The following is a 56,425-nucleotide window of genomic DNA, read 5'->3' on the forward strand; positions in this document are numbered from 1 at the left end:
GACTACGGCTGGGACGCCCTGGACGACACCGTGCGGAGACTGCGCTCGGCGGGAGTGACGGCGATCGGCGCGGGAGAGGATCTCGCGGCCGCCGAGGAGGCCGTCGTCCTGGAGATCGCCGGCCGTCGCGTGGGGATCCTCGCCTGGTCCTGCCTGCTGCCGCTGGGGGCCGCGGCCGGTCCGTCCAAGCCGGGCATCTCTCCCGTGCACGTGGAGACCGAGTGGGTGGTGAACGGGGAGTTCCAGTTGGAGGAACCGGGCGTGCCCCCGGTCATCCGCACTCGGGTACGCGCGGCCGACCACGAGCGGGTCATCGGCCGCGTGCGGGAAGTTCGGGAGCGCGTCGACGTCGTGGTGGTGACCGTGCACTGGGGATTCGGGTTCGGCAGTGCGCGCGCCGAGTACCAGCGGGTGTTCGGACACGCGCTCGTGGACGCGGGGGCCGACCTCGTCCTCGGCCACCACGTGCACGCCCCGCAGGGGGTGGAGGTGTACCGGGACCGGGTCATCGTGTACAGCCCGGGCAACTTCGTCGCCCAGCAGCCGAGGGAGAACATCACCCCGGAGATCGAGGAGATCTACGACGCGTTCAGCCGGGACGCCTTCATCACGGTCGTCGACCTGGCCGGCGGAGACGTCCCGCAGGTGTCACTGGTGCCGATCATGACGGCCGACCACGGGCTCCCCGTCCTGGCGGATCCGGAGAACGCCCGCCGTATCGCGGACCGGCTGGCCGTCGAATCGGCGGATCTCGACACCGTCGTCGCGTTCGACGGCGCTCGCGTGACCGTCACCGGTTGAATCCCGCCGGCCGTGCCCGCCGGTGCAACGCCCCGCGGGCACGGCCTCTCCGTCTGCCACAGCCAGGTGTTCCGGAGCAAGCGTACTGAGTGTTATGCATACATCCTCTAGACACCAAGATGACAGCCGTGTACCTTCGCAGAACCGCCGGGCGCAGGACCCGGCGGACGGAGGACCGTGTCGGTGAACGGGCCGACAGAACGGAGCCTGTTATGCGTCTCGGAACAGGGCCGCTGAACCGCCGTCGTTTCCTCGTCGCCGCGAGCCTGGCATCGGCTCTCGCGCTCACCGGATGCGGGACCGGAGACCAGCGGAAAGGCGGAGACGAGAAGTCGGTGGCGCTCGTCACCCCGCAGAAGGCCGGGGACGGAGGGCCGACCGACAACCTGATCGCCGGGCTGAACACGCTGAAGGCGGCCGGCTACACCACCCGCCACGTGGCCGCACCCGACCCCTCATCGCACGAGTCGACGCTGCGCAGCCTCGCCCAGTCGGGGACGCCGGTGATCGTCGTGTCGTTCTCGGACTTCACGCAGGTACTCAAGACCGTGGCGCCCGACTTCCCCAAGACCAGGTTCGTGCACATCTACTCCGACCCGTACAAGCCCGAGCTGCCGAACGTCCAGACGGTCTCGTTCGACACGCAGGGCCCCTCGTACCTGGCCGGCGTGCTGGCCGCCACCGTGTCGAAGACGGGAGTCGTGGGCTTCATCGGCGGAACCGCGATCCCCTCGCTGAACGCCGACTATCACGCCTTCGAGGCGGGGGCGAAGGCCACCCGCGCCGGCATCGCCGTCAAGAGCGCGTTCGTCGGGTCGTTCGGCGACCCGGTGAAGGGCCAGCAGATCGCCCAGACCATGTTCAACAACAAGGTCGACGTGGTCCTCGCCTACGCGGGCGGCTCCTCGGTCGGCGTCGTGAAGGCCGCCGACCAGGCCAAGGCCTTCGTCATCTACGACAACGCGGAAAGCGCCCAGACCGCCACCAGCGTGATCGCGGTCGCGTCGCAGCACTACGGCGCCACCATGGCCAAGCGGGTGCTCACCATCGCCGACGGGACCTGGAAGCCCGGTGGCAGCGAGGCGGGTCTCGCCGACGACGGCACCTTCCTGGAACGCGCCAAGATGTTCCGGCCCGGCGCCGGGGCGCCGGACCTGGACTCGGCGTTCCAGAAGGTCGGCGAGACCAAGCAGAAGATCATCGACGGTTCCGTCGATGTGCCCGTCAACACCGGCAACGTGTGAGCGAGCCATGCCAGCCCGACCACACGAGAGAACCGGACCCGCCGCGGCGGGCGGTCCGCAACGCGCCGGAGCACCCGTCACCTGCCAGGACGTCTCGGTACTTTTCGGTGACTTCCGTGCCCTCGACGGAGTCAGCGGGACCTTCACACCGGGCAAGGTGCACGCCATCGTCGGCCAGAACGGCGCCGGCAAGACCACCTTCGCGCGGGTGCTGGCCGGGCTGGTCGAACCCTCCGGTGGCACCGTCCAGGTGGGAGAGCACCTGCTCGCCGGAGGGAACGTCGCCGAGTCACGCAGACAGGGCGTGGAGCTGGTCCATCAGCACTTCGCGCTGCCCTCGGACTTCACCGTCGCCCAGGCACTGGAACTGTTCAACGACGAGCACCGCCCCCTCGGCGGCTTCTCCAGGGCAGGGTTGCACCGCAGGGCGCGGACACTCCTGGAGGACGGGGGAGCCGCCGTCGCCCCGGACGCACTGATCGGCAGGCTGCCGATCGAGACGATGCAGGCGGTCGAGATCGCCCGCGCCCTCGCCTCCGCCCCCCGCGTGCTCGTCCTGGACGAACCCACGGCGGTTCTGCCGCCGCCCGCGATGCGCGGGCTGTTCGACCGGCTGCGCGACCTGGCCGTCGCGGGCCTGTGCGTGATCGTGGTGCTGCACAAGCTGGACGAGGTGTTCGCGGTCGCCGACACCGTCACCGCGCTGCGGGCCGGCAGGCTCGTCCTGGAGCCGACGCCCATCGGTGACCTGGAGCCGGCTGACGTCTCGCGGGCCATCATCGGCGACGCATCGGTCAAGGAGGTGCCGGCGGTCGCGAAGCCCGCGCCGGATGCTCCGGTGGTGCTGAGCACGACCCGGCTGACCTCGCGGTCCGGGTCGCACGACGCGGCCGCGACCGACGTGTCGCTGGAGGTACGCGCGGGCGAGATCGTGGGGATCGCCGGCGTCGAGGGCAACGGGCAGCGCAGCCTCGTCGAGGCGCTCGTCGGGATGGCGCCGCTGCGCGGCGGGACGGTGTCCCTGGCCGGCTCCGACATCTCGGGGGCCTCGGTACGGCGGCGCCGCGACCGCGGCCTGCGCATCATCCCTTTCGAACGCAACGTGGAAGGGGTCAGCCTCAGCAGCGCCCTGTGGGAGAACCACGCCGCCCCGCGGCACGCCGGGGACGGGTTGATGCTCGATCCGAGAGCCCTGCGGGAACGGTGCCGGGAGGCGCTGGACCGCTGGCGGGTCGCCTACCGGACCGAGACCCAGCGGGCCGGAGACCTGTCCGGCGGCAACGTCCAGAAGACCGTCCTGGCGCGCGAGATCACCGGTGACGTGCGGGTTCTCATCGCCGCGCACCCGACACGCGGGCTGGACATCGCCGCGGCCGGTGACGTGCGGGCGGCGCTGGTGGACGCCGCGGCGTCCGGCGCCGCCGTCCTCATCGTCAGCGCGGACCTGGAGGAGATGTTCGAGGTGTGTCACCGCGTACTGGTGATGTTCGCCGGGCGCGTGGTGGCCGAGTTCGACCGGCCGTTCGATCTGGATCGAGTGGGCGGCGCCATGGTGAGGGGTGAGGCCGCGTGAGGTTTCGGCCAAGGCCGGCCGCGGCCCGGCCCGTCGCGGTCATCGGTGTGTCCCTGCTGCTGGTCCTCGGCATCTTCGCCGTGTCCGGCTATGACGTGGAGGCGATCATCGCGGGAACGGTCGACGGCAGCGTCGGCTCGCCGGCCGCATGGACGCAGACGATCCGCTGGGCCATTCCCCTGCTCATCATCGCGCTCGGAGTCGGGCTCGCCTTCCAGGCCGGCTACTTCAACATCGGCGCCCAGGGACAGATGTACGTCGGGGCGATCGGCTCGCTGGCCCTCGGCCTGGTGTGGCGGGACGGTCCCGCGCTCGTGGTGCTCCCGTGCGCCTTCGCGGTCGGGATCGCGCTCGGGGCGCTGTGGTCGCTGTTGCCCGGGCTGCTGCGGACGCGGCTCGGCGCCGACGAGGTCGTCACCAGCCTGATGATGAACTTCATCGCCGTGCTGGTCCTGGAGTGGGTCTGCACCGGCCCGCTGAAGAGCCGCGACGGCACGGGCCAGGCGGCCACGACCGATCGGCTGCCGGAGGCCTTCCGGCTCAGCGACGGCAGCGGAGTCTCGCCCGCCCTGCTGATCCTGTGCGCCCTCCTCGTGGCGGGCGCCGTGGTCCTGACCGGCCGCACGCGGCTGGGCCTGGAGATCCGCCTCGTGGGACGCAACCCGGTGATGGCGCAGTGGATGGGAATCCGTGCCTCCCGGGTCGGCCTGGTGGTCTTCGCACTGAGCGGTGCGGCGGCCGGGCTCGCGGGCGCCGTCGAGGCCTACGGCCCGTCGGGCAGCCTGCGGGTCGGGTTCTCGCCGATGGTCGGCTTCATGGCGGTCATCGTGGCGCTGGTCGGCACGTTCGGTCCGCTCCGCACGCTGCTGGCCGCGGTGTTCTTCGGTGCGCTGCGCGCCGCCACGATCTACCTGCCGGTCGTGAGCGACCTGCCGCAGGCGGGTCTCGACATGCTCAACGGGATGGTCGCCTTGTGGATCACGGTCTCCACGGTGCCCGCCCTGCTGAGACGCCGGCGAACGCGGGCCGCGGCCCGGGCCGGCGATCCGCCGGGTGGGCCCGCCCACCGCGATCAGGAGGTGGTGAACTCCCGTGGTTGACTTCCTGGTGACCTGCCTGCAGGCCGCCACGCCCATCTGGCTGGCGGCGCTCGCCGGACTGTTCGCCCAGCGCAGCGGCATCCTGCACCTCGGGTTGGAGGGGCTGATGCTCAGCGGCGCGTTCGTCGCGACCGCCACTGCCATCCGCACCGGGTCGGTTCTCGTGGCCGTGGGCGCCGCCATCGCCGTGAACCTGCTGCTGTCGCTGCTGTTCTGGGTGCTGGTCACGCATTTCAAGGCGAACGTGCTCATCGTCGGGCTCGGCCTGTCGATGACCGCCGCCGGTGCGACCGGTTACGCCCTGGTGGCCTTCTTCGACACCGAGGCTGCCATCGAGTCGCCTGTCGGGCTGCCGCGGCCGCTCGGCGCGGTCGGCGGGCCGCTCGGCGGCCTGTCGGTGCTGACCTTCGCGGCGTTCGGGCTGACCTGGCTGTCGTGGTGGACGATCCGGCGGACCCGGGCCGGGCTGAAGCTCAGCGCCTGCGGCAGCGACCCGTTCGCGGCGCGCAGCGCCGGCGTCCCGGTGGACCTCTACCGGATGGCGGCGCTGCAGGTCGCCGGGTTGCTGTGCGCGCTGGCCGGTACTGAGTTGTCGCTGGCCCAGGTGCGGTCCTTCTCCGACAACATCGCGCAGGGCCGCGGTTACCTCGCCTTCGCGGCGGTCCTGCTCGGCGGGGTGGCCCCGGTCGGGGTGTCGGTGGCGTCAGTGTTCTTCGGGTCCGCGCTGGCCTTCGGCATCCAGTCGCAGCTGGATTTCAACGGGGTCCTGCCGCCGCAGTTCGTGCTCATGCTGCCCTACGCGGCGACCATCGCCGCCATCTCGGCCACGGTCGTGATCAAGCGGCGCCGGGGAGAGCAGCCGGAAGTGATCATGGAGCGAACGCTGTGAGCCGGGTCGTCCTTGCCGGGGCGCTCGACACCAAGGGCGTCGAGTACGCCTACGTCCGGGACCTGCTGGCTGGCGCGGGCCTGCGGCCGTTGCTGGTCGACGCGGGTGTCCGCGGGGAGCCGCAGATCCGGCCCGACGTCAGCCGTTCTGAGGTGGTGCGGGCCGCGGGCCGTGAACCCCGCGGGATCGCCGCGCTCGCCACCCGGGCGGAGGCCCTGGCCGCCATGGCCGAGGGGGTGGCCGCCCTGCTGGGGTCCCTGCGAGACGCCGGCGAGGTGGACGCCGCCTTCGGCATGGGCGGTTCGGGAGCGCTGAGCGTGCTGGCGCCGGGCTTCCGGTCCCTGCCGCTGGGCGTGCCCAAGATGATCGTCACCACGATGGCCTCCGGTGACACCCGTCCCCACGTGGGGGCCAGCGATCTGCTGCTGGTCCCTTCCATCGTGGACATCGCCGGGCTCAACACGGTGAGCCGCTTCGTCCTCGAACGGTCGGTGGCGATGCTGGCGGCCCAGTTGGGACGGCCGGTGCCGTCAGCGACGGGCGGCGACGGAAAGCCGATGGTGGCCGCCAGCATGTTCGGGGTGACGACCGCCGGCGTGTCGCGCGCCTGCCGGGTGCTGGAGTCACGAGGCCTGGACGTTCTGGTCTTCCACGCCAACGGGCTCGGCGGAAGGACGCTGGAGTCGTTGGCCGAGGACGGATGGCTGTCGGGGGTGCTCGATCTGACGACGACGGAGCTGGCCGACGACCTCGCCGGCGGCGTGGCGAGTGCGGGGCCCGGCCGTCTGGTCGCCGCCGGCCGGCGGGGGACCCCGCAGGTCGTGTCGACCGGAGCGCTGGACGTCGTCAACTTCGGGGCGCCCGAGACCGTGCCGGAAGCGTATCGGGGGCGGCGGCTCTACTCGCACAACGCGACGGCGACGCTGATGCGCACCGATCCGCGGGAGGCCGCCGTCCTCGGCGAGCGCCTCGGCGCGAAGCTGTCGGCTGCGCGCGGACCGGTCGCGCTGCTGCTGCCCACCGGCGGGACGTCCGCCCTGTCGGAGCCGGGAGGCCCGTTCCACTGGCCTGAGGCGGACGCCGCCCTCGAACGTGCGCTGCTGGAGTCGTTGGCGTCCCACGTCACCGTGGAGCGTTCCCTGGTGGCACTGAACACCCCGGCGTTCGGCGAGCAGGCGGCGCAACTGCTGCTGTCCCGGCTCGCCGGGAAGCCGGCGGCAGGTAGCCGCGAACCGTGATGGACATCTCGCCCGGACGACGCGGTGCGGGCGGCCCGTGGAGAAGATCGAAGGAAAGGACGGGGATGTGCGCGAAGACTGCGACGTCCTGATCGTCGGCGCCGGCCCCTCGGGCGCGGTCGCCGCCCAGGAGTTCGCCCGCGCGGGGATGCGGGTCACGTGCCTGGAACAGGGGGACTGGCCCGACTACGAGAAGGCGCGCGCGGGCTATGCCGACTTCGAACTCGTGTCCCGCAAGCACTGGAACTGGGATCCGAACCAGCGCCGCGCCGGCGGCGACTATCCCATCGACGACGCCGAGTCGGACGTCACCGCCCTCATGTACAACGGTGTCGGCGGCAGCACCGTCCTGTACGCGGCGCACTGGGAGCGCTTTCTGCCCTCGGACTTCCGCACCCGCACCATGGACGGTGTCGGCGACGACTGGCCGATCGGGTACTGGGATCTGGAGCCCTACTACGACGAGGTCGAGCGGCAGTTCGCCGTCAGCGGCCTCGAGGGTGATCCGGCGCTTCCCCCGAGCACGCCGCCGCCGCTGCCGCCCGTGCCGCTCAACAAGCTCGGCCGGCGGGGCGCGGAGGCGCTGAACAAGCTCGGCTGGCACTGGTGGCCCGGCAGCAACGCCATCGCCACCGCCGAGTACGGCCCCCTGCACGCGTGCGCGCAGCGGACCGCCTGTCCCTTCGGCTGCCCCACCGGAGCCAAGGCGTCCGCGGACCGCACCCACTGGCAGTCCCTTGCCAAGGACCAGGTGCGCCTGACGGTCCGGGCGACTGTCGAGCAAGTGCTCCTGGACGACCGGGGCCGCGCCACCGGCGTCACCTACCTCGACGCCGACGGAGTCCGCCACGAGGTTCGCGCCGGGGTCGTGGTGCTGTGCGCCAACGCGATCGGCACGCCCCGCATCATGCTCGCGTCGGCCGACGGGTCCGGGGTCGCCAACTCCAGCGGCCTGGTCGGCAGGCGCCTCATGATGCACCCGTTCGGCAACGCGATCGGAATCTTCGACGAGGACCTGGAGTCCTGGCGCGGGCCGCTCGGCCAGTACCTGCACTCCCTGGAGTTCTACGAGACCGACCGGTCCCGCGGCTTCGTGCGCGGCGCGAAGTGGAACCTGATCCCCTCCGGCGCGCCGCTGTCGTTCATGCTCCCGGGTACCTGGGGGGACGAACCGGTGTGGGGCCCGAACTTCACCCGGCTGCTGCGTGAGCGCCTCGGCCACTCGGCGATCTGGGGCGTCATCTGCGAGGACCTGCCCGACCCGGCGAACCGGGTGCTGCTGGACGACGGCGCCGCCGCGGGCGGCGTGCCCGGCGTGCGGATCCAGTACCGCACGTCCGACAACACGCGGGCCATGATGGCCTGGCACCTGGAGCGCCTCTCCGAGGTGCTCGACGCCATGGGTGCCACCAAGAAGATCCTCAACTCGGGTCTGCGCGGCACCGGATGGCACCTGATGGGGACGACCGTGATGGGCGATGACCCGGGCTCTTCCGTGGTCGACCCGCACGGCCGGTGCCATGACGTGCCCAACCTCTACGTCTTCGACGGCTCGGTCTTCCCGACGTCCTCCGGCGTCAACCCCACCGCGACCATCGCGGCCAACGCGCTGCGCTGCGCCCGGTCCCTGGTAGCTCGCCGCCGCGATGTGGAGGTGACCTCGTGACCGCCGCGGAGACCGGGGAGATGCGGGACACGACCGTGCCGCCGGAGGCCCGCCGGCGGCTCGGGCAGGTCGCGGACGCGCTGATCGAGGCTGGCGCCGGGCTCCCGTCCGGGACGCAGGCCGGTGTGCACACCGACCTGCTCGACCAGGTGGTCAAGGCGCGTCCCGACCTCGTCCCGCCGCTGCTGCGGGCGCTGGACGAGCTGGGACCCGCCCTCGACCTCGCGGCGGTCGAGCGACTGGCCGAACGGCGACCGGAACTGCACGAGGTGCTCACGCTGGTCGTCGCCGGCGGCTACCTGATGTCGCCGCGCGTCGCCGCGCTGCTGAAGTACCCCTTCCAGGAAGCCAAGATCGTCGATCCGCGGGAGATCACGGTCGTCGTCGGGGAGGGCCTTCTCGACCTGGTCGCCGAACGCGCGCCCCTCTACCGGCTGCCCCCGGACTCACCGTCGGAGCGCCGCCCGTGACCGGGCGGGGAGGCAGCCCGTCCCACACCCACTTGGAGGTAACGGCAATGAGCCGCCAGCAGCACGTTCCCCTGTTCCACGAGCGGGTCAGGTCGGGCCGCGCCCTGATCGGCGCGGGCGCCGGCACCGGCCTGTCCGCGAAATGCGCGGAGGAGGCCGGCGTCGACTTCATCGTGATCTACAACGCGGGCAGGTTCCGTATGGCCGGGCGCGGCTCGATGGCCGGGATGATGCCCTACGGCAACGCCAACGACATCGTCGTGGAGATGTCCGCAGAGGTCCTCCCGGTGGTGCGCAGGACACCGGTGCTCGCCGGCGTCTGCGCCACGGACCCGTTCAAGAACATCCCGTTGTTCCTGGGACAGCTCAAGGAACTCGGATTCGCCGGGGTGCAGAACTTCCCGTCGGTCTGCCTCCTGGACGGCAGCGTGCGGGCGGACCTGGAGGCCACGGGCTACGGCTTCGACAAGGAGGTCGAGATGGTCCGCACCGCCCGCGAGATGGACCTGATCACGGCCGCCTACGTGCGCACCGAGCAGGAGGCGTATGACATGGCCGCCGCGGGCGCCGACATTGTCGTGGCGCACGTCGGGCTGACGACCGCCGGGATGATCGGCGCCAGGTCCCCCATGTCGCTCGCCGACGCGGCGGCGCGCACGCGGGAGATCCGCGACGAGGCCAAGTCCGCGCGCGAGGACGTGCTGGTCGTGTGCCACGGAGGACCGATCGCCACGCCCGACGACGCCCAGGAAGTGCTGCGCCTGGTCCCGGGCGCGGCCGGTTTCCTGGGGGCGTCCAGCATGGAGCGGCTGCCCGCGGAGACCGCCCTCGTCGACACCATGCGGCGCTTCACCGAGGTCTCCGTCGAACCCCTCGCCGACGGCCCGCACGAGAAGGAGGTCATGGCGTGAAGCTCTTCCGTACCGCGGACCTGCTGAAGGACCCCACACCGGTCCCCGAACCGGAACGCTTCACCGGCGCCGCGTTCAGCTCCCCGGTCCAGGGGTGTCCCACCAGCAAGGCGACCACCGCACTGATCCGACTGGACCCGGGCGTGCGCGGCCACTGGCACAGCCACGCCGACGGCCAGGTGATCCACATCGTGGCGGGTTCCGGCTTCGTCGGGCGCCGCGGCCGTGACCCGCTGGAAGTGACCGGGGGCGACATCGTGTGGATCGAGCCGGGAGAGGAGCACTGGCACGGCGCCTCCGATGCCGGGCTGGCCCAGCTGGCCTTCTCCTTCGGCGCCATCACCTGGCTGGAGCCGAGCACATGACCACCGGTGACGCACCCTCCTACGAGGAACTCGCCGAGGTGGTGCTCGATGCGGCCTCCCAGCGGCTCCCCGCGGAGGTGGAGAAGGCCGCGTGCCGGACGCTCTTCAACGTCCTCGCGGTGGCCGTGGGCGCGTCCGGTTCCCCCGAGGTCACCAGGCTCTCCGCCGCCCTCGCCGCACCCATTGGCGTGCCCGCGGCCCCCGGGGTGGACGGGAACGCGAGCCCGGTCGGCGCGGCGCTGCTCACCGGCTTCGCCGCCCACCTGGACGATTTCGACGACACCCACCTGGAGACGGTCATCCACCCCGGAGCGAGCGTCCTCGGTGCGGCGTGGGCGGCAGGATGGCCCGCCGGCGCATCCGGACGGGACCTGCTGGCGGCCTTCGCCCTCGGCTGCGAGGTGCAGCTGCGGCTCGGCCTGGCGGTCAGTCCGGAGCATTACGACCGGGGCTGGCACATCACCGGTACCTGCGGGGTCGTCGGAGCCGCGGTCACCGCCGGACTGCTCGGCGCGCCCGGTCGTGACCGGCTTGCGGCGGCGCTTCGGCTGGCGTCGCTTCAGACGCTCGGGCACCGGGAGGCGTTCGGTACCGAGGTCAAGCCCTTCCACGCTGGGAAGGCGGCCGCGGGCGGGGTACTGGCCGCCGCGGAGGCCGCCCGCGGCCGGTTCACCGCGGGCGCCGCGGACGTCCTCCCGGACACCGGCGGGCTGCTGCGCGCCCTCGCGCCCGGGGGGCGGTCCCCTGGCCGACTTCTCGACGGGTTCGGGACGCGTTGGGAACTCGCCGACAACACCTTCAAGCCCTATCCCTGCGGCATCGTCGCGCACCCCGGCATCGACGCGGCTGTCGGAGCCCACGACCGCGGTGTAGCCCCGGCGGACGTCGTCCGTATCCGCTACCGCTGCCATCCACTGGTTCCGGAGCTGATGGGGCGGCTCGACCCGCAGACCGGTCTGCAGGCACGCTTCTCGGCGGTGCACGGGGTGGCCGCCGGCCTGGCCCGCGGCACCGGCGGGCTCGCCGAGTTCGGCGACGCGGCGGCGGCAGACCCGGTGCTGGCCCGCCTGCGGGCGCGCGTCGACCTGTGCCCGGAACCCCGCATGCCGCGGGACTCGGCCGTACTGGAGATCCACACCGGCGACGGGGGAACCGTCGTGTCGGCCGTCGAGCACGCGCGGGGAAGCCTGCTGCGCCCGCTGACCGACGACGAGCTCATCGGCAAGGCCGAGACACTGGCGCCCGGCCGGGCACAGGCGATCTGGGACGCGGTCGCGCGCCTGGGGGAGGGTTCCGGACCGGGGACCGTCCAGGCGTTGCTGGAGGAGACCCGGAGGGAAGTGGTGGCCCGATGACCGTTACCGAGGGGACCACCGCGAGCGTCGCCGGCTTCGTCGCCGAGACGCCCGTCCCGCCGGACGCGGCCGCCGCCGCGACGGCACTGTGCGAGAACCTGTCCGGGCTGGAGACAGCGTCCGTCCGCGACCAGCGGGCGGCGGTCGCCTACTGGGTCGCCTGCGCCCTCCTGCATCACGCCGGCAGCGCCGACGACCTCGCGACGGAAAGTCTGGCCGCCGGGCTGGAACCCGCTCTGCGGGTGCGCGACTCGCTGGACGGCCACGTCGTGGGCGGGTGGGATCCGGTGTGCGCGGCCGTGCTCGTGGGCTCCGCCTGCGCCGCCGCCCGCCACGGCGGCCTGGACGGGGAGGCGACGGCCCGCGCGGTCGGCATCGCCGTCACCCAGGCGTCCGGACTGGAGATCCTTTCGGACACCCCGCTCGGAACGTTCCAGCGACGCATGGCCGCCCGCAACGGACTGGAGGCCGCCCGGCTGGCCGGTGCGGGCATGACCGCTCCCGTCACCGGCCTGGAAGGAAGGCGCGGCCTGTACGCGCTGATGGCACCCACCGCGGACCCGGCCGCCGCCGCAGACCGGCTCGGCCGGCGGTGGCTCGTCACCGCGCTCCCGACCGCGGAAGGCCGAACCCCGTCGCCCGGCCGGGAGGAGCGGCGGCCGAACCCGATCGAGCGGGCCGCGGAGGCACTGTCATGACGGCGACCGCCACGTTGGCCGACCGGCTGCGGCCGGACCGGACGGCGCTGATCCTCATCGACCTGTCCAACGACTTCGTCCATCCACGCGGCAAGACCGCCACCGTGGGCGCCCGGGATGTCAGCCATGCCCAGCGGATCCTGCTCGTGGCCGCCGAGCTCGCGGAGGCAGCCCGCGACGCCGGGGTGGCCGTGATTCACAGCCAGCACACCACGCTGCCGGGCGGCGCCTCCGACTCACCGGTGTGGCGGGACGCGCGCTCACGCGCAGCGTACTCCGCCCCCGACATCTGCCTCGACGGATCCTGGGGACAGGAGATCGCCGAGGAGGTCGCGCCCCGGCCCGGAGACCAAGTCGTCAAGAAATACCGCTACGGCGGCTTCACCGGGACCAACCTGGAACTGATCCTGCGGAGCCTGGGACGCGACAGCGTCGTCTGCTGCGGCGTCTCCACCAACGTCTGCGTGGACACCACCGCCCGTGAGGCGTTCGCCCGCGACTTCTACGTCACGATCGCCGCCGACGCCTGCGCGTCGTGGGACATGGGTCTGCACGCCGCGGCGCTCCGCACCGCCGAGAGCCGGTTCGCCGTGGTGGCGGCGACCGGGGACGTCCTTGGCGCCTGGACCTGACCGAATCCGACGAGGAGGCCACATGATCGCAGAACTGCGCTACTACACCATCACGCCCGGCCACACCGAGGCGCTGCTCGACCAGTTCGTCGGCACCAGCCTGCCCCTGTTCGCCAAGCACGGAATCACCGCGCACGGCCCCTGGCTGCGGCGGCTGACCAAGGGGGAGCAGCTCGTCTACGTCCTGGAGTTCGCCGACGAGCACGACCGGGAGACCCGATGGACGGCGTTCCGCGAGGATCCCGAATGGCAGGCGGTCGTCGGGGCCGGCCGGGGCCAGGTCCCGCACATCGCGGGCAGCGAGATCGTGGAGCTGAGCCGATGAGCTCCCGTGACACCGCCGTCCGCGTCCACGGCCACCACATCGCCGGAGAGCGGGTCGACGGCCCGCTCCTGGAGCGACGCGCCCCGGCCTCGAACAGGGTGGTGGCCCACTACGCTGCCGGCACGGCGGACGACGTGGACGCCGCCGCCTGCGCCGCCGCCCGGGCGTTCGCGTCCGAGCAGTGGCGACGCACCCCCGCTATGGCCCGGGCCGGGCTCCTGGAGAACCTGGCCGCCCTCCTGGCACACGACGCCGACCGGCTCGCCGCTCTCGACTCCGAGGAGGTCGGAAAGCCGCTGGCGTTCGCGCGCGGCGACATCGATCTCGGCATCGCGCACGTCCGGCAGGCCGCGGCGCTCGCCCGCACGTCCAAGGGCGAGGCCTACACCGGCCTGGCACCCGCGTACACCGCGCTCGCGACCCGGGAACCGGTGGGGGTCGCCGCGTTGATCATCCCGTGGAACTTCCCGGCACTCGTGCTCCTGCAGAAGCTTCCCTACGCCCTCGCCGCCGGATGCACCCTGGTGGTCAAGCCGTCGGAGTTCACCTCCGGCAGCGCGCTGGAGATCGCCGCCCGCTGCGAGGACGCGGGCTTCCCGCCCGGCGTGGTGAACGTGGTCACCGGCACCGGGCCCGGCGCCGGGCTCCCCATGGTGACCCACCCCCTGGTCTCCTACGTCTCGTTCACCGGGTCAACGCGGGTCGGCCGGGAGGTGATGCGCGCGGCCGCCGACTCCCTCACGCGGGTCGGGCTGGAGCTGGGCGGCAAGACCGGCAACGTGGTCTTCGCCGACGCCGACCTGGAAGCGGCGGCCGACGGCATCGTCTTCGCCGCCTTCGCCAACCAGGGGGAGTCGTGCGTCGCCAGCTCGCGGCTGCTCGTGGACGAGACCGTGGCCGACGACTTCACCGCCGCCGTCGCCGCCCGCGCGTCCGCGCTGCGGGTGGGGATGCCGGACGACCCTCGGGCCGACATCGGGGCACTCATCCACCACGAGCACCGGGACCGGGTCCACGCGGCCGTGCTCGCCGGGGTCGAGGCCGGCGGGAAGGTCCTGACCGGCGGGAGTGCACCCGACGATCCCGAACTGGCGGAGGGCGCCTTCTACCAGCCGACCGTGCTCGCCTCCGTGGACCGCGAGTCCCCGGTGTTCCAGAAGGAGATCTTCGGGCCGGTCCTGTCGGTGACGACGTTCGGCACCGACCGGGAGGCCGTCGAGCTGGCGAACGCCAGTGAGTACGGCCTCGCCCAGTCCCTGTGGACCAGGGACCTCGACCGTGCTTTCGCGGTCAGCGGCGAGTTGCAGGCCGGCACCGTCTGGGTGAACACCGCCAGCGACGGGTCACCGGCGCTGGCGTTCGGCGGCGTGAAGGCGTCCGGCTTCGGACGCGAGGGCGGCGAGGAGGGGATGCGGGAGTTCACCGAGTACAAGACGGTGCAGTTCCGCGGAGAACCCCGCGTGAGCCCGTTCACCAGAGCGGAGCCGGCCCGATGAGCCTCGTGCACATTGTGCTCGTCAGGCCCCGGGACGGACAGGAGTCACGGGCAGACGCCCTCACCTCCCGGCTCGCCGCGCTCGCCGCCGAACTGGGCGCCGGCGACGTCTACGCCGGCCCCGACGTGAGCATCGAGCCGTTCGGCGGCGGCTACACGACCGGGCTCGCCGTCGCCTTCCCCGGCGAGCGCGCCCGCGACGCCTACCTTCGAAACCCCCGGCACGCCGAGTTGGCCCGCGAACTGCCCGCGGCGGCCGATTCGGTGCTGGTCGTCGACCTGCCGGCGGCCGCCACCGGCCTCGCACCCCAGGGAGCGCAGCGGACATGACGGAAAGCATCGGCTTCATCGGCCTCGGCGCGATGGGGCTCGGAATGGCCGGCAACCTCGTCAAGGGCGGCCACGAAGTACACGGATACGATCCCTCACCGGAACGCCGCGAGAAGGCCGTCGAGGCGGGCGTCCGGCTGGTCGACTCCCCCCGGGAGGCGGCCAGGGCGTCCTCTGGCGTGATCCTGTCCGTGGTCCGGGACGCCGCGCAGACCCGCGAGGTCCTGCTCGGCGAGCATGGTGTCGTCCGGGAGGGCCGCCCGCTCACCGTCGTCGTGGCAAGCACCCTCGACCCGTCCACGATGCGTGCGCTGGCGGCCGAACTCGGCGGACACGGCGTGACCGCCGTCGACGCGACCATGTCCGGGGGACCCTGGGGCGCCGAGGCGGGCGCACTGACGCTGATGGTGTCGGCCGCACCCGAGGTGTTCGGGCGGCTTCGCCCCCTCCTGGACCTCATGGGCCGCAACATCTTCCATGTCGGCGAGGAGGTGGGCACCGCTCAGGCGGCCAAGCTCGCCGTGCAGCTCACCTTTGGCGTCAACATGATGGGCGTGTACGAGGCGATCCGGCTGGCCGACGAGTTCGGCGTCGGTGAAGACCAGTTGATGGAGATGCTCTCGGTCAGCGTGGGCGGCAGCTGGGTCGTGGACAACTGGCGGCGCGTCAAGCCCTGGTGGGAGCATTACGTGCCCGGCGAGGACCTCGACATCCTCCTGAAGGACATGCGGTCGGTGCAGCGCGAAGCGGACGGCGGCGACTTCCCCATGCCCGTCACCGCGCTGGCGTTCCAGCTCATGCGGCATGTGTGGCCGGCATGGGCCGCGCTCAAGGGCACCCGGGCCGGGGAGGCGCCGGAATGACCACCGTGACGACCCCTGACGGCACTCGCCTGGCGGTCGAGGTGGAAGGGGCCGGCCCGCCCCTGCTCTTCCTGCACGAGGTGGCCGGTGACCTGCACGACTGGCGCGCGCAGGTGGCGCATTTCGCCGACCGGTACACCTGCGTCCGTTACAACGCGCGCGGCTACCCGCCGTCTGACGTCCCAGCCGCCCCGGACAGCTACGGGCAGCACATCGCCGTCCAGGACGCGATCGCCGTCCTGGACGGGCTCGGCTTCGACGCCGCCCACGTCGTAGGTCTCTCGATGGGTGGCTTCTGTGCCGTCCACCTGATGCTGCAGCGCCCGGAACGCTGCCTCAGCGCGACGGTGGCCGGGGCAGGCTACGGCTCGGCGCCGCACCAGCGGACCGGGTTCACCGAAGAGGCGCGCACGGCCGCCCGAATGTTCCGAGAGGACGTGCGGGCCGCCGCGGACGCCTACCAGAACGGCCCCACGCGTGTGCAGTACCGGCTCAAGGACCCCGACGGATGGCGTTCGTTCGGCGAACGGCTCGCCGGACGCGACCCGGTCGGTATGTCGCTGACGTTCTCCCAGGTTCTTGCCGAACGTCCCTCGCTGTACGACCTGCGCGATCGCCTGGCGGCGGTGCGGACCCCCGTCCTGCTGGTCGTCGGCGACGAGGACGACGGTTGCCTCGACGTCAAGGTCATGCTCAAGCGGACCATCCCCAGGGCCGCCCTCGCGGTGCTGCCGCGTACCGGCCACACCCTCAACCTGGAAGAGCCCGCGGCGTTCAACGCGGTGCTCGACGACTTCCTGGACAAGGTCACCCACGGCCGGTGGGCGCCCAGGGACCCCGCCACCCTGGGCCGAGGCCTTGTCGGCATGACGTCCGCACACCCCGAAGCAGAGGAGTTGCCATGACCGCCGATGGAGACGACGCCCTCACCGTCCGCCAACTGCGTCTCGTGATCGAGGCGGAGGACTACGAGGCCGCCGTCGCCTTCTTCCGCGACGCGCTCGGCCTCCCCGAGCAGGCCGCCTTCTCCGGCGAGGGCGACGCCCAGGTCGTGATCCTGGACGCCGGCCGGGCCACGCTCGAGATCGCCAACCCGGCGCAGAAGCGGCTCATCGACGAAGTGGAGGTCGGCCGGCAGGTGGCGCCGAAGTTCAGGGTCGCGTTCGAGGTCGGCGACACCCGCTCGGTCAACGACCGGCTGCTGGACGCGGGCGCCGAACCCGTCGCTCCACCCACCGTCACGCCCTGGCAGTCGCTCAACGCCCGCCTGGACGCGCCCGGCGGCGTGCAGATCACACTGTTCGAGGAGCTGACGACCCTGGAGGAGCGCAGCGCTCTGGACGGGTTCGGCACCGGGCAGGAACAGTCCGATGCGACCGGAACCTGAACCGCTGCTGATCCGCGGCGCCCGCCTGCTCGACTCGACCGCCCCGGTCGACGTCCACCTGGCCGGCGGGCGGATCGCCGCGGTCGGCGACCTCCCGGCCCCGCCGACCGTGGAGATCATCGACGCGGAGGGCGGGCTTCTGACGCCCGCCTTCGTCGAACCCCATTTCCACATGGACAAGGCGCTCACACACCCGAACCTGCCCCCGAGCGATCATGACCATCCACTGGACGCCGCGCTTGAGCGCACCCGTCACGTCAAAGCCCGCTACACCCCCGAGAGGCTGAGGGACCGCGCGACCACCGCGATCCGGCTCGCCGTCGGCCACGGGGTGGGAACGTTGCGCGCCCATGTCGACGTCGACCCGGTGGGGGGACTGTCGGCCCTCGGCGTCATGGCCGACCTTCGGGACCGCCACCGCGACCTGATCGACATCCAGCTCGTGGCGTTCCCCCAGGAGAGCATCGTCCGCGACCCCGGAGCACTACGGCTCCTCCGCGAAGCCCTGACCTCAGGCGCCGACGTGCTCGGCGGGGCGCCCGACGTTGAAGAGCCCCAAGACCGGCTCCGGCACCTCGACCTGCTCGTCGAACTGGCCGCGGAGACCGGCGCGGACCTCGACGTCCACTGCGACTACAGCTACGACCCCGCCCAGCGCGACCTGGAGGAACTCGCGCGCAGAACCATCGACGCCAGCCTCGCCGGCCGCGTCCGAGCCGGCCACTGCTGCGCCCTGGACGCCTACGACGAAACGACCGCCACCGAGGTCGTCGAAGCAGTGCTCGCCGCCGGGATCGCCGTCTGCGTCTGCCCGATGGGCAACCTGCTGCTGGTGGGGGACTCCCCCCGCCCGCCAGGCAGGGGAGTGGCCCGTCTCAGGTCGCTGCTCGCCCATGGCGTCACCGTCGCCGCCGGAGGCGACAACATGAACGACATGTGGTTCCCGTTCGGCCGCCTTGATCCGGCGGAGGTCGCCATGGTGACCGCCATCGCCGCCCGCATGTGGTCGGACCGGCAACTCAGGCAGGTCTTCGACATGGTGACGGTGAACGCGGCCCACTATGTCGGCGCACCGGCCGAAGGCATGCAGGTGGGGGCCGTCGCGGACCTGGTGCTGTTCTCGGCCACCCGCCTCAGCGACGTGCTCCGGAACGCCCCCGGCCGCCGAACCACCATCAAACGAGGCCGCATAGTCGGCGGCGGTACTTCGACTGTCTGGACGACCTGAAGCCGAAACCAGCCACCGTGCGGGCGTTAGTCTGGGGCTTTCATCGGCTAGCGATGTGGAGTGTGACCGTTCAGGCAGGAAAAGTGGTTCTGTGCTGGGAGGGTAAGACTCGTCGAAGGTCCTGTTCCTGGCAGTTCAGATGACGGTTTTACGCGGAGCCTGCAAATCGCCCTGCCAAGATCGTGGCGCCTTCGTACGCGGCGAGGATCGTCGGTCAGGCCTGGCGGGCAAGCGTGCATTCGAGTATAAGGCTGTGTGTCATGTCGACCAGGTTGGCTAGTTTCAGGTGGGAGCGATAAAAGCAATCAGGAGAGGGCGGCGTGCGCTTTGCGTCTACCCGTACCGTACTCGGCAAGTTGCTTTTGTAGTCGGCGTAAAATTGGCCGCCTTTACCGTTGGTAGATCCTCAAGAAGTATGGCATCGACACCGGCACCCGAGCGCTTTGCCGCGACCTGGACCGGTTCCCGTGGTAGATCGGTTCTGGCGCACGACCCTCGTGTCTCTGGCTAAACGGGCCACGCGAACCTGAACCCTGGCTTGCATGACCTCGTCCGGCGGCTGGGCACCGACCGTTTCGTGCCCGGCGGGCACGCGCCCGCAACGACCATGCCCCTCACCCGTCTTCGAGGCGCAGGACAAGCACCGGCATCGGTCAAACCGATCGGGCGTGTCGACAACGTGCTTATAAGTTGACCTTGGCTGTCGGACACGGAACGGGTGCCCACCCAGTCGGAGCTGCGGCAACGCGAACTCAGCGCCATAAGCCTTCTCGCTCAGCTAGGAAAACATGGGAGCCAGTTTCGGGAGCCACCGCAGTCAGGCTCCGATGGACCCAGCGTGACTTAGTCAGGGCATTCGTGCAGGTGAGAGGCTCCCCGCTCGACTCGGATCGACCTAGATCGACTTGCCTGCTTTGCTTCACACCGAAGAGGCCACTGGTTCGAACCCAGTATCGCCCACGTTTTGCCAGGTCAGAGGCTTGCTCGGACGATGAGCAGGCCTCTTTGGCGTTGTCGCAGCTCCGAAGAGGTCACGGGTTTCGGTCCAGCAGTGCGCGGCCTCGCTCCCGCAGGGCGGCTTCTTGGACTCCGGGGGCGGCCACTGGTGGCCCGGTGGGAGGAATTTGGGAGATCATCCTTCTCCCACCGCGAACGAGGCCACAAGAAGACCGTGCTACCAGTCACCCTGCGCAGTCGAAGTCGGGCTCAGTGCCCGCCGCATGTCCGCTCAGGAACCACAAGCCGGGGTGGGCCGGAGTCTGCCTCGCGGCATGCCCAACGGGCCGGTGTGCAGGGGGCCCTGCGTGGTAGCAGGTCACCTGGATCGTCTGGAGGCGTCGCTGCTGCAATGTCGAACCGTCTGACCCGTCCCGGGGAAGGCCCTGCTGGTACGGCGCGGCCTTCACCGGCTCCGGCTTTGCGGGCATGCGCGCATGCCCGGACGTCCTGCTGGGTGCAGACCCGCCGGTCGCCGTGCTCGAACGGGCGTCCGCTGCCTCGCCAAGACCCGCGAGGCCGTCACCACCACCGTGCATCCCGGCGGCACCGTCGTCACCTGCGACGGCGGCGATGTCCGCTGGTGGAACCGGCCGGCCATCGGGCCAATGCTGTCCTCACCGCCCCCGCTCCGGCATGACCGACGAGAAGCAGCGCTGGATACCAGCGGCCTTTGCCTACGCTCCCGCTCTTCTCGCGGAGAGCAGTACAGAGCAGAGAGCGCCAATGTAGTGATCTACAATGTAAAGGTATTGCCCGTTCATGGCCCAGATGCTCGGGCATCTCCGCTTCCGGCGCGCGGCTGCAGCACCGTCTTGATGGCACTAGGGCAACAGTCCGTCCGGGCCTACCGGCGACATCCCTGGGCCAGGCCTGCTCGATCATCTCGGCGGCGGGCCGGACATCCAGCCCGCCCGACCGCTCGTCGTCGCTCGCAGATGATCTCCCCGGGTGGGGGCAACGGCCTGAGCCTTCAGGGTCACCACCCCACCCACACGATCTTCAGGACGATCCCTACGGCTTCAGTGCGTGCGGCACCGCTGCCAGCCCGCGCCGGGCAAGGTGGAGCCGATCGCCTCGACCAGGCCGGCGTGGACGTCGGAGATCACCAGTTGGACGTAGGAATTCTTGCCAAAGTCATGCAGGCGGTGATCTCGCTTCTCTTGATACTGGACATCATTTTCATTACGACCAGGAAGTTCGTCGCCAAAACCGCGACGACAACGAATCCCCAGTAGTTGATCTCGCCTTCCCAGGAGGGCGTGAGCACGATCACACCGCTGAAACCCGCCGCCGGCCACGCCAGGTCCCGCCATCGGCGGGACCTCAGGATCTCGATGGTGACGAGCAGCATCGGGCCTCCGACATAGAATGCCGTCAGCACGAGCCCGAAGGGCAGCATGCGAATGGCATACTGGAAGGAGATGAATCCCACGGTAAGGCCGAGTCCCAGAATCAGCGCCGATCGCCAGACCGGCCAACCCGCCCGCAAGGGGCGGCCTGTACTGTACTTGATCAACAATGGTGCGAAGCCGACTGAGCGCTGGGTACTCAAGGCTTGATGCTGAACGGGCCGAGTGAGTTGTAGTCGAGCCGCAGTGACTCGGCCATCGCCCACGCGTTGGGCAGCGTGAACACGTCCGCGCCGCCCAGGCGGTCCAGCCACCGGGGGACGATGTCGTCGGCCGCCTGTGCCGACACCGCGTCCAGGTAGGCGCGGAAGACGGCCCAGGCGTTCTCGGGGTCGACCGGCGCCATGACCGCTTCGAGGTCCACGCTCGAGAGCGCCGCCTCGGTGGTGGCGCGCAGGTCGTTCATGTACTCGATCTGGGTGCGCACGTCCTCCGGCGTCCCCGGGCGGTTGACATGGCCGCCGACGAGCTGGTCGAAGTCGTATCCGAGGACCTTGTCGTACAGGGCGAACACCCCGGGCAGGTCGGCCGACAGCGCCAGGTTCGAGAACGGCACCCAGCCGGGGAAGATGACGTCGACCAGCATCACGACCCGCTGGTTCGGGAGATAGACCAGACTGTTCCCCTCGGTGTGGTTGGGGCCGGGGTAGTCCAGATGGATGACATGGGCCCCGGCCCTCGATGGTGAGGGTGTGGTCGAAGACCTCGGTGGGGAGGGGCCGATCCGGGTCGGCCAGAGCCTCCAGCCGCTGAGCGACGATGCGCTGGGCGTAGCGCGGGACGGAGTCGGGGTAGATCGACATGCCGCCCACATGGTCGCCGTGCTCGTGGCTGTAGATCACGTGTGTCATGGGCTTGTCGGTCACCCGCTTGATGGCGCGCAGGATGTCGTGCCCAAGCGTCGGGGGCGAGTCGACCACGATGACCCCTTCGTCATGGACGACGAACATGTTCCCGTACTGGCCGTCGCTGAGCCAGAAGACGCCGTCGGCGATCTCCTCCATGACATATCCGGCGTCCGGGATATCAGGGCCCCTCGCGTTCCGGGGTAGGGGGGCGGTCGGCCGCTCCCTCCTCCGCTGAGCCGATTCAGAGAAGCGGGACATCGTCTTCATCGTCAGTCCTCCGTCGTCGTCCGGTTCTTGTCGCACCACCCTTTCCGGTGACCGCGTAGGAACTGAACCAAAAATCCTCGTCCGGATCGTCGAAGGAGGCGAACGAGCCGTAGCTCGCGCGCTCGGGGTCCGGCCCGGCCACCCGGGCCCGGGTCCCGGCGTGGTGGAAGACGCCGCCGGCGTCGTGGAATACCTCGCTGACTTTCACGCCGCGCCGGACCATTTCGGCTCGCGCGGCCTCGATGTCGTCCACCACCAGGTGCAGGCCGTGCGCCGAGCCCGGTGCATCCGAGGTGACGCCGGTTCCGAAGATGATGGAGCACGGGGACCCCGGCGGCGTCATCTGCACCACCCGGAAGTCCTCGCCGGTGGTGACGTCGGCGTCCTCCCGCCAGCCGAGCCCCTTGTAGAAGTCCTTCGCGCGGTCGGCGTCGGCGACGGGCACCACGACGACCTCCAGTTTCATGTCCACGCTGCCTCCCCTCTCGCCGGGGCACCGGGCCCTGATACCCACACTCGCCCTGCAAGCCGCTAGAAACCGTTAATTCACGTTAAAGAACCGCAAAGCCTCGACTATAGAGATTTAGTCGGCTCGCACCCTCGATACACGCGCGAGTTGTGTGACTGGCGCCTGGTGGGAACTTTCGGGACCGGCATGATCGGCGTGATCAGGTTCGGTGGATGAGCTGCTGGCCGCCGTCGATGTCGTACGTGGCGCCGGTGAGCGCGGTGTTGGCCATGAGATGCACGGCGAGGGCGGCGACGTCGGCGGGTCCGACCACGCGTTCGATCGGGAGCGTCGCGCGGAGCTGGTCGCGGCGCGCTTCGAGGTCGTCGCCGAGCAGTTCGGCCGATAGCGGGGTGTCGACGAAACCGGCCGCGATGAGGTTGACCCTGATCGGTGCGACCTCGACCGCCAGGTTGGCGATCAGGGCGGGCAGTGCGGCGGTGCCCGCCGCGATGAGCGACAGGCCGGGCCCTCGGCTTCGGCCGCCGGTGCCGCCCATGAACAGCAGGGTGCCGCCGGGGCGCACCCGGCCGACGGCATGCTGGGCGACGGCGACGGCCAGCCACACGTGTCCGTCGAAATCGCGATGCGCCCGCTCGCGGTCGAGGTCGGCCAGGGGCGCGTAGTAGGGGCCACCGGCCGTGACCATCACGTGGTCGATCGTCTCGGGCAGGGTTCCGAAGAACCGCGCGAGGGCGTCCGGATCGGTCGCGTCGAAGGCCGCGCTGTCCAGCGCGCCCACGTCGGCCGCCGCCCGCTCGAGGCGGTCGGGGTCGCGGCCGGTCATGATGACGGCCGCGCCCTCGGCACGGGCGCGGCGGGCGGTCTCGAGCCCGATGCCGCCGCTGCCTCCGATCACGACGACGGTCTGCCCGGTGAGCTCGGGCGGACGCTGGGCGGCGTCGGACGATGCGATGGTCATGATTCCTCCCGTATGCAGATCACGCGGTCAGTTCTCGGTCCGGCCGGACCACGCAGCGTTCCTTCTCTCCTTCCCGATTTCGGCGGGTCGTGCAGCATGCCCACAGCCCTTCGACCGCCGCTGCGCGGCGAGTTGCTTTTGCTCGACGGCGAGAGGACGAGCGTGTCGCTGATGGCGGACCCGCCGACGAGTCGTCCAAGCCGGTAGCCGGAGATCGATGCAGGCGGGGCGACGGGAGGTTCATGCGCTTAACACCCACACGGCCGCTCAGCTCACCGTCTGGACCACTGGCGAGACGGAACTCGACATCGCCGACCTCACCACAGGAGCCAGCACCAGTACCCACTATGAGTTCACCGACCTACAAGGCCTCGAAGCCTGCCTCGACGACCTCACCGAACATTTCAACACCCCTCCCTGCCCTTGACGAATCTCGTACGGGTTCACATGGCCGTTCATCGTCTTCCTTGCTCTCCTCGCCATCGCGTTGGCCCTGGTGTGGGTGTCACCGCCGAGGTTGGCGCTGTTCCTGGTCGCGGGCACTGGCGTCCGCGACCAGGCTGCGCTGCAGCCTGACCATCGTGATCTCCACCTCCGACCCGGACGATCGAGCCGGTGCTCTGGCGACATCACCGCCTGCCACACCGGCGTCTCGCTGCCGATGGTCGGTGCGAGGCTGGTGGTGCAGCACCTCAGACCCCAGGACAGGCTTCTCGTCTTCGCTCTGGCCGCGGCCTGAAAATCCTGGCGGCGGCTCCCGTCCTCGTCCGCCCGATCAAGCAACCGGCGGCCAGGCCTGCGACGGACGAGAACCCGATGATGCCGGTGTTTCGGCGTCGACACCGAGGGCATCTCCGGCGAACCTTCCGACCGGCCGGAGTACGGGGCGCCGGCGAACGGTCTCAGGCGATCCGCAGACGACCATGCCGCAGACCGGTCGAGGCCAGGATGCCCAGCGCCTTACCGACCGTTCTCGCGCCTCATTCGGCGATCCGGACGCCGACCGACCGCCGCTGCGGGAAATCGACAAGGAGCGTTTCATGAGTACCGCAGAACAGTTCCACGTAAGTAAGGTGACCCGATCCTACTGGCGGGTGACTTTCGACAATGGTCCGGTGAACCTGATGGATCCGGACACCATCGAGCAGCTTGGCGAGCTCATCGGGCGTATCGAGGATGAGCCGGAACTCACGGTCGTGGTCTTCCGCAGTGACAAGCCGGGTTACTTCATCGCGCACTGGGACTTCCTGTCCGACTCCGCCCGTGTGGCCGGGATGCCGCCTGGACCAACGGGCCTCCACCCGTACCTGGACAACTTCGTCCGGTTGAGCAAGCTGCCCGTGGCCACGATCTCGGAGATCCGCGGACGCACCCGCGGCGCGGGCAGCGAATTCGTGCTCTCAACGGACATCCGCTTCGCCTCCGAAAGCGCTGTCCTGGGCCAGTTCGAAGTCGGCGTGGGCAGCGTTCCGGGAGGTGGCGCCATGTCGCGGCTGGGGCGCCTGGTCGGTCGCGGGCGCGCACTGGAGATCCTGCTCGGCGGCGATGACATGCCGGCCGGCCTGGCAGCCGAGTACGGCTACGTGAATCGAGTTGTCCCGGACGCCGAGATCGAGGCTTTCACCGACGCGTTCGCACGCCGTATCGCGGGCTTCGACAGGGTGGCCGTCGCCGGCATCAAGGGACTTGTCGATGCGGCCACCCTGCCGGCGAACGAGGAGTTCGCGCCTGGCCTGCAGGCGTACTTCGCCACCGCGGGCCGCCCGGAGAACCGGCCGTTCGTCCAGCTACTGTTCGACAACGGGCTCCAACAACCCGACGGCATCGAGACCGACCTCGGTAAGGCGATTGGGACGCTCCGCCAGAACTTCGAACGACCATGACGCCGGAGCGCGAACGCCCAGCGCAGCGTCCCCGAAGGGCGTATGAACCATCGGCTGCTGTCCTGATCGTCGAATCCGCGCGCATTACGGCTGGCTCCATCATCGCGGTCCCGGCCTTAGGCATGTCTCACGGACGAGATCGGCCGCAGACGGGGGGCCGGGTACGACAGCCCGATTCGGTGGGGCGCCCGAGTGCGGCGTGGGCGCCGCCCCCCGGGCGCCTCTGGCGCCTCGCTGCACCGCGCTCCTCGGTCGCGGCCGCCGGCGTTGAATCGCCGAATAGGGAGTGCCATCAGCCAAGATCGGTAAATGGCGGGAAGGCCGGCGTTTCTGGGAAGGCCCTGGCCCGGGGTGCTCACGGGTCGCTGGGGTGGCGCGTCAGGGGCACCGTCTCTGTGGTGAACCAGGCGGCCAGCGGGAGCGAGCGCAGAATTTCCTGCATCAGCTTGGCGTCGGCGGCCTGAAAGAGGCCGAGGTTGCGGCCCTCGCCGGGCAGGCTCCACAGACGGAGGAGGCGGCCTTCGGCGGCCAGTTCACGCGCGCGGGCGGCCTCGCGGGCGAACATCTCGTCGCGGGCCTGCGGGGTCGTCGCGTCCGGCACCTCGACGGTGAACGTGACCAGGTACTCGCCCCCAGCCGCTGCGAGCGGGACCTTGCCGCGCCCCGGGTCGTTGGGGTGGGGGTCCAGCGCGGTGATCTGGTCGGTGCGCCAGACGCGCAGCGGCATCGCGGCGAGCGTCCGCTCGAGGTCGTCTGGGCCGTCGGCGGTGAACAGCCCGATCGTGCGCCACTCTCCCGGCCCCAGCGGCGGCCGCCACAGGCGCAGCACCCGCCCCTGGGCGGCCAGGACGCTGGTGTTGGCGGCTTCGCGCGCCCGGATGTCGTCCACCTCGCGCGCCGGGGTTCCGTCCGGGACACGGGTGGTCATGGTGACCAGGTACTCGTGCTTCACGATCTGCCTCCTTGGACATCGGCGTATTCAGCATCATGCCCGCGGGCGCGTCCGCTGGCGCCTACGGACGAGCACAGGAGCCGCAGGTCATGGACATGAAGCTCGATTTCGTCGTGGTGCCGGTCGCGGACGTCGACAAGGCTAAGGACTTCTACACGGCACCGCGGCGACGCTCACAGCGGTAGCCGTCTCACCCCGGCTGGCGACCGAGCCCGAGATACGGGTCTGTCCAGTCAACGGCACCTCTCTGTGTCAAGCGGCGGCGAGCAGAGAGGTATCCGTGTCTCGGATCATGGTCCGGTAGACGACGTCGCAGAGCCGTCGTTTCAGGCCGCGCAGGGCTTCTTTGTGACTCTTCCCCTCGGCGCCTTTGCGCTGGTAGAAGTCCTGACCGGCGGTCTGGCGACGGATCTGGGTGATGGCCATCAACGCCTGCGGTGCGCGCCAGGATTCTGGCCGCCAGCAAGTCGCCGATGCCGTGCAGCTCGGTGAGTGTGGTGCCGGAATCACCTACCGCCGCGGAGATCTGGTCGGCGACCCCGGTGATCCGCCGGTCCAGCCTCCGGATCTCGGCGACCAGGCCCACCGCCAGGGCGCGCAGCGTGCAGCCCAGGACGGTCTGAGGACGCACTCCGCGCAAGGCCTTGGCGGCGATGTCGGCGGTCAGCTTGCGCGGCAGGCCGGCCGGGAGGAGCTTGGTGAGCAGGGCGTGCAGCCGGTTGATGGTCTGGGTGCGGGCGCGCACCAGGTCCTCGCGGTGCTCGATCAGAGCGCGCAGCGCGGTGATGGCCTCGTCCAGGCGGGCCACGTGCAGTCCGGTGGCGGTCTGTGCGGCGATGCCGACCGACAGGGGCGTCGGCTTCGTCGGTCTTGCGGCCGTGGCCGGTGGACAGCAGCCGGACGCGTCGGGCGAGCTTGGCCGGCACGTCGAGCACGGCGATGCCGTCGTCTGCCAACCGTGCCGTGAGCGGTGCGCCGAGACCGCGGGCGCCTTCAACGGCCCAGCGGGCCCGCGGCCAGGCACAGGCGAATCGCTGCAAGCTGCCGGTAGCCGGCCTTGCTGACCGGCACCCGCACAGCGCCCAAAGATTGCAGCCGGGCGTCGACCGCCACCGCGGTCCAGGAGGCCTTGTGCGGATCGACCGCGATAACGACCTGGATGTCGGCGAGTTGGAGAGACGACGGCGTGGCGCTCCTCGGCGGTCCGGGGCAGGGGGGTGACAGGCGAGGAGGGCAAACCAACTTGGGGCGGTGCAGACCTCTCTTGAGCCACTCTCGCCGGCGGCTGTGGCCGGCACGCACGCCGTTAAATGAGCCAGCCTGAGGGGCGGCAGGTGTAACTAGAGCGACCCCGGCCAAAGCCTTGTTGATCTTGGCTGCAGACCGCGATCAACGCCACTGATCCAACAAGTTGGATACCTCTCTGCTCGCCGCCGCTTGACACAGAGAGGTGCCGATAACCTTACAGTCCCCGAGATACCACAGCAGCAGCGCCATCAGCGCGGTGAGCCGACCATAGGTGCTGCCTCGCCCGGGCGGCCTGCCGGGTGCAGGTTGGGCGTCTGGATATCCGAAGGAGCACAGAAGGCGCAGGTGGTGGACATGAACCATGCCATGGCATGTCCATCCCCTATTCACCGGAGTTGCGCAAGCGTGCAGTCCGCATGGTGACCGAGGTCCCCGACCTATCCCAGCGAGTGGTCGGCGATGAGGGTCGTTGCAGCCAGGCTGGGGTGCCTCGACCGAGACGGTTCGCAGGGCGTCGAGCCGAGGCCGATGCCGGCGCCCGGCCGAGAAACGACGTGATGGCCATCCCGTCCAGGTTGAGACGGCGCGCCGTGACCGGGCAGCGCCTCGGCTCCTTCCAGAAGCCTGTGGGACCGTCCTGCCCCTCTCAAGAGATGTCCTTGGGCATACAGACGTTGACGAACTGCCGAAGGTGGTGTGCCGGCCGGTGTAGAACGTCAGGCAGAGGAACAGTTCCAAAGTGTCAAGGTGACCGGCAGCGGAATTATTTGACCGAATTTCGGAGAGGATGGTCGTTGCAAGGTGCTGGCCGCCTCGGCGGTGTCATAAGTGGCTGATCATCTACCTCCGACGTGAGCGTCGTGATCGAGCCATTATTGGCTCGCATTGATCCTCCGCCGCGCCGACGGAGAACGTTGGTCTACCTGACACCGCTGGGTGGCCATCGAGCAAGTCGGCTCGGTGGGCTGTCGCGTGAGCCATCTGGGCGGTCGGCCGCGGTGGGTCACGTACACTCGCTGGAAGCAGCGCGCTAATTACGGGAGAGCGCAACGGACCTGATCTTCCCTGAGTTGCGCTGTGGTGTGCCGAAGGACGTAACTTGACCTGCGGTGATGCCGAGAAGTCGCTTGGGTTGGGCTTGCTAGATCGTGTTCACACCGAAGAGGCCACTGGTTCGAACCCAGTATCGCCCACCCCAAGTTCTCGCAGGTCAGGGCGTCGTCCCTGACCTGATGTCGTGCGTCCCGATGACCGCTTCGTAGTCTCGGGAGCCAGCGCGGGGAGCCACCGTGCGTTTCGCAGATTCCCGAAGCTCATCCAGACGGTCGATCAACGTGACTGCGTCGTCCGGGGGCGGTCGAGGGGCCGGCAGTGTGCGGGCTGGGGAGGTCAACGCTTGCGCTTGACTCTGGGGGAGTCAGATGCCTGCGCGTGTGCCTGAAAACTGTGAGTGGTACCGGTCGGCCATCCACGATGATGAACCTCGTGTCCTTGGCTCAGACTCTGCTGCACAGTGCCCCTTCCCAGGTGACGATCGATCAGATTCGTCGCCTGGTGGCGATGGTCGGCCCCGAGAGCCCCATGCTTGAGTACAAGGCCGACATGAGCACCAGCATCGCCAAGGCCGTGGCCGCGTTGGCCAACACCTATGGCGGTCTGGTCCTGGTCGGTGTCACCGATGACCGCCGCGTCACCGGTGTCAAAGAGAAGACGCTCGAACGTGTGTCCGAGCACTGCCACGGCGCCATTGAGCCCCCTTGGGTGCCCGAGATCGTTCCGGTTCTGATGGACGACGGCTCAGGCAGGTACGTCCTGGTCATTCGTGTGGTTCCCGGCGTCGGGCCGCGGCCGCTGCTCATCGAGGGGGCGGCGCCCGTCCGGCACCACAACACCACTCACCCGGCCAGCTGGCAGAAACTCGCCGCGTTGTTCGCAGAAGGCGACACGCGAGTGCAGTCCGACCCGTGGGCCATCCATCGCCCCGACGCACCACGTGATTCATCCGGCAACGCCGACGAGCATGTGGATCTCATCATCCGCTCCGGTCTCAACATCGCCATCGACCCCCGGGCCGCGTGGCGGCCCCTGCGCGAGCAAGACGTCAACCAGTTGGCCGACGCGCTGAACCGTTCGGCCCTGGTCGGCCAGCTCACCGACTTGATTTTCAGGTGGTGGCGGCTGCAGCATTCGCAAGTCCACCGCCGCGGACACAACCGGTCCTGCACAATCAGGCTCCAGGGGCAGGGCCTACCCCCGGGCCGGTGCTGGTGCACGGTCCGAACCGCTTTGGGGAGTATGGATACACGGACCCGAAAGTCGAGTACCAGAAGATCACCGTTGTTACCTGTTGATTCGACGTGTTCCCAGTGGAGGTTGGGCGACGTTGTCAGTGAAGTATTCTGTCCGGTTCGAGGAAAGTGACACATTCGTATCCGCCTGCGAACTGGAAGGGTTTTTTGTCGGGCGCTACAGCGACGACGACTTCGGTGCGTTGCTCGACGCCGAGAATGCCCGAGTCACCTTCAGGCTTGTGCGGCCGACCCTAGACGCGCCGATCGAGACGCTTAGGGGGGACATTGAGGTTCTTGTCCTCGACACCGAAGGTCGGCCCATGGGGCGCTACGTGCTGTGGGCCGCCAAGCTAGTAGCCGGGGATACGCCGGAATATCTAGTCGTCACGGCACGAACGGGTTTGGCTCCGCATGCCGAGGCCCGCAGGTTGTGGGACAGGTTCCGCGTTTCCCGGCCGCAGCGCGGTGAATGGTGCACGCTTCAGGTCGGAGCCCGTGAAGCGTGGCTAGAAGTAGCCGGTCTCAGGTACGCCGAATCCCCTTCTAAGGGGGAGCGTTCGGTTCCCCCTCGAGAGTTCGTTATGGAGGGTGATGAAATCAAGGATGTCGCGAGTTTCTTCTGTGCGATTGGCGAGGCTTTCCGTGGCCCAGGAGGGTATATCGGGTGTAGTTTTACCGAATTGGACGAGTCCCTTGAGGATTATCTTCAAGGCACCCTGGTTCGGCTGATTTGGCGGAACATTTCCGTTGCGCGCTCGTCCCTGTCTGCAGTGGTAGATATTGCTGGCGGGCCGATTTCCAAATTCGACTTGCTTCTTAGTATTCTGTCGCAGAATAATGTTGAAGTCATTCCTGGCAGATCATCGTCTGAATGTTCGAAGTGCTGAATCTGAGGCGACAGCTCGAATTCAGCATGATGGTGTAAATGTGTGGTCATGCCGAGAAGGCATCGGCACCATGAGAGCCTTCCGATCCAAGGAGCTCTAGCCTCAGGATTTTCGATGGCCCGCAGGTCCGCGGGTACGTTCTGTCGGCGGGAAGCAAGAACGTCAACGTCGGCTACGACTACGACTACGACTCGGCGACGCTCCGCATGACCCTATCCCTGGCGACGCCCAAGGCGCGTCCCAAGTCGCTGTCAACGCCGCGACCCAGGAAGCCACCGTCCGCCGTTTCACTCCCTTCGGTTCCGTCCGCGGCTTCGATGACGACGCCACCTGGCCAAACGACAAGGGTTTTCTCGGTGGCACCCAAGCCCCCGGCAGGCCTCACCCATCTCGGCGCCCGCGAGTACGACCCAGACACAGGCCGCTTCATCTCCGTCGATCCCGGTGTGGATGTGGTGCGACATGGCGTGATGTGGGGGTGTGGCGTGGGCGGGTGCCCAAGGGCGAGCAACCTTCATGGATCGGGGCCGACAGCCTGTGGGAGCGGATCGAACCGCTGCTGCCGAAGGTCGAGCGCCGCAAGCACCATCCGGGGCGTAGGCGGTTGGACGATCGCAAGGTGCTGTGCGGAATCTTGTTCGTGTTGCACACCGGGGTTCGGTGGGAGTTCCTCCAAGGCTGCCGACGACGATTCCTGACGGCCGCGGGCTCCCTCACGCGAGCCCGCGGCCGTGGCGGTCGTCCTATCAGCCGATTGCCACAGAGTGCCGACCGGGCTCGTAGAGGGACATGATCGCCGGGCGGCCGCCGTCGACCAGATGTCTGCCGCGGGCGATCACATGCTCGATTGCCATGTCGGATCCGATGACCACGAGGTCAGCGTCCGCGCCGACGCGGATGTGCCCCTTCCGGGATTCCAGCCCCAGGGCCCGGGCGGGGTTGACGGTCACGAACGACAGCGCTCGCGGCAGCGCGACGCCCTCCCGCACGAGATCCACCACGGCGCGCCACAACCAGTTGAGACTCTTCTCGTAGGCGCCGCGCGTCCCGTCCGCGAGGAGCATTGGGACGCTGGCGTTCCCGTCAGTTGTCATGGTCACCAGCCGGTCGTCGATTCCGGCGGCCAGGCTCCGCAGGATGGCCGGGACGACGGACACGGCCCAGGGATGCCCGAACTCCGGGGTCAGGATCGGGTTGAAGTCGACGTAACCGCCGTGCCGCGCCACCTCCTCGGCCGCCTGCATCGTGTCGGGCGTGAAGTTGCAGTGGGTCGCCTGGAAACGGTGGGGCGGGACGCCCGACGTGCGCATCGTGTGGACGAGCTGGGCCGCGGGGTGCTCGGCCTCGCCCAGGTGGGCGTGCAGCAGGCAGGCTTTGCCGGTGAACCCCGACAGCCAGTGAAGCCGGGCGGCCAGCTCGACGAGCTCGCGCTTGCGGAAGCGCGAGGCGCGGGTCTCGCCCAGGGCTATCTTGACCCCGATGATCTTTTTGATGGTGTAGATGTCGCGGCGCAAGGATCCGGTGACGGTGCGAAAAGGCCGCTGGAATCCTCCCACCATCATGTAGGCGCTCAGCCCTTCGTTCTCCAGGGCGTAGGTTTTGGCGAGAAGCCCTTCGAGATTTTTTGTCACCATGTCGAGCCCCGGTGGAGCCACAACGGTTGTGATCCCTGCGGCCGCGAGTTCTCCCGCCCATAGTTCGGGAATTCGGGAGTCATATCCTTCGCCGCCGCCGCCTCCGATGATATGCACGTGTCCGTCGACCATGCCCGGGACGACGCGCCTTCCGTCGGCGTCGAGCGCGGGCACCGTCAGAGTGCCGACGTCAAGCTCCGGCTCCAGCGCGACGATCCGACCGCCGGCGCAGAGGATGTCACGGACGCCCAGGTCCTCTGGGGCGAAGACGTGCGCGTTCCGCACGACGAAGAGTTCACTCACGGCGGTCTCCGATGCTGTGGCGCGGGCCTGGATCCGTGGGGTTGACGTGGGCGGCCCGGTGAGTATGGTTCAATGTAATACGATTACATCTCGCTTGCAATGGGGTCCGCGATGCCTTCTCCCGTCACCGCCGTGAGTGCCCGCTGGACCCTCCTTCCAGGGTCGGCGGGAGCCTTCGAGATCGTCGAGAACGCGACCGTCGTCCTCCAGGGATCGCGGATCATCGACGTCCTTCGCGACCGTCCCCCTGAGATCATCCGGCATATCGAGGCGCCCCAGGGAATCTTGTTTCCCGGTTTCGTCAACCTGCATAATCACTCCCTCAACGGGCCGATCTTCCGTGGGATCGTCGATGACTTGGGGCCGGAGACGGAGGCCGACGGCCTCGTCCACGGCCTGCTCCTTCCTCTCGGCGATCTGGCCGGCAGGATGCTGGCGGAGGACGAGATCAGGGCCGTCTACCAGCTGGCCGTCGTGGAGCTCCTGCGGAGCGGGACGACCGCGGTCCTGGACATGCCGCGCGCCGTGCACAGCGCGTTCTTCGCCGTGGCCAAGCAGATGGGTCTCCGCGTCTTCGGCGCGCCGTACATCTTCTCCACGCCCACCCGGGGAGTGGACGCCCTCGGCGATCCGATCTACGAGGCGATCGACGAGGACCGGTCGCTGCGGGACGCGCTGAAGGTCGCGGACGAGTACGACGACGGTCCGGGAGGCCTGGTGCGGATCGGGTTCGGACCGCACGCCACCGACACCTGCTCACCCGGGCTGCTGCGGCGGATCGCGCACGAAGTGCGGGAACGCTCCACGTTCGCGAGCATCCACGTCGCGCAGAGCCGCATGGAGGTCGACGTGGTCGGGCGGCGCCACGGGGTGACACCCGTGGAGCTGCTGCACCGGGCCGGGCTGCTCGGCCCCAGTCTCATCGCCGCGCACTGCGTCTACGCGAAGGCGGGAGATCTGGACCTGCTCCGCGAGAGCGGGACCACCGTCGCCAACTGCCCCCTGACCTTCGCCCGCAGCGGGGTGACGGTGTCGTTCGACCGGTTCCACCGCCATGGCGTCCGCACCGGTATAGGCACGGACGCGTACAGCTTCGACCACTTCGCCGAGATGCGGGCCGCGGGCTTCGTCTCCAAACTGTCCAGGGGCGACCCGGGTGCCGGGGACGCCGCCACCCTGCTGCGCGCGGCGACCGAGACGGGCGCCGCCGCGCTCTCGCGGCCCGACCTCGGGCGGATCGAACCGGGCGCCACCGCCGACCTGGTGGTGGTCGACCTGGACGCCGCGCCGCTGCAACCGGTGCGCGACCCGCTCCGGAACCTGGTGTGGAACGCGACTCCCGCCGACGTCTCCCTCGTGATCGTCAACGGGGACGTCGTCGTCCGGGACGGCCGCCCGGTGAGGTGCGACGAGGCCGGGGTGATCCGCTCGGCGGCGGCCGCGGTCGAGAAGCTCTGGGAGGTCGCCGAGCGCGAGGGCATCCTGCCCGGGCGCGAGCGGGGCGGCCGGTCATGAGCGCCCGGGGGAGCGGCGACGGCGACTTCCTGGACGCGCTGGCGCGCGGCGGCCCGCGGGCCTTCCAGACCGATCGTGTCCGCCGAGCCGAACTGATCGCGGACGTCGTGGCCGCGGCCTGGGGCGCCCACGGTCGGTTCGTCGACGCCGACCAGTTCCTGACCAAGCCGACGGTCCTGCGCCGCCTGGTGTGCTTCCTCGCGGACATGGTGCCGCCGGACGTGGACCGTCTGGTCGCCAGGGAGACCCACTCGCTCGTGCTGGGCGCAGCGCTGGCACTGGAGACGGGCATCCCCCTGGTCATCGCCCGCCGGACGCAGACGCCCGGTGGACGGGAGCTCCGCTGCCACGGCGAGCTGCATCCGGGCGAGCGAGTGCTCGTGGTCGAGGGGGTGGCGGGGACCGGCGCGTCCGCCGAGCTGGCGGTCCGGGCGGCGCGGCGGCGCGGCGCGGCGGTGGCGGGCGTGCTCGCCGCCGTCGACCGGAACGCGGGAGCGGCCGAAAGGCTCGCCCGTGCGGGGGCGACGCTCGACCGGCTGTTCGATGACGCCGAGTTGCTGGCCGCCGCGATCCGCGGTCCGGCCGCGGCCGACGCCGGCAAGGACATCGCAGCCTCTGGAGAGGAGATCGTGGCATGACGCGCCCCGTCCCCGTCACGGCGGACGCCGACCGGCTCTGGTCCACCCTCGAGGCCATGGCGGCGCTGAGCGAGGGAGGCCCGGGCGTCACCCGGCTCGCCTACACCAGGCTCGAACGGCGAGCCCACGAACTCTTCGCCGAATGGATGGAGGACGCCGGCTGCGCGGTCCGCACCGACTGCGCCGGGAACACCATCGCGAGCCGGCCGGGCCGGAACGAGGGCCCGGCGGTCGGCACCGGAAGCCACCTGGACTCGGTCTACGCCGGGGGCCGGTTCGACGGCATCGCGGGCGTTGCGGCGGCGGTGGAGGTGGCACGCATGCTGCACCAGGCCGGAGTGGAGACCGACCTGCCGCTGCGGTTCGTGGCCTTCGCGGCGGAGGAGGGCGCCAGGTTCGGGCAGGCGTGCTGCGGCTCCAAACTCGCGGCCGGCCTTTCGAGCCGTGCCGAGCTCGACGATCGGCGGGATCGGGACGGCATCTCGCTCGCGGAGGCGATGGCCGCCGTGGGCCTCGACCCGGACGCGGCGGCCTCGGCGCCGTGGCGCCCGGCGGACTGGTCGGCGTTCGTGGAACTGCACATAGAGCAGGGATCGGTCCTGGACGACTCCGGTGTCGACGTCGGCGTCGTCGACCTCATCTCCGGCTCCACCCGCCTGGAGCTGGTGGCCGACGGGCGCGCCTCCCACACCGGTGGCACGCCGATGCGGGGACGGGCGGACGCGCTGGCCGCCGCCGCGGAGGCCGTGCTCGCCGCCGAGCGGCTCGCCCTGGACGCGCGCTACCGGGGCGCCCGCGCGACGGTCGGCCGCCTCCTCGTCGAGCCGGGGTCGATCACCACCATCCCGGGCAGGGTGACCTTCTCCCTGGACGTCCGCGACGTCGACGCCGACCGCCAGCGCCGCGCGGTCGCGGAGATCATGGGACGAGTGCGGGCGATCTGCCTGCGCCGGGGCGTCGGCCTGTCGGCCAGGCCGCTGGCCGACACCTCGGCCGTGGTGCTCCCGGACTGGGTGCGCGCCGAGGTCACGGGCGCCGCGGGCGAGATCGGCGTCCGCTACCGGGTGCTGACCTCCGGGGCCAGCCACGACGCCCAGATGATCAACAGGGTCACGCCGACCGCGATGATCTTCGTGCCGAGCCGGGCGGGGCTGTCCCACGTCCCGGAGGAATGGACCGATCCGGCGAAGCTGGCCGTCGGCACCACCCTGCTGTTCGCCTCGATGCTGCGTCTCGACGCCCGCGCCGCCTCCGTCGCGCCGGACGCCCGCCTTCCGCCAGTCCTTGCCGAGCCTGTGGGAGAGCCTTCATGAGACTGCTGGTGCGCAACGGAACCCTGGTCACCGAGCAGGGCCTGATGGCGGCGGACGTCCTGTGCGCACAGGGCCGGATCCAGGCGCTGGTGGACCGGGACGAGACTCCGCCCGCCGACGAGCACCTCGACGCGTCCGGGCAGCTGGTCTTCCCCGGCTTCATCGACCCGCACGTGCACTCCCGTGACCCCGGCGCCACGCACAAGGAGACCTTCCACCACTCGACGCTGGGCGCGCTCTGCGGCGGCACCACGACCGTCCTGGAGATGCCGAACGCGGTCCCGGCCGTCACCGACGTCGCCACCTTCGAGCGCCGCCGCGCCGAGCACGGGGAGAAGGCCTGGGTCGACTTCGGCCTGTGGGGGATGGCCCTCGGGCCGGCCAACCTGAACGAGATCATCGGACTCCACCGGGCGGGGGCGGTGGCGGTGAAGTTCTTCTGGGGCTACGCGCTGGACAGGCGCACCAAGGGCCTGGTGTACGACTTCTCGGCCGCGCCGCCGGACTCCCTGCTGCTGCCCCCGGAGAACGGCGAGGTCCTGGAGATGTTCCGGGAGGTCGCCTCGTACGGCGGAGTGCTGGCCGCCCACTGCGAGGACCGGCACATCCTCGCGCGGTCAGCCGAACTGCTCGGGCACCCGATCAGCACCTACGACGACCTGCTCGCCGCGCGTCCCGCCGCGGCCGAGGCCACCTCGATCGCGGTGGGGGCGCAGTTCGCCCGTCTCACCGGGTGCCGTTTCCACGTCGTGCACATGGCGTCGGCCGAGGGTACGCGCGTGGTCAGGGAGGCGAGGGCGGCCGGCGTGCCGATCACCGCCGAGACCTGCCCGCACTACCTCACGCTGACCGACCGGGACGCCGCGCGGCTCGGACCGGCGATCAAGGTCTACCCGCCGGTGCGGACCGGGGCCGACCAGGAGGCGCTGTGGGCCGCGATCGGCGACGGGGTGATCTCCTCGATCGGGTCCGACCACGCGCCGCACCTGGTCGAGGAGAAGATGCTCGGCTTCGGGCAGGCCCCGGCCGGCGGGCTGGGCGTCGAGACGCTCGCCCCCCTCATGGTGGACGCGATGGTCCGCGGCAGGCTCTCGCCGGTCCGGCTGGCCCAGGTGCTGTCCTCCTCGACCGCCGCGCTCTACGGGCTGTGGCCGCGCAAGGGCGCCGTCCGGCCCGGCGCCGACGCCGATCTGACCCTGGTCGACCCGTCCGGCGGCCACAGCATTTCCCACGACCGCATGCACGCCCTCAACCCCGTCACCGCGTGGGACGGCTGGACCCTGCGGGGCCGCGTCACCACCGCCGTCCTCGGCGGCGAGGTCGCCATGCGGGACGGCGAGCCGGTGGGCGGCCGCCGCGGGCGGTTCGTCGCCGCCGATCATGCCCGGAGCCGGGGGTGACCGCGTCCCTCGCCGAACAGGTCGAGGACCTGGTGACGCGTGCCGCCGCGCTGACACCGGCCGGAATGCCCGATGACGTCCTGGACCACGTCGGCCTGGTCCTCGCCGACAGCGTCGGCGTCATGGCCGCCGGAGCCCGCACGGCGGAGGTCGTCGCGCTGGCGGCCGACCCGTCCCTCGGACTGGGGCGCGACCCGGCACCGAGCACCGCGCGAACGCTCGTTCCCGGAGACGGCCATGGCCCACCGGCGACGGTGGCGTGGCTCAACGGCACGGCCGGGACTTTTCTCGAACTCGACGAGGGGTTCCGGCCGACCGGTCACCCGGCGATCCACGTGGTGCCCGCCGCGCTGGCGGTGGCCGAGGCGACCGGGGCGGGCGGGGCGGAGCTGGCCACCGCGATCGCGGCGGGCTACGAGGTGGCCGCCCGCCTCTTCGAGTGCTTCTCGCTGCCCCGCTCCATGCACCCGCACGGCCACTTCGGTGCCATCGGGGCCGCGACCGCCGTGGCCATGCTGACCTGGCTCGACCCCGTCGCCCTGGTGCGGATCGCGGGAACGCAGCCGTTGCTGACGGGGTGGGAGGCCTGCTATGAGGGGGCGACCGCCAGGAACACCTGGAGCGGCCACGCCAACCGGGCGGGCGTGCTGGCCGGAGTCCTGCACCGGGCCGGCTTCACCGGCTCTCTGAGGGCCCACATGTCGGTGGTGGAGCAGTACGCGGCTTCCCCGGGCGTTTTCGCCGAACCGGTCGACGCCGAGACATTGCGCATCCGGCGCAACTACTTCAAGTTCCACTCCGCCTGCGCCCTGAACCACAGCGTGCTCGACGCGCTGCTAGCGGCCTGGGCCGAGTTCCCCGTCAAGGATCCGTGGGCGGTCAGGCGGATCGAAGTGACCACCGTCACGGCGAACCTGCGGATCGACCGCCTTCCCGAGCCCAACGCGCTGTCCACCCGGTTCTCGCTCCCCTACGCCGTGGCCGCGGCCCTGATCACCGGGTCGACGCGGCCGGCGTCCTTCGAATGGGACGGGCGCGTCGCGGAGTTCGCGAGAAGGGTCACGGTCGCCGCCGACCCCGTGATGGACGCGCTGTGGCCGGCCCGCGCGCCCGCACGGGTGGTGATCCAAACCGCGGGCGAGTCCCGCGAGGCGACGGTGTCCAACCCGCGCGGACACCACTCCCGTCCCGTGACCCGGGAGGATCTGAGGGACAAGTTCGTCACTTTGCTCGCGGACGCCCCCGGCCCCGTGCCCGGCGGCTCCGCGGGACGCCGGGGAGAACTGACCCGGTGTTTCGACGCCCTGGCCGCGGTCGCCGACTGCGCCGACTGTGCCGCCCTGCCGCTGCCGAGCCCGGAGCGTTGATCACCGAACGTTTCGGGACCGGCCCTAGCCATGCCGCATCCGGGCATGTAATCTAATTACAGTCGCAGGACGGTAAAGCCGAGTGGACCCTCGGAGGCCGGGCCCGCGACGAAAGACGGACCGGCGTGAAGTCGCCGGACGGGGCTCGGTGGGGCAGTCGCCGGCCGACTCCCCGGCCAGCATCCGTGCCATATCTGAGGCATTTCGCGAAATCCAGAGAAGTCGGCCGTGGAAACCGGCTCTTGGAAGGTGAAAACGCGATGACTTTCTTGATCGTTGGGCCCGGGGGAAAGCCCGGGCGGCGCCAGGCCCCGGGTGGCGGGCGGAAGACCGGCCCGGACGGCGGCGCCGCGGACGCGAGCGCCCGCCGGCTCGGATCCATCCCGGCCCGTGATGATCACATGAGGTCGGAGTGCGGACCGGCACCGTCCGGCGATCCTCCCGGAGGGATCCTCGATCTCTGGGAGTCGGTGGCGGTGGACGAGCTCACCGACGAGCACACGGTCTGCATCCTCGGGGTGGAGTTGAGAGTGCGGGCATGCCGTCCCGCCGCGCGCGGAGGCGACTTCTATGTCCTGGAGGCCGCCCGGTGCGAAAGCCTCGCGTCGGACGGCGACGCCGTGGGAATGGTGCTCATCGAGGTGGACCGCAATCGGCTGGTTCCCGCCCGCCGGGCGGACGGCGGCGCCGACCGGTGACCGGAAATCTTCCAACCATGTGAATCGACTACGTCAGTACGGAGAGCGGAGCGCGGTCAGATGGCGAACCAGGTGTCCGACGAGGAAAAGATTCTGCGGCTTCATCGCGACTGGTACTACTCGAACTTCAATATCAATATTCCGCTGATGCGGACTGTATTCCCCGCGGGGGAGCGCGACTTTCTGATGCTCAACCTCAACGACCACCCGTATTTCGGGGTGGACGACCTGGCGAACCTGTGGTCCTTCTACGCGAGGACCGGCCGCTGGGGGCTCTGCGAGGACCACGTCATGCGGCTGGAGGTGTCGGGTGACATGGCCTACGTGGTCTCCGAAGGAGTCTTCCCCGCCTGGGAAGTCAGGGACGACGAGGGCAACCCGCTTCCGGAGGACCAGATCCTCGATCGAACGGCGTACTACCGGTCGACCGAGGTCTACAAGCGCGACGACGGGGAGGGGCGGCCCGAGTGGAAGATGTGGCACTTCCACTGCTCGACCCGCCCCGCCGACGACGAGGTCCCCGCGGCCAAGACCGAGAAGGACACCGCCGCGGCCCGCGGACTGGGCAACACGCCCTACAGCAGCGGAACACGCACCGACTACTCCGAGTACCTGGAGGCCTAGATGCACCCGGCCTGGTCACGCTGAAAGCAGGTACGCCATGACCTTCTCAATCGCGGCGCGGGACGAGAGGACCGGGCAGCTCGGAGTGGCGAGCGCCTCCCACGCCTACGGGGTGGGCGTCGCCGACCACGCCCGGGCCGGTTGCGGTGCCGTCGTGACGCAGGCGTTCGTCGAGGTGTCCTACGGCCCACGCGGCCTGGACCTGCTGGGCATGGGGATAGCTCCGCAGGAGGCCCTGACCGCCCTGCTGTCGGCCGACCCCGATCGGGAGATCCGCCAGGTGGCCCTCGTCGGCGCCTCGGGCGAGATCGCTCACCACACCGGAGCGCGCTGCGTGTCGTCCTGTGGGGCGGTGGTCGCCGGCACCTCGATCGCCATCGGCAACATGCTCGACGGTGAACGGGTCCTGCACGCCGTGTCGGACGCCTTCAACGGAGGCGAGGGCGATCTGGCGGACCGGTTGCTGGCGGGACTCCGGGCCGGGGAGGAGGCCGGCGGCGACGTCCGCGGCCGCATGTCGGCGGCGCTGCGGGTCGTGTCCGCCGAGCCCGCCGCGAACCTGTGGGAGGGCGACCTGCGCGTGGACTTCGACGCCGATCCGCTGGAGGCGCTCGGTACGCATCTGCGGATGAGCCGGGCCTACGACGTCTTCTTCAGGTCCGTCTTCGCGCCCGGCCTGGTCACCGGCACCGAGCCGGTCACCGGAGAGGAGTTGGAGACCGCCCTCGCCGGGCTGCGTGCGACGCAGGAGGTCCTCGGCGGGGACATGGAGCCGACCGTCTGGCAGGGCGTGCTCCTCCTGCGCGCGGGCGAGGAGCGACGCGGCTGCGAGCTGATCGTGCGGGCGATCGACGCGCGCCCGGGCTTCGCCCGGTTCGTCGACGGGCTCGCCCGGGCCGGGCTCGTCCCCCTGACCTCCGAGCAGATCCTGGAGAGGAGCGCGAGATGAACGGCGGCACGGTCGAGCCCATGGGCGCCCGGGAGGAAGCGAAGGTCGGCTTCGTCCTGGGAAGCGGCTTCCACCCGTCCCAGCTGATCGATGTGGCGCGGACGGTCGAGGCCTGCGGCTTCTCCAGCATCTGGTCGACGGAGGACTATTTCGCCACCGGCGGTGTCGCGGGTGCGGCGACGATCCTGGCCGCGACCCGGCGGGTCACGGTCGGTACGGGGCTGCTCTCGGTCTTCGCCCGGCATCCGGCACTGACGGCCATGGAGGCCGCCACCCTGGCCTCCGCCCATCCGGGCCGCTTCCGGCTCGGTGTCGGGTCCGGCGGTCTGGGCTGGCTCGACCAGCAGGGCATCCCCCATGCCAGGCCGCTGTCGGCGGTGCGCGCGGCCGTCGCCGCGATCCGCTCGCTGCTCGACGGGGACGAGGTCACCGGCGAGCACGGCGGCTTCGTCTTCGACGGCGTCGCCCTCGAGTTCCCGCCCGAGCGGCCGCCGCCGATCTGGATCGGCGCCACCGGCCCGAAGATGACCGCCCTGACCGGCGAGATCGCTGACGGGCTGCTGCTGTCGGTGTTCACCTCCCCGGAGTTCGTGCGCGTCGAACGCGAGATCCTCGCCGCCTCCCCGCCCCCGTCCGCGGGCGCCGGCACACCCATCTCGACCTTCGCCTTCTTCGTCCTGGACAACGACGCGGCGAGTGCCCGGGCGAAGATACGTCCCGTTCTCGCCTCCTACCTCGCCGACGGCGAAGGCTCGGCGATGACCGACGCCATCGGCATCACCGTGGAACTGCGGGCACTCGCAGACGAGGGCGGCGCCGCCCGGCTCGCGGCGGACATGCCGGACGCCTGGATCGACCGGCTCGCCGTCTGCGGTGACCTCGGCACCTGCGTGGAGAGGATCCATGCCCTGCATGAGGCCGGCTCCCAGGAAGTGGCGCTCGCGCCACTGTTCATCGACTCCCTCCGGGGAGACATCGCGCAGCTCGGCGCGGCGCTGGCGGCCGGCTGAAACCGGCAGAAGGAGAACCTGGCATGAGGCGCGGAACACGAAGGCTGGCCGCGACGGCGACCGCCCTGGCACTGTCCATCGGCATGGCGGGCTGCGGAGGCTCGCCGTCCAAGCAGAACACCGGCGAAGTCATCATCGCCTTCCCCTCGGACGTCGACACCATCGATCCTCACCAGTTCCGTTCGGTGGCGGCATACGGCGTCGTCGGAAACATCTACGGCACGCTCCTTCAGGAGGACTACGCCGCCCCGGCCGACGGGACGCACGAACCCACCGGCCGCAACACCCCCTACCTCGCCAAGTCCGCCACATGGAACGGCGACCGCACCGTCCTGACCTTCGAACTGCGCGCGGACGCCGTTTTCGCTGACGGCAGCCCCCTGAAGTCCGAGGACGTCGTCTACTCGCTGCAAAGGGCCCTCTCCGACGTCGGCTACGCCTCCGCAGTGGGCTCGTGGCTCAATGTCAAGGATCCGGAGAAGGACATCGTCGCCAAAAGCGACTCCGTGGTCGAACTGCACGTGACGCATTACTCGGCGCTCATCGAGCAGTTCCTGACCTTCCAGATCTTCCCGATCCTGGACAAGTCCGCGGGCAAGGCCGCGGCGACCAAGGATGACCCGTGGTCCGCGAAGTTCTTCGCCAAGCAGTCCACCGGCTCGGGCCCGTACACCGTCCAGTCCATGACGCAGGACGAGGGCGTCGTCCTGAAGAAGAACAAGCGCTTCACGGCGTCGGACCTGTCCGGCGCGGCCGACACGATCCAGATCAAGAGCATGCCGGACCCGCAGCAGGCCTACCTCGCCCTGCAGAAGGGCGCCGTCGACCTGGTGACCGGGCTGACGCCCGACATCGCCCAGGCGGTCTCGAAGGACGCCGGCCTCGAACTCTACGACCTCGCCTACAGCGACATCGTGTACATCGGCATGAACAACAAGGACCCCCTGCTCAAGGACGCGAGGGTCCGCCGGGCCATCTCGTACCTCATGCCCTACGACGCGCTCCGCAAGGACGTGATGAAGGGCTATGCCGGTGCCGCCTACGGGGCCGTCCCCCATCCCATGAAGGACGCGCTCGACGGCACGGGCCGGCGAGTGGCCTACGGAACCGATCCCGAAGCGGCCAGGAAGCTGCTGGCCGAGGCCGGTGTGAGCCCGGGCGAGCTGACCCTGAAGCTGTCGGTTCCGACGACGGAGGTGTCACTCCGCCAGTCCGCGGTCTTCATCCAGAGCGCGCTGGCGAAGTCCGGCATCAAGGTCGAACTCAACGAGATGAGCGAGGCCGACTTCAATTCCAACCTGGGGAAGATGCAGATGTACATCGACTCCTGGTACTCCTGGGGCCAGGACTCGGTCTACCAGATGTTCTTCCTGCTGAAATCCGGGCTGTTCACCAACTACACGAACTTCTCCAACAAGAAGGTCGACGAGCTCCTCGAGAAAGCAATGGCGACGACCGACGCCGCCGAGCGGCGCTCGCTCTCCCACCAGGCCCAGCAGATCATCATCGACGAGGCGCCATGGGCGTTCCTGTTCACCCGCAACACACTGATCGGCGCCCGGCGAGGGGTCTCCGGGATCACCCACTCCAACGACGCCAACCTGCGGTTCGACAAGTTGCGGGTCACGCAGTAGGCGAGGCCGCCCGGACGGCGGTCCGCCGGCCGGGTCGTCGCCTTCCAGGTGCTACAAGGAGCCCATCATGCTCAGGTCCCTCCGGACGCGTGCCGGGGTCGCGGTCATCAGCGTGGTCAGCGTGGCCGTGCTGGTCTTCTTCATCACCCAACTCCTCCCCGGCGATCCGGCGCGCATCGCCGCCGGCCAGTACGCGACCGAGGAGCAGGTGGCGGGGGTGCGCGCCCAGTACGGGCTCGACAAGCCCATCGCCGCGCAGTTCGCCGACTACATGTCCGCGCTGTTCCAGCTCGATCTGGGCACGTCGATCCGGACCGGCCGTCCGGTCCGGGGGGAACTGCTGGACCGGCTCCCCGCGACGCTGGAACTCGGGCTGCTCTCCCTGCTGATCGCGGTCGTCGTGGGCGTCGGACTCGGCGTCGCCGCTGCCGTCCACCGCCGCCGCCCGCTGGACACGCTCGTCCAGCTGTACGTCGTCTTCGCGTCCGCGACGGCGATCTTCTGGGTCGCGCTGGTCGCGATCGCCCTGTTCGTCAACGAGCTGGGCGTCTTCAACAGTCCGACCGGCCGGCTGCCCCGGGGATTTCCGGCGCCCGACCACGTCACCGGGTTCTCGGTCGTCGACGCGCTGCTGGCGGGCGACACGGCCACGGCCGGCGCCGCGCTGCGAACCCTGCTCCTGCCTGCGATCCTGCTCGGCGTCTTCGCCTCGCCGTCCATCATCAAGGTGGTCCGCTCGTCCACCATCCGGGCACTGGAGTCCGACTACGCGCGGACGTCGCGCTCCTTCGGCTACCCACGGTCCTCGATCCTCCTCCGGGACGGGTTGCGCAACTCGCTCCTGCCGGTGATCACCAATATCGGGCTGGTCGCCGGCTTCGTCCTGGCGGGCGGGAACGTGCTGATCGAGCAGCTGTTCGCCTGGCCGGGGATCGGTGGCTACGCCTACCGGTCCCTCCAGGAGAACGACCTGTTCGCGCTGCGCGGATACGTGATCTTCATCGGGGTGGCCTACGTCCTCATCAACACGGTCCTGGAGTTCGTCTACCGCCGGGTCGACCCCCGGGTCGAGATCACGGAAGGGAGGTGACCCCGTGGCGGCGACCGGCACCGGGACCCCGACCGACGGCGCGGTGACCCTGCGGGGCAACGCGGCGGGACGGATGAGGCTCGGCGACCCCGTGGCCTACGCGGCATTCGCCGTCCTCGGTCTCATCATCGCGGCAGCCGTCCTGGTGCCGCCCATTTTCGGCACCGGCGACGTCGCCCAGGACAGCGCGGGGCTCCTGCCGCCCTCCGTCGAGCATCCGTTCGGCACCGACCGCTACGGGCGCGACGTGTTCCTGCGCTGCGTCGCCGCCGCCCGCATCGACATCGTCCTCGGGCTGTCCGTCGCCCTGCTCGTCCTGATGATCGGTTCGGTTGTCGGCGCGCTCAGCGCGACGTTCGGACGGACGGTCGACGGGGTGGTGATGCGCGTCACCGACGTGCTGCTGGCGTTCCCCGGCGTGGTGCTCGCGCTGATCATCACCGCCTCGCTGGACAAGAACGCCTGGTTCGCCGCCACCGCGGTCGTGGTGGCCTTCGTCCCGCTGCTGGTCCGGCTCACGCGCGCCAAGGCCCTGGAGGTCCGGTCGGCGGACTACATCGCCGCCGCCCGGCTGACGGGGGCGTCCACGGCGCGCATCGCCGTCGCGCACGTCCTGCCCAATTCCTTCAAGTACCCGTTCGTGCAGTCCACACTCGTCGCGTCCTGGGCCATCCTCGACTTCGCCGCCCTGTCGTTCCTCGGCGTCGGCGTGCGGCCGCCGACGGCCGAGTGGGGCGCCATGATCGCCGAGGGGGTGGGGGACAACCTGGGCGGCTCCTGGTGGCCGTCGTTCTTCCCCGGCCTGATGATCCTGCTCTCCGCCGCCTCGTTCCAGATCATCGGCGACTGGCTGGACAGGAGGCTGCGATGACGCTGCTGACGGTGGAGGGGTTGTCGATCGAGGCCGCGGACGGCCGCGAACTCGTGCGCGGCGTCGCCCTGGACGTGGAACCGGGGGAGATCGTCGGCATCGTCGGGGAGTCCGGCTCCGGCAAGACGATGACCGCGCTCTCCCTGCTCGGACTGCTGCCCGACGGTGTCCGAGCCGTGCGCGGCAGCGCCGAACTCGGCGGCGAGCCGTTCCTACGGGACGGCCGCATGCTGGGCCGGCCCAACGCCACGATGATCTTCCAGAACCCGACCGCAGCGCTCAACCCCACGATGCGGATCGGCGCCCAACTGGCACGGTTGCTGGCGTTCCTGGACGCGCGGCGAGACGGCGGGCGCGAGGGACGGAGGAGCCGGTCCGCCCGCCGCGACCGCGCCGAGGCGCTGCTGGACTCGGTCGGTATCCGGGATCCGCGCGCGGTCATGGGCCGGTACCCGCACCAGTTGTCGGGCGGCATGAACCAGCGGGTGATGATCGCCATGGCGGTCACCGCCGGACCACGGCTCCTGATCGCCGACGAGCCGACGACCGGCCTGGACGTGACCGTGCAGGCGCAGATCCTCGAACTGATCCGCACCACGGTCGCCGACCGGGGGATCGGAGTGCTGCTGGTGTCCCACGACATGGGGGTCATCGCCCAGATGTGCCGGCGCATCGCCGTGATGTACGCCGGCCAGATCCGCGAGTTCGCCGGCGTGGACGACGTCTTCCACGACCCCGAGGACTCCTACACCAAGGAACTGCTGGCCTCGACGGCGCAGTGGTCCCGGGAGGAGTGAATATGGACCTGGTCCTCGACGACATCAGGGTCGACTACCGCCGGCGCGGCACGACCACGCACGCCGTCCGCGGCGTCAGCGTCCGCGTCCGCCGGGGCGAGACGCTGGCGATCGTCGGCGAGTCCGGCAGCGGCAAGACGACGATCGCCAAGGTCGCGGCCGGGCTGCAGAAGGCGACGTCCGGCACCGTTGCGTGGCGCGGCGACCCGGAGGCCGACGGCTCCGCCGACAGCCGGCCGCCTGTGCGGCGCGTGCAGATGGTCTTCCAGCATCCGATGCAGTCGCTGGACCCGCTGTGGAAGGTCCGGCGCTCCGTTGCGGAGCCGCTGCGCCGTTCCGGCTTGCCGGAAGCCGAGGTCCGGGCCCGCGTCTCCGGGCTGATCGAGCAGGTGGGGCTCGACCCGTCCGTCCTCGACGGCTATCCGCGCGAACTGTCGGGCGGTCAGGCGCAGCGGGTCGCGATCGCGCGGGCGCTGGTCTGCGACCCCGACATCGTCATCCTGGACGAGCCGACCGCGAGCCTGGACCAGACCGTCCGGTCCCGGATCCTTGCGCGGCTGGCGCAACTGCAGGCGGAGACCGGCGTCGGCTACCTGATGATCACCCATGACATCTCCAGCGTGCGGCGGCTCGCGACGCGCATCGCGGTGATGTACGGGGGGCTGGTCGTGGAGTCCGGCCCCGCCCGGGAGGTCCTCGCGGACGCCCAGCACCCCTACACCCGCGCGTTGATCGACGCCGTCCCGGTTGCCGACCCGCGGGTGACGTGGAAGGCGGTCGCGCCGCTGCGGCGCGGCCCCGGCGGGACGTTCCCCGACGCCGCCTGCCCGGTCCCGGGCTCGCCCTGCTCCCGGCACGGAAGCGGACTGCACCAGATCGGCCCCGAGCGCCTCGTCGCATGCACCGTGCGATGACGAACCCAGTGAGGAGCGGCAGTCAACCAGTGATCGACCTCATCGCACTCCGCCGTCGGCTGCACCAGCGGCCCGAGCTCGCCCTGCACCTCCCGGAGACCCGGCGGCTGGTCCTGGAGTCCCTCGCCCCCCTCGGCCTGCGTGTGGTGACGAGCGAGAAGTGCTCCTCCTTGGCGGTCGTCGTCTCGGGAGCCGCCGAGGGGCCGACCGTGCTCCTGCGCGCCGACATGGACGGCCTGCCCGTCGCGGAGAGAGCGGATCTCGGCTACGCCTCGTCGAACGGGAACATGCACGCCTGCGGCCACGACCTGCACATGGCGGCCCTGGCGGGGGCCGTCCACGAGCTGTACCGGCGCCGCGACGAGTTCGCGGGCGACGTGCTGGCGGTCTTCCAGCCCGGCGAGGAGGGAGCCGGCGGTGCCGCACTCATGATCGCCGAGGGCGTCCTCCGGACCACCGGGCGGCTGCCCGTCGCCTCCTACGGCGTGCATGTGTTGTCATTCGCCGAGTCGGGTATCTTCTACTGCCGTGAGGGCGCTGTGATGGGGGCGACCATCATCTTCGATCTTGAGATCGTGGGTCGCGGTGGTCATGCCGCGCGACCGCACACCGCTCTCGACCCCATCTCGATTTCGGCCCTGGTCGTCCAGGCCGTCCAGACCTATGTGGCGCAGAACAGCTCGCCTGCCGATCCTGTCGTCGTCACGGTCGGATCGATGGTCGCGGGAACGGCGGCCAACGTGATCCCGAGCAGCGCTCTGCTGAAGGTGAGCCTGCGGGCGGCGAGCACGGAGAGGGCGCAGACCGCCTACGAGAAGATCATCGAGATCGGATCGGCCATCTGCTGCGCCTACGGCCTGCGCATGGACAGCGAGATCCAGGTCCGGGTGGGGCCGACCGTCAGCGACCGGGCCGGCGCCGAGCTGGTCCGCCGGACCGCCACCGAACTCTACGGCGCCGCATCCTACGAGGACCTCGTCGTCCCGGAGATGATCTCCGAGGACTTCTCTCTCTTCCTCTCCGAGACCGGGGGAGCGTTCGCACTGGTGGGAGCGGCCGTCGGCGACGCCTCGCAGCCGCTGGCGGCCAACCACTCCCCAGAGGCGCTGTTCGACGACGCCGTGGTGGACAAGATCGCGTCCTTCCTCGCCGAGCTGGCCATCAGGCGACTGCAGAACGTTTCGGCAACGAACGGGGTGACAGGCTGAAGACGCCGTCCGGAGTGAACAAGAAGCCCGCCAGGAAGGCGGACGAGCTGCTCGGCAGGATCATCGAGATCGTGCGGAGGACGGGGCTGGGTGGATTCTCCCTGGACAGCCTGGCCCCCGAGCTCGGCACCAGCAGCCGCATGCTCGTCTACCACTTCGGCAGCAAGGACGAACTGCTGGGCCGCATCGTCTACGAACTGCGCAACGACATCGTCGACGCGTTCGAGCGCCGCCCAACCGGGACGATCATCGAGGACATCGACCTGTGGTGGAACCACTACCGGCAGAACCTCGTCGACATGCAGTTCTTCTTCCACCTGGCGACCCGTAGCTTCGAGGAACCCGACAAGTTCACCGACTTCTCCAGCACCGCCGTCGACCTCTGGGTGTCCTACTTCTACCGGAGCCTGCAGGGCGTGCTGGAAACCGACGAGGAGGCGCACGCGCTCGCCCGGCTGGTACTCGCCACCGTCAGGGGCCTGATGGCCGACCTCCTGATCACCGGAGACGTCGCGCGGGTCGAAGGATCGCTGGAGGAGTTCAAGTCGCTGGTCCGCGAACGCTGCGGATACTCGGCCGAGGCCTGAACGGAGACAGCCGGACGCGCGCCCTGTGATGGCTGTCCGCGGTCGATGCGCCCATGCCGCTCATCGAGAAGCGTGCACCCTCACCTACGAGGTCCCCTTCCCCGAGCGCTTGGAGCGGCACCGGCAAAGGTGGCCGAGCAGACCGGGCTCAGCGTGCACGCTCTCCGCTTCTACGCGCGCGAGGGGCTGATGGTCGGACCAGTCCAGCGCACCATCGGCGGTCGGCGACGGTACACCTTTCGAATGTCGACTGGCTTCTGAGCTGAGTCAAGCTACGGGAATCCCAGATGCCGTTGGCTGATCTCGAGCGGTTCGGCGAGCTCGTGCGGCGCGGTCCGGGCATGGAACGTCCGCCCCGACGACCTGGACAACGTCATCAACTTCTTGGCCGCAACAACTAGGTGTACGACCGGAAACGCCCGCATTCTGCCTGCCCCGTCAGGGGTCGGAGGCGGCCGCCGCTACCGCCGTAAGGCATCTACTGGCGAAAGATAAGGCACCTTCCGTACGACAGGCACGGCCCTCGGCGCGCATCTTCATTGTGCGGCCCCGGCCCGTCGGCGCGGACGTCAGGCGCGGTCGGGGCTTCAAGACATTGGACGGTCAGAGCGACCTGACTCGCAGGGAGCCCAGCAATGATCAAGATCGCGATGTTGTCAGGAAGCCTTCGGAGGGGCTCTGCCAACAGTGCCGCGATCCGCACGGCGGCCCGCTTCGCTTCCGAAAGCCTGGGAGCAGCGGTTGAGGTGGAGACCGGCCGCCTCGGCGAGATCCCTCACTACAGCGAAGACGCCGAGGAGTGCGGTTGGCCGGAGCCGGTCCGTGCCCAGCGGGCCCGGCTGGCCAGCGCCGACGCGCTCCTGATCTCGACGCCTGAGTACAACGGAAGCGTGCCAGGGGTGTTGAAGAACGCGCTGGACTGGCTGTCCAGACCCGATGGACAGGGCGTGCTCGTAGGCAAACCCGTGGCGACCATGAGTGCGTCACCCTCCGGTTTCGGGGCCTCTTGGGCGCAGGAGCATCTCCGGTTCGTCCTGACCCAGTGCGGTGCGGCGCTCATCAATGACGACCCCGTCGTCCTGCCCAACGCGTTCGACGCGCTCAACGGGGCGGGGGAACTCGTCGAGCCCGCCGCCCTCGACGCGGTCGAGGCCCTCACCGCGATGACAGTCGCCCACTGCGCCGCGATCGTCCGAGCTTTGCCCCACGAAGACGGCCCGAGGAGAAGGTATGCCGAGTCATATGAGTGAGGGCAACGACGCCGTGATCTCCGACGAGGGGCATCACGAGGCCGCCGGGCTCGCCACGCGAGCCCTCGGGGCATGGCAGATCGTTGCCCTGGCGCTCGCGTCGCAGACGCCGGCGGTCGCCCTGGTGACGGTGCCGTTCCTGCTGGTCGTGACGGCCGGGAACGGGAGTTGGCTCGGCGCCCTGATGGCCGCGGTCGCGACCGGCTGCGTGGGGATCGCGGTCATCACTTTCGCAAGGCGGTACGTCGTCACCGGCTCGCTCTACTCCTACGTGTCCTACGTCTTCGGTCCCTGGGCACGGCTGCTGGTGGGGGCCAGCCTCCTGCTCGGCTACGTCGCCCTCATCGCGGGGGTTCTCCTGCTCACCGGCATCTTCGCCGCGAGTTTCGTGGCGGCGATCGGCATGCACCTGGCGTTGGGAGACGGCGGCATCACGCTCTTCGCGGTCCTGGCGATGGTGGTGTCGGCGGCGCTCGCCTATCGCGGTCTGGACGCGAGCGTGCGGACGGCGGTCGTTCTGACGGTGGCCACGCTCCCCGTCGTGCTGCTGATCACGGTCGCCACCGCCCTGCACACCGGGCTGGCCCTGGGGGACCAGTTCTCGCTCCACGGCGCCACGGCGGGCGGAGTCTTCCAGGGCGCCGCCGCGGGCGGTGTCTTCCTCGTAGCGTTCGAGAGTTCGGCCGCCTTGGCGGTCGAGACGCGCCATCCGAAGCGGAGTGTCCCGCTCGCCGTCATGTGCATCCCCATCGTGCTCGGCTCCGCCTACATGCTCGCCGCGGTCATGCAGGTTCCCGGTCTGACGGCCGCCTCGGACGCGCTTAACGGAGGCGGGTCGCCTGCCGCCGTGCTGGCAGAACAGGCCGGTCTCGGCACCGGGCTCGCGACGGCGACCGACCTGGTCCTGGCCGTCGCCAACATCGCCTCGCTGATCGCCTTCGTGAACTACGGCTCACGTTTCGTCGCTACGCTCGCCACGGACGGCCTGCTGCCGTCGGCGATGGCGAAGGTCCACCCCCGCCACCGGAGTCCGCACGTCGCGATCATCGGGCTCTCGGCGCTCGCGTCGGTGCTGCTGCTGGTGCTCGTCGGGCTGTTCCCCGACGATCTGCTGACCCACGTCTTTCCCGCGATCTCCACCCTGACCGTCTACATGTGGATCATTCCCTGGGCCCTCGTCTGCATCGGATGCGTCGTGCTGGTGGTGCGGGAGCGGCGCGCCCGCCCGGCGCTCATCACCGCGGTGGTGGTCGGCGCCGCGGGAATGCTCTGGATCTATGTCAACGGGCTGGTGAACGCGCCGGCTCCGCCTGTGGACGCCATGTCCTACGTCTGCCTCATCGCGGCGGGCGCGGTGTTCAGCGTGTTCTTCGTGCTCGATAAGCGCCGCCGTAGGCGGAGTACCGAAGGAGAGCAGGCCGACTCGTCGATTGCCGGAACGGCGGGCGCCCGAGCGCACTCTGACGGCGTGTGAAACCAGGACGGGTGCGGGGGCCGGCTCCGACCGATGACCCGGGCCCGGGCAGCCGACGCAACGTGAAGAACGGAGATGACCATGCCCAGCAGCGTGGAATCCAGAACGGAACTGAGCACGGCCGAGGTGACGGAGTTCGCCGAGGGCGGCTACCGGTATCTCCCGGCGGTCTTTCAGTACTCGGGCGGTGTGGCCGCATCGCCGGGATTCGCGATCGAGCGCGTCCGCTTTCGGCGGCCCCTTCCCCTCGCGCAGGGACTCACGGTGGTCGAGACCTATCTGGAGGGGATCGGCCGCCCCACGACGGCGTTCTGCGCGTGCCAACTCCGGTCGCCGTCCCAGTTCAGTGACCAGCAGTTCGCCGACTTCAACCGGAACTACGTCCGAACCCTGGAGCGCTGGGGGGTCTACCGCGACGGGGCCAACCCGGTCGCCCGCACGAACGTCTGCCCCACGGCGGAGAGGCCCGCGACGCCTGTGCTGCATTCGTTCTCCTACACGGTGCCGACGGAGGGCGAGAGCCGGACATTCGTGATCGCGGGTGGTGCCGAGGCTCCGGAAAGAGGCGAAGACTACCGGGACGCCATCGTCCGGCTGGGGGACACCTCCCTCGACGGGATGCGCGAAAAGATGCGCTACGTCAGGGAGGAGCAGGAGCGGCGCCTCGAAGCGCTCGGTTTCTCGTGGCGGGACGCGCGCGTCGTACAGGCATATTCACGCCACGACTTCGGCCCGCTGGTGTACAGCGAACTGCTCGGTCGCGGAGTGGGCGTGCACGGTCTGACCTTGTACTCGGCCAGCCCTCCCGTCGCGGACTGCGAATACGAAATGGACGCGAGCACGGTTCTGCGCGAAGTGCTGCTGTAGCCGGCGTCCCCGGCGAACACCGAATCCACCCGCGATCGATGCGGCAGAGAGCAAGGAACTGTGTTATGCGGCTCGCCACGTTCATCAATCCGTCCGGCCGGGAATGCTACGGCGTCGTCACCCCGGCCGGGATCATCGACCTCAAAAGACGGTTGGGCGGGGGGTATCCCGACCTCAGGTCGCTGATCGCGAAGAACGGCCTCGACCAGGTGCGGCGGCACCTCGCCGACCTGCCCGACCACTCTGAATCGGAAGTGACCTGGCTTCCGGTGATCCCGAATCCAGACAAGATCATATGCATCGGGCTCAACTACGAGGACCACCGCATCGAGGCCGGTCTGGAGAGCACGGAGCACCCCGCGCTGTTCTTGCGCACCGCGGCGTCCCAGACGGGGCACAGAGCGCCGATCGTGCGTCCGCGGGAGTCCGGCACCCTCGACTACGAGGCCGAGATCGCGGTGATCATCGGGAGGCCGGGGCGCCGGATCCCGCAGGCGACGGCCTGGAACCACATCGCCGGATACAGCTGCTACAACGACGGTTCGATACGCGAGTGGCAGAGGCATACGCGGCAGTACACGGCGGGCAAGAACTTCTCACAGACCGGCGGCTTCGGTCCGTGGATGACGACATCGGACGAGATACCGCCGGGGACGGTCCTGGGCCTCTCGTGCCGGCTCAACGGCGAGGTCGTGCAGCAGTCCAGCACCGATCAAATGATCTTCTCGATCCCCCGGCTCATCGAATACGTCTCGACCATGACCCCCCTGGCGCCCGGCGATGTGATCGTCACGGGCACGCCGGCCGGGGTGGGGGCGCGGCGGACCCCGCCGATCTGGATGAAGCCCGGCGACAAGGTCGAGGTCGAGGTCGAGAGGGTCGGCGTCCTGGAGAACGTGATCGTCGATGACTGACGGCCTGCCCTCCCGGTCGCCAGTCCACATCAAGGGGAGTTGAAATGACACGCCAGCAGGTGCACACCGACGATCTGAGCCGTCCGAGCGGCCACTTCTCTCAGGCCATCGTGAGGGAGGCGCGGGGGAGGCTCGTCTTCGTCTCGGGCATGACGGCACGCGGAGCGGACGGGGCGGTCGTCGCCCCCGGCGACATCGAGGCGCAGACGCGGCAGGTCTGCGACAACCTGGTCCGGGCCATGGAGGCGGCGGGCGGGAGCCTGGACGACATCGTCCGGGTCGACGTCTACGTGCGGAACATGGAGCACTTCGAGCAGATTCACAAGGTGCGCCGCGAGTACTTCGGCAGCCCTCCGCCGGCGTCCACCCTCGTGGAGGTCACCAAGATGGTGTCGCCGGAGATGCTCATCGAGATCAACGCGATCGCCGTCCTGGAATGAACGAGACCGAAGTGACGTGCTCCGCGCCGGCCGGTCTCGATCCGAGCTTCATCGCGATCTCGGAACTCGGGACGCTCCTGGCGGAGCGCCGTGTCTCGCCGACGGAACTCTGCCGGTCGCTTCTTCGGCGATGCGAGCGCGTTGAACCCCGGCTCAACGCCTTCATCTCGCTGCCGGCCGACCGGATCATGGCCGATGCCCTCGCCGCGGAGCGGGAACTGGCCGACGGACGAAACCGCGGGCCACTGCACGGCATCCCCGTCGCGGTGAAGGACTCGCTGTGGACGCGAGGCGAACGGACGACCTCGGGTGCGCTGGCCCTGGAGGACTTCGTCCCCGACCACGACGCGACCGCCGTGGCCCGCCTCAGAGCCGCGGGCGCGATCATCTTCGGTAAGACGAACCTGCCGGAACTCGGCTACGGCCCCGTGGACGAATACCACTTCGGCCCGACCCGCAATCCGTGGGATCCGCAAAGGTTCTCGGGCGGTTCCAGCATGGGCTCCGGGGCCGCCGTGGCGGCGGGCATGGTACCCGGCGCGCTTGGCACGGACACGACCGGCTCGATCCGCAACCCTGCGGCCTGGTCCGGCGTCGTCGGGCTCAAGCCGACGTACGGCCTGGTGCCCCTGCGCGGAGTGACGCCGCTGGCGGCCTCGCTCGACCACATCGGCCCGATCGCCCGCTCCGCCGAGGACTGCGCTCTGCTCCTTGACGTGATCGCGGGCCACGACCCGCAGGATCCCACGTCCGCGATCAGAGGGCGCGTCCCCGACTATGCGAGCGCGCTGGACGGGTCGGTGCGCAACCTCCGGATCGGCGTTCTTCGTGACCTCTGGGCGCCGCTGCCCCCTGACATGGCGCGAGCCATGGATCGCGGCCTGCTGGTTGTGACGACGCTCTGCGAACGCATCGGCGACGTCGCCGTGGCCACGTGGGACTCGGCGGCCGAGGCCGGTCCCGTGCTGGTGTGCTGCGAGGCCGCGGCCCACCACAGGGCACTGCTCGAAGAACACGGCGCGGAACTTCTCCCTCAGGTACGGGAACGGCTGCTGGTCGGCCTGGACACCCCGGCGACCGATTACGTCGAGGCCCAGTGGACCGCGGGAGAAGTCCGACGCGAACTCAACATGCTGTTCGAGGAAATCGACGTCCTGGTGTTGCCGTCCCGTGAGAGCACCGCTCCGCGCATGGACCCTACTGGCCATCGCCTGGACTCCGACAAGGGGCCCAGGTATTCGGCACCCGCCGACATCGCCGGATTGCCTGCCATCACAATCCCATGCGGATTCGATGACAATGGCCTTCCCATCGGACTTCAGTTGATCGGGCGTGCCTGGGGTGAACGGTCCCTGTTGGCACTGGCCTATCAATTTCAGCGAGAAACTGATTGGCATCGCAAGCATCCAGGGCTTCACTGATAAAGAAATTCATTAACCAACAACACCCATCACGCAAGGGAGTGAATTCATGTCGCAGGAGCAGATGGCAAAGCCGATCGTGGTACTTCGGGAGGACGGGGTGCGTTACAAGCAGGGACCGTCCTTGTTCAAAGCGACCGGTGCGCAGACCGGCGGGCGGTTCGACTTCTTCGAAATGGAGATCGAATACCTGACCGGGCCAGGGCTCCACTGGCACGCGAACCAGGAGGACACCTTCTACGTCCTCGAAGGCGTGCTGACCGTCCAGACCGGCGAAACGCTTCACGAACTCGGCCCCGGAGACTTCATCAGCATCCCGCCGGGAGTGCCGCACACCTTCGACAACACGCGCAAGGACCAGCGCGCCGTCAAAGTGATCAACCTGATGACGCCCGGTGGGTACGACGGGCTCTTCGCCGAGAACGAGCATCTCCCGAAGGATGCCGATCCCGCCGAGGTCGACCGCATCAACGCCAAGTACGAAGTCACCTACGTCGGCCCGAGTCTGGGGGAGAGCCTCGGCCTGACCTGACCAGCGAATCGTCGGCCTCTGATCGGAGACTGTTGTGAGTGGAATGCTTTCCGGCATCACCGTGATCGACGTGAGCCGCGCCCTCGCCGGCCCGCACGCCGCGATGATGCTGGCGGATCTGGGCGCCCGGGTGATCAAGGTCGAGTCGCCGGAGGGTGACGACAGCAGAGGCTGGGGACCGCCGTTCATCC

At 69.8% G+C, this 56,425-nt stretch carries 58 protein-coding genes and 2 pseudogenes (2 of these 60 only partly in view); 51 read left to right on the top strand and 9 right to left on the bottom strand.

What is annotated here, in order from left to right; genetic code table 11:
• The 20 genes from BJY14_RS39135 to BJY14_RS39230 all read left to right on the top strand — a co-directional run.
• Positions 1-801, top strand: the 3' portion of a protein-coding gene (locus BJY14_RS39135) for a CapA family protein (RefSeq protein ID WP_179848200.1). The gene continues 333 nt to the left of window position 1, outside the view; the window shows 801 of its 1,134 coding nt (coding positions 334-1,134); its start codon lies off the left edge, out of view; its stop codon occupies positions 799-801.
• Between the two features lie 212 nt (positions 802-1,013).
• Positions 1,014-2,045 (top strand): BMP family ABC transporter substrate-binding protein, encoded by a 1,032-nt coding sequence (locus tag BJY14_RS39140; RefSeq protein WP_179848201.1) that lies wholly within the window; start codon positions 1,014-1,016, stop codon positions 2,043-2,045.
• Between the two features lie 7 nt (positions 2,046-2,052).
• Entirely contained in the window at positions 2,053-3,618 is a 1,566-nt protein-coding gene (locus BJY14_RS39145; RefSeq protein WP_179848202.1) for an ATP-binding cassette domain-containing protein, read from the top strand.
• Positions 3,615-4,718 carry an ABC transporter permease gene (locus tag BJY14_RS39150; RefSeq protein ID WP_179848203.1) on the top strand — a complete coding sequence of 368 codons (1,104 nt, stop codon included), beginning with the start codon at positions 3,615-3,617 and terminating at the stop codon, positions 4,716-4,718. Before BJY14_RS39145 ends, BJY14_RS39150 begins: the two co-directional genes overlap by 4 nt.
• Positions 4,711-5,607 carry an ABC transporter permease gene (locus tag BJY14_RS39155; protein WP_179848204.1) on the top strand — a complete coding sequence of 299 codons (897 nt, stop codon included), beginning with the start codon at positions 4,711-4,713 and terminating at the stop codon, positions 5,605-5,607. The genes BJY14_RS39150 and BJY14_RS39155 overlap by 8 nt, the downstream gene beginning before the upstream one ends.
• A complete protein-coding gene (locus BJY14_RS39160; protein ID WP_179848205.1) occupies positions 5,604-6,845 on the top strand; it encodes a Tm-1-like ATP-binding domain-containing protein in 1,242 nt (413 codons plus the stop codon). The genes BJY14_RS39155 and BJY14_RS39160 overlap by 4 nt, the downstream gene beginning before the upstream one ends.
• Before the next feature lie 67 nt (positions 6,846-6,912).
• Entirely contained in the window at positions 6,913-8,511 is a 1,599-nt protein-coding gene (locus tag BJY14_RS39165) for a GMC family oxidoreductase (RefSeq protein WP_218905788.1), read from the top strand.
• Positions 8,508-8,981: a hypothetical protein gene (locus BJY14_RS39170; protein ID WP_179848206.1), complete on the top strand. Its 474-nt coding sequence runs from the start codon at positions 8,508-8,510 to the stop codon at positions 8,979-8,981. The genes BJY14_RS39165 and BJY14_RS39170 overlap by 4 nt, the downstream gene beginning before the upstream one ends.
• 47 nt (positions 8,982-9,028) lie before the next feature.
• On the top strand, positions 9,029-9,892 hold the full coding sequence (locus BJY14_RS39175; RefSeq protein WP_179848207.1) for a phosphoenolpyruvate hydrolase family protein: 864 nt from the start codon (positions 9,029-9,031) through the stop codon (positions 9,890-9,892).
• Positions 9,889-10,257, top strand: a complete 369-nt coding sequence (locus tag BJY14_RS47540) for a cupin domain-containing protein (RefSeq protein WP_179848208.1) — start codon at positions 9,889-9,891, stop codon at positions 10,255-10,257. The genes BJY14_RS39175 and BJY14_RS47540 overlap by 4 nt, the downstream gene beginning before the upstream one ends.
• Positions 10,254-11,612 carry an MmgE/PrpD family protein gene (locus BJY14_RS39185; RefSeq protein ID WP_179848209.1) on the top strand — a complete coding sequence of 453 codons (1,359 nt, stop codon included), beginning with the start codon at positions 10,254-10,256 and terminating at the stop codon, positions 11,610-11,612. The genes BJY14_RS47540 and BJY14_RS39185 overlap by 4 nt, the downstream gene beginning before the upstream one ends.
• Positions 11,609-12,310 carry an MmgE/PrpD family protein gene (locus tag BJY14_RS39190; RefSeq protein ID WP_179848210.1) on the top strand — a complete coding sequence of 234 codons (702 nt, stop codon included), beginning with the start codon at positions 11,609-11,611 and terminating at the stop codon, positions 12,308-12,310. The genes BJY14_RS39185 and BJY14_RS39190 overlap by 4 nt, the downstream gene beginning before the upstream one ends.
• Positions 12,307-12,942, top strand: a complete 636-nt coding sequence (locus BJY14_RS39195; RefSeq protein ID WP_179848211.1) for a cysteine hydrolase family protein — start codon at positions 12,307-12,309, stop codon at positions 12,940-12,942. Before BJY14_RS39190 ends, BJY14_RS39195 begins: the two co-directional genes overlap by 4 nt.
• A gap of 22 nt (positions 12,943-12,964) precedes the next feature.
• Complete coding sequence (locus BJY14_RS39200; protein WP_179848212.1) at positions 12,965-13,267, top strand: NIPSNAP family protein; 303 nt, start codon at positions 12,965-12,967, stop codon at positions 13,265-13,267.
• Entirely contained in the window at positions 13,264-14,763 is a 1,500-nt protein-coding gene (locus tag BJY14_RS39205) for an aldehyde dehydrogenase family protein (RefSeq protein WP_179848213.1), read from the top strand. Before BJY14_RS39200 ends, BJY14_RS39205 begins: the two co-directional genes overlap by 4 nt.
• On the top strand, positions 14,760-15,092 hold the full coding sequence (locus BJY14_RS39210; RefSeq protein WP_179848214.1) for a Dabb family protein: 333 nt from the start codon (positions 14,760-14,762) through the stop codon (positions 15,090-15,092). The genes BJY14_RS39205 and BJY14_RS39210 overlap by 4 nt, the downstream gene beginning before the upstream one ends.
• On the top strand, positions 15,089-15,955 hold the full coding sequence (locus BJY14_RS39215; protein WP_179848215.1) for an NAD(P)-dependent oxidoreductase: 867 nt from the start codon (positions 15,089-15,091) through the stop codon (positions 15,953-15,955). Before BJY14_RS39210 ends, BJY14_RS39215 begins: the two co-directional genes overlap by 4 nt.
• Positions 15,952-16,860: an alpha/beta fold hydrolase gene (locus tag BJY14_RS39220; protein ID WP_179848216.1), complete on the top strand. Its 909-nt coding sequence runs from the start codon at positions 15,952-15,954 to the stop codon at positions 16,858-16,860. The genes BJY14_RS39215 and BJY14_RS39220 overlap by 4 nt, the downstream gene beginning before the upstream one ends.
• Positions 16,857-17,342: a VOC family protein gene (locus BJY14_RS39225; RefSeq protein ID WP_179848217.1), complete on the top strand. Its 486-nt coding sequence runs from the start codon at positions 16,857-16,859 to the stop codon at positions 17,340-17,342. The genes BJY14_RS39220 and BJY14_RS39225 overlap by 4 nt, the downstream gene beginning before the upstream one ends.
• Complete coding sequence (locus tag BJY14_RS39230) at positions 17,326-18,570, top strand: amidohydrolase family protein (RefSeq protein ID WP_179848218.1); 1,245 nt, start codon at positions 17,326-17,328, stop codon at positions 18,568-18,570. The genes BJY14_RS39225 and BJY14_RS39230 overlap by 17 nt, the downstream gene beginning before the upstream one ends.
• A gap of 2,021 nt (positions 18,571-20,591) precedes the next feature.
• On the opposite strand, the pseudogene BJY14_RS39235 reads toward BJY14_RS39230, so the two are convergent.
• From BJY14_RS39235 to BJY14_RS39250, 6 genes and pseudogenes are all read right to left on the bottom strand, one after another.
• Positions 20,592-20,690: pseudogene (locus BJY14_RS39235) on the bottom strand (transposase); the annotation flags it as partial.
• Positions 20,672-21,121 carry a DMT family transporter gene (locus BJY14_RS46085; RefSeq protein ID WP_246397881.1) on the bottom strand — a complete coding sequence of 150 codons (450 nt, stop codon included), beginning with the start codon at positions 21,119-21,121 and terminating at the stop codon, positions 20,672-20,674. The gene BJY14_RS46085 and the pseudogene BJY14_RS39235, both read right to left, overlap by 19 nt.
• A complete protein-coding gene (locus BJY14_RS46090) occupies positions 21,118-21,564 on the bottom strand; it encodes an MBL fold metallo-hydrolase (protein WP_246396277.1) in 447 nt (148 codons plus the stop codon). The genes BJY14_RS46085 and BJY14_RS46090 overlap by 4 nt, the downstream gene beginning before the upstream one ends.
• A 274-nt stretch (positions 21,565-21,838) precedes the next feature.
• A pseudogene (locus BJY14_RS47905) lies at positions 21,839-22,093 on the bottom strand (hypothetical protein); the annotation flags it as partial.
• Positions 22,068-22,541, bottom strand: a complete 474-nt coding sequence (locus tag BJY14_RS39245; protein ID WP_312879648.1) for a VOC family protein — start codon at positions 22,539-22,541, stop codon at positions 22,068-22,070. The pseudogene BJY14_RS47905 and the gene BJY14_RS39245, both read right to left, overlap by 26 nt.
• A gap of 220 nt (positions 22,542-22,761) precedes the next feature.
• Positions 22,762-23,523, bottom strand: a complete 762-nt coding sequence (locus tag BJY14_RS39250) for an SDR family oxidoreductase (protein WP_179848220.1) — start codon at positions 23,521-23,523, stop codon at positions 22,762-22,764.
• A gap of 217 nt (positions 23,524-23,740) precedes the next feature.
• Between BJY14_RS39250 and BJY14_RS39255 the strand changes: the two genes are divergently transcribed.
• Positions 23,741-23,950: an immunity protein TriTu family protein gene (locus BJY14_RS39255; RefSeq protein ID WP_179848221.1), complete on the top strand. Its 210-nt coding sequence runs from the start codon at positions 23,741-23,743 to the stop codon at positions 23,948-23,950.
• A 496-nt stretch (positions 23,951-24,446) separates the two neighbouring features.
• On the top strand, positions 24,447-25,406 hold the full coding sequence (locus BJY14_RS39260) for an enoyl-CoA hydratase/isomerase family protein (RefSeq protein ID WP_218905789.1): 960 nt from the start codon (positions 24,447-24,449) through the stop codon (positions 25,404-25,406).
• A gap of 355 nt (positions 25,407-25,761) precedes the next feature.
• On the opposite strand, the gene BJY14_RS39265 is transcribed toward BJY14_RS39260, so the two are convergent.
• Positions 25,762-26,358: a muconolactone Delta-isomerase family protein gene (locus BJY14_RS39265; protein WP_218905790.1), complete on the bottom strand. Its 597-nt coding sequence runs from the start codon at positions 26,356-26,358 to the stop codon at positions 25,762-25,764.
• Between the two features lie 11 nt (positions 26,359-26,369).
• On the opposite strand from BJY14_RS39265, the gene BJY14_RS44685 reads away from it, so the two are divergent.
• On the top strand, positions 26,370-26,543 hold the full coding sequence (locus BJY14_RS44685; RefSeq protein WP_218905791.1) for a hypothetical protein: 174 nt from the start codon (positions 26,370-26,372) through the stop codon (positions 26,541-26,543).
• A gap of 5 nt (positions 26,544-26,548) precedes the next feature.
• Here BJY14_RS44685 and BJY14_RS44690 read toward each other — a convergent pair whose 3' ends face one another.
• The gene (locus BJY14_RS44690; protein WP_218905792.1) at positions 26,549-27,166 is read right to left on the bottom strand and encodes a hypothetical protein; all 618 of its coding nucleotides are present in this window, start codon (positions 27,164-27,166) and stop codon (positions 26,549-26,551) included.
• Between the two features lie 1,967 nt (positions 27,167-29,133).
• Here BJY14_RS44690 and BJY14_RS39280 point away from each other — a divergent pair.
• The 3 genes from BJY14_RS39280 to BJY14_RS47910 all read left to right on the top strand — a co-directional run bounded on the left by BJY14_RS39280 (position 29,134) and on the right by BJY14_RS47910 (position 31,577).
• On the top strand, positions 29,134-30,027 hold the full coding sequence (locus BJY14_RS39280; RefSeq protein ID WP_179848222.1) for an RNA-binding domain-containing protein: 894 nt from the start codon (positions 29,134-29,136) through the stop codon (positions 30,025-30,027).
• A complete protein-coding gene (locus BJY14_RS39285; RefSeq protein ID WP_179848223.1) occupies positions 29,996-30,784 on the top strand; it encodes a barstar family protein in 789 nt (262 codons plus the stop codon). Before BJY14_RS39280 ends, BJY14_RS39285 begins: the two co-directional genes overlap by 32 nt.
• Positions 30,785-31,277: 493 nt before the next feature.
• Complete coding sequence (locus tag BJY14_RS47910) at positions 31,278-31,577, top strand: transposase (protein WP_179848224.1); 300 nt, start codon at positions 31,278-31,280, stop codon at positions 31,575-31,577.
• On the opposite strand, the gene BJY14_RS39295 is transcribed toward BJY14_RS47910, so the two are convergent.
• A complete protein-coding gene (locus tag BJY14_RS39295; RefSeq protein WP_179848225.1) occupies positions 31,531-32,721 on the bottom strand; it encodes an amidohydrolase family protein in 1,191 nt (396 codons plus the stop codon). The two genes, BJY14_RS47910 and BJY14_RS39295, sit on opposite strands and share 47 nt — an antisense overlap.
• Positions 32,722-32,853: 132 nt before the next feature.
• Between BJY14_RS39295 and BJY14_RS39300 the strand changes: the two genes are divergently transcribed.
• From BJY14_RS39300 to BJY14_RS39420, 25 genes are all read left to right on the top strand, one after another.
• Positions 32,854-34,236, top strand: coding sequence for an amidohydrolase family protein (locus tag BJY14_RS39300; protein ID WP_218905793.1), 1,383 nt, complete (start codon positions 32,854-32,856; stop codon positions 34,234-34,236).
• Positions 34,233-34,874, top strand: coding sequence for a hypothetical protein (locus tag BJY14_RS39305; protein WP_179848227.1), 642 nt, complete (start codon positions 34,233-34,235; stop codon positions 34,872-34,874). The genes BJY14_RS39300 and BJY14_RS39305 overlap by 4 nt, the downstream gene beginning before the upstream one ends.
• The gene (locus BJY14_RS39310) at positions 34,871-36,187 is read left to right on the top strand and encodes a Zn-dependent hydrolase (RefSeq protein ID WP_179848228.1); all 1,317 of its coding nucleotides are present in this window, start codon (positions 34,871-34,873) and stop codon (positions 36,185-36,187) included. The genes BJY14_RS39305 and BJY14_RS39310 overlap by 4 nt, the downstream gene beginning before the upstream one ends.
• Positions 36,184-37,587, top strand: a complete 1,404-nt coding sequence (locus BJY14_RS39315) for a dihydroorotase (RefSeq protein ID WP_179848229.1) — start codon at positions 36,184-36,186, stop codon at positions 37,585-37,587. The genes BJY14_RS39310 and BJY14_RS39315 overlap by 4 nt, the downstream gene beginning before the upstream one ends.
• Entirely contained in the window at positions 37,584-38,954 is a 1,371-nt protein-coding gene (locus BJY14_RS39320) for an MmgE/PrpD family protein (RefSeq protein WP_179848230.1), read from the top strand. The genes BJY14_RS39315 and BJY14_RS39320 overlap by 4 nt, the downstream gene beginning before the upstream one ends.
• A 401-nt stretch (positions 38,955-39,355) precedes the next feature.
• The gene (locus tag BJY14_RS39325) at positions 39,356-39,652 is read left to right on the top strand and encodes a hypothetical protein (protein ID WP_179848231.1); all 297 of its coding nucleotides are present in this window, start codon (positions 39,356-39,358) and stop codon (positions 39,650-39,652) included.
• Between the two features lie 147 nt (positions 39,653-39,799).
• Entirely contained in the window at positions 39,800-40,276 is a 477-nt protein-coding gene (locus tag BJY14_RS39330; protein ID WP_179848232.1) for a Cif family virulence factor, read from the top strand.
• A 37-nt stretch (positions 40,277-40,313) separates the two neighbouring features.
• Complete coding sequence (locus BJY14_RS39335) at positions 40,314-41,225, top strand: DUF1028 domain-containing protein (RefSeq protein WP_179848233.1); 912 nt, start codon at positions 40,314-40,316, stop codon at positions 41,223-41,225.
• Positions 41,222-42,235, top strand: a complete 1,014-nt coding sequence (locus tag BJY14_RS39340; protein ID WP_179848234.1) for an LLM class flavin-dependent oxidoreductase — start codon at positions 41,222-41,224, stop codon at positions 42,233-42,235. Before BJY14_RS39335 ends, BJY14_RS39340 begins: the two co-directional genes overlap by 4 nt.
• Positions 42,236-42,258: 23 nt before the next feature.
• Positions 42,259-43,869: an ABC transporter substrate-binding protein gene (locus BJY14_RS39345; protein ID WP_179848235.1), complete on the top strand. Its 1,611-nt coding sequence runs from the start codon at positions 42,259-42,261 to the stop codon at positions 43,867-43,869.
• Positions 43,870-43,936: 67 nt separating this feature from the next.
• The gene (locus BJY14_RS39350; RefSeq protein ID WP_179848236.1) at positions 43,937-44,959 is read left to right on the top strand and encodes an ABC transporter permease; all 1,023 of its coding nucleotides are present in this window, start codon (positions 43,937-43,939) and stop codon (positions 44,957-44,959) included.
• Positions 44,960-44,963: 4 nt separating this feature from the next.
• Positions 44,964-45,830, top strand: a complete 867-nt coding sequence (locus BJY14_RS47545; protein WP_179848237.1) for an ABC transporter permease — start codon at positions 44,964-44,966, stop codon at positions 45,828-45,830.
• Positions 45,827-46,627, top strand: a complete 801-nt coding sequence (locus tag BJY14_RS39360) for an ABC transporter ATP-binding protein (protein ID WP_179848238.1) — start codon at positions 45,827-45,829, stop codon at positions 46,625-46,627. The genes BJY14_RS47545 and BJY14_RS39360 overlap by 4 nt, the downstream gene beginning before the upstream one ends.
• A 2-nt stretch (positions 46,628-46,629) precedes the next feature.
• Complete coding sequence (locus BJY14_RS39365) at positions 46,630-47,541, top strand: ABC transporter ATP-binding protein (protein ID WP_179848239.1); 912 nt, start codon at positions 46,630-46,632, stop codon at positions 47,539-47,541.
• A gap of 29 nt (positions 47,542-47,570) precedes the next feature.
• A complete protein-coding gene (locus tag BJY14_RS39370; RefSeq protein WP_179848240.1) occupies positions 47,571-48,749 on the top strand; it encodes a M20 metallopeptidase family protein in 1,179 nt (392 codons plus the stop codon).
• A gap of 14 nt (positions 48,750-48,763) precedes the next feature.
• On the top strand, positions 48,764-49,336 hold the full coding sequence (locus BJY14_RS39375) for a TetR/AcrR family transcriptional regulator (protein ID WP_179848241.1): 573 nt from the start codon (positions 48,764-48,766) through the stop codon (positions 49,334-49,336).
• Positions 49,337-49,381: 45 nt separating this feature from the next.
• A complete protein-coding gene (locus tag BJY14_RS46110; protein ID WP_246396282.1) occupies positions 49,382-49,597 on the top strand; it encodes a MerR family DNA-binding transcriptional regulator in 216 nt (71 codons plus the stop codon).
• Between the two features lie 374 nt (positions 49,598-49,971).
• A complete protein-coding gene (locus tag BJY14_RS39385) occupies positions 49,972-50,586 on the top strand; it encodes an NADPH-dependent FMN reductase (protein WP_179848242.1) in 615 nt (204 codons plus the stop codon).
• On the top strand, positions 50,579-52,060 hold the full coding sequence (locus BJY14_RS39390; protein WP_179848243.1) for an APC family permease: 1,482 nt from the start codon (positions 50,579-50,581) through the stop codon (positions 52,058-52,060). Before BJY14_RS39385 ends, BJY14_RS39390 begins: the two co-directional genes overlap by 8 nt.
• 81 nt (positions 52,061-52,141) lie before the next feature.
• The gene (cnbZ, locus tag BJY14_RS39395; protein WP_179848244.1) at positions 52,142-52,927 is read left to right on the top strand and encodes a 2-amino-5-chloromuconate deaminase CnbZ; all 786 of its coding nucleotides are present in this window, start codon (positions 52,142-52,144) and stop codon (positions 52,925-52,927) included.
• A 65-nt stretch (positions 52,928-52,992) separates the two neighbouring features.
• Positions 52,993-53,841, top strand: a complete 849-nt coding sequence (locus tag BJY14_RS39400) for a fumarylacetoacetate hydrolase family protein (protein WP_179848245.1) — start codon at positions 52,993-52,995, stop codon at positions 53,839-53,841.
• Between the two features lie 44 nt (positions 53,842-53,885).
• On the top strand, positions 53,886-54,281 hold the full coding sequence (locus BJY14_RS39405) for a RidA family protein (RefSeq protein WP_179848246.1): 396 nt from the start codon (positions 53,886-53,888) through the stop codon (positions 54,279-54,281).
• Positions 54,278-55,702, top strand: coding sequence for an amidase (locus tag BJY14_RS39410; RefSeq protein WP_179848247.1), 1,425 nt, complete (start codon positions 54,278-54,280; stop codon positions 55,700-55,702). The genes BJY14_RS39405 and BJY14_RS39410 overlap by 4 nt, the downstream gene beginning before the upstream one ends.
• A gap of 49 nt (positions 55,703-55,751) precedes the next feature.
• Positions 55,752-56,234: a cupin domain-containing protein gene (locus BJY14_RS39415; RefSeq protein WP_179848248.1), complete on the top strand. Its 483-nt coding sequence runs from the start codon at positions 55,752-55,754 to the stop codon at positions 56,232-56,234.
• A 43-nt stretch (positions 56,235-56,277) separates the two neighbouring features.
• A protein-coding gene (locus BJY14_RS39420) for a CaiB/BaiF CoA transferase family protein (protein WP_179848249.1) crosses the window boundary here: on the top strand, positions 56,278-56,425 show its start. It continues 1,043 nt past the right edge of the window; the window shows 148 of its 1,191 coding nt (coding positions 1-148); the start codon lies at positions 56,278-56,280; the stop codon falls past the right edge of the window.

The organism is Actinomadura luteofluorescens (assembly GCF_013409365.1).
GTDB classification, from domain to species: domain Bacteria; phylum Actinomycetota; class Actinomycetes; order Streptosporangiales; family Streptosporangiaceae; genus Spirillospora; species Spirillospora luteofluorescens.

Coding starts and splice junctions, on each gene's coding strand:
- BJY14_RS39190 (WP_179848210.1), top strand. CDS start 11,609: ATGACCGTTACCGAGGGGACCACCGCGAGCGTCGCCGGCTTCGTCGCC.
- BJY14_RS39260 (WP_218905789.1), top strand. CDS start 24,447: ATGCCGCAGACCGGTCGAGGCCAGGATGCCCAGCGCCTTACCGACCGT.
- BJY14_RS39255 (WP_179848221.1), top strand. CDS start 23,741: ATGCAGGCGGGGCGACGGGAGGTTCATGCGCTTAACACCCACACGGCC.
- BJY14_RS39200 (WP_179848212.1), top strand. CDS start 12,965: ATGATCGCAGAACTGCGCTACTACACCATCACGCCCGGCCACACCGAG.
- BJY14_RS39195 (WP_179848211.1), top strand. CDS start 12,307: ATGACGGCGACCGCCACGTTGGCCGACCGGCTGCGGCCGGACCGGACG.
- BJY14_RS39385 (WP_179848242.1), top strand. CDS start 49,972: ATGATCAAGATCGCGATGTTGTCAGGAAGCCTTCGGAGGGGCTCTGCC.
- cnbZ (WP_179848244.1), top strand. CDS start 52,142: ATGCCCAGCAGCGTGGAATCCAGAACGGAACTGAGCACGGCCGAGGTG.
- BJY14_RS39365 (WP_179848239.1), top strand. CDS start 46,630: ATGGACCTGGTCCTCGACGACATCAGGGTCGACTACCGCCGGCGCGGC.
- BJY14_RS39400 (WP_179848245.1), top strand. CDS start 52,993: ATGCGGCTCGCCACGTTCATCAATCCGTCCGGCCGGGAATGCTACGGC.
- BJY14_RS39340 (WP_179848234.1), top strand. CDS start 41,222: ATGAACGGCGGCACGGTCGAGCCCATGGGCGCCCGGGAGGAAGCGAAG.
- BJY14_RS39330 (WP_179848232.1), top strand. CDS start 39,800: ATGCGGACTGTATTCCCCGCGGGGGAGCGCGACTTTCTGATGCTCAAC.
- BJY14_RS39410 (WP_179848247.1), top strand. CDS start 54,278: ATGAACGAGACCGAAGTGACGTGCTCCGCGCCGGCCGGTCTCGATCCG.
- BJY14_RS39360 (WP_179848238.1), top strand. CDS start 45,827: ATGACGCTGCTGACGGTGGAGGGGTTGTCGATCGAGGCCGCGGACGGC.
- BJY14_RS39305 (WP_179848227.1), top strand. CDS start 34,233: ATGAGCGCCCGGGGGAGCGGCGACGGCGACTTCCTGGACGCGCTGGCG.
- BJY14_RS39350 (WP_179848236.1), top strand. CDS start 43,937: ATGCTCAGGTCCCTCCGGACGCGTGCCGGGGTCGCGGTCATCAGCGTG.
- BJY14_RS39225 (WP_179848217.1), top strand. CDS start 16,857: ATGACCGCCGATGGAGACGACGCCCTCACCGTCCGCCAACTGCGTCTC.
- BJY14_RS39325 (WP_179848231.1), top strand. CDS start 39,356: ATGAGGTCGGAGTGCGGACCGGCACCGTCCGGCGATCCTCCCGGAGGG.
- BJY14_RS39210 (WP_179848214.1), top strand. CDS start 14,760: ATGAGCCTCGTGCACATTGTGCTCGTCAGGCCCCGGGACGGACAGGAG.
- BJY14_RS46090 (WP_246396277.1), bottom strand. CDS start 21,564: ATGCTGGTCGACGTCATCTTCCCCGGCTGGGTGCCGTTCTCGAACCTG.
- BJY14_RS39345 (WP_179848235.1), top strand. CDS start 42,259: ATGAGGCGCGGAACACGAAGGCTGGCCGCGACGGCGACCGCCCTGGCA.
- BJY14_RS39205 (WP_179848213.1), top strand. CDS start 13,264: ATGAGCTCCCGTGACACCGCCGTCCGCGTCCACGGCCACCACATCGCC.
- BJY14_RS39390 (WP_179848243.1), top strand. CDS start 50,579: ATGAGTGAGGGCAACGACGCCGTGATCTCCGACGAGGGGCATCACGAG.
- BJY14_RS39405 (WP_179848246.1), top strand. CDS start 53,886: ATGACACGCCAGCAGGTGCACACCGACGATCTGAGCCGTCCGAGCGGC.
- BJY14_RS39250 (WP_179848220.1), bottom strand. CDS start 23,523: ATGACCATCGCATCGTCCGACGCCGCCCAGCGTCCGCCCGAGCTCACC.
- BJY14_RS39310 (WP_179848228.1), top strand. CDS start 34,871: ATGACGCGCCCCGTCCCCGTCACGGCGGACGCCGACCGGCTCTGGTCC.
- BJY14_RS46110 (WP_246396282.1), top strand. CDS start 49,382: ATGCGCCCATGCCGCTCATCGAGAAGCGTGCACCCTCACCTACGAGGT.
- BJY14_RS39215 (WP_179848215.1), top strand. CDS start 15,089: ATGACGGAAAGCATCGGCTTCATCGGCCTCGGCGCGATGGGGCTCGGA.
- BJY14_RS39230 (WP_179848218.1), top strand. CDS start 17,326: ATGCGACCGGAACCTGAACCGCTGCTGATCCGCGGCGCCCGCCTGCTC.
- BJY14_RS39175 (WP_179848207.1), top strand. CDS start 9,029: ATGAGCCGCCAGCAGCACGTTCCCCTGTTCCACGAGCGGGTCAGGTCG.
- BJY14_RS39220 (WP_179848216.1), top strand. CDS start 15,952: ATGACCACCGTGACGACCCCTGACGGCACTCGCCTGGCGGTCGAGGTG.
- BJY14_RS39315 (WP_179848229.1), top strand. CDS start 36,184: ATGAGACTGCTGGTGCGCAACGGAACCCTGGTCACCGAGCAGGGCCTG.
- BJY14_RS39415 (WP_179848248.1), top strand. CDS start 55,752: ATGTCGCAGGAGCAGATGGCAAAGCCGATCGTGGTACTTCGGGAGGAC.
- BJY14_RS39335 (WP_179848233.1), top strand. CDS start 40,314: ATGACCTTCTCAATCGCGGCGCGGGACGAGAGGACCGGGCAGCTCGGA.
- BJY14_RS39145 (WP_179848202.1), top strand. CDS start 2,053: ATGCCAGCCCGACCACACGAGAGAACCGGACCCGCCGCGGCGGGCGGT.
- BJY14_RS39185 (WP_179848209.1), top strand. CDS start 10,254: ATGACCACCGGTGACGCACCCTCCTACGAGGAACTCGCCGAGGTGGTG.
- BJY14_RS39140 (WP_179848201.1), top strand. CDS start 1,014: ATGCGTCTCGGAACAGGGCCGCTGAACCGCCGTCGTTTCCTCGTCGCC.